Here is a 57,671-nt window from a genome sequence, read left to right on the forward strand (position 1 = left end):
GGCATGATCGGTTGCACGGCGACAAGGTCTTCTCCTTCGCCGGTGGCGAATACCGGGCCGAGCGGCAGGGGATGCACAGCAATCAGATCATTGTCTTCCGGCACGTCTGTACCGCATTTCGGCGACGGCATGATCGGTTGCACGGCGACAAGGTCTTCTCCTTCGCCGGTGGCGAATACCGGGCCGAGCGGCAGGGGATGCACTGCGGTCAGGTCTTTGTCTTCCGGCTCGTCTGTACCGCATTTCGGAGATGGCATGATCGGTTGAACTACTTCGATATCATCGGTCATTCTGATTGCCTCGTTTGAAGTATTGATCGAGTTTGTCTCTACGGTCTGGGAACCGGTTTCAATGGCATTTTTCATTTGAATTCTCCTCGCTAGTCTCATTCGTTTTCATGTCTGGATCGGCTGTTTCTTTCACCGCCAGGCATAATCGAAATGTAGTTTCCCGAGTTCTCGATCTCAACGGGAAAAGAACCTCTAACTTGTTATAAAGTATGACGAAATTAACTTCTGGTAATGATTGAATATGCACATAAAAAGCCGGCGTCACTTATGACGCCGGCTAACTACCTGGGCAGTTCGAGTAGTAGCTCCTAGAAGGTAACGCCTCGGCGTGTTTCCTGCTTACATTTCACGGAAGGTTGTGCGGACCTGCTTGCTCAGCGGGTCGAGAAGATATTCGAACATCGTACGTTCACCGGTCTCAATATAGACCTCAGCCGGCATGCCGGGCAGCAAGTGAAGCTCACGCTCAGCCAGTAAATCTGTGGCGTCCTCGTCTAGCTCGACACGTGCCTCGTAGTAGCTTACTCCCGTCATGGGATCGGTCTTGAGGTCCGCCGACACGTATTCGATCTGTCCGCTCAAGCGCGGGACTGTCTTCAAGTCGAAGGCGGCGATCACGAGGCCGGTCTGCTGGCCGACGGTGACATTGTTGATGTCTTGCGGCGCGATGGTAGCGTTGATTACCAATCCATCGGCCTCGGGTACGATCCGCATAACGGTTTCGCCAGGTGATACCACGCCGCCGACGGTGTGAACGGCAAGTTCGTGCACGATACCGTCAGTGGGTGCGCGGACATCGACACGGGCAAGTTGGAGGCGCGCGGAGGCTCGGCGTTCCTTGAGCTGGTCGATTTCGATCGAAAGATCGGCAATCTCGTTCATCACCTGCTCTTGGAAACTCTTTTCCAGTTGCAGCAGATTGATCCGCGTCTCGCTGATGCGACCCCTCGCGACCGCAATCTGCGAAGTATGTGCACCGCTGCTTCCAGTGAGACCACTTCTTTCCCGCTTAAGCGCCGTGATCCGCGTTTCGGGTGTGAGGCCTTTTTCGAGCAGGATCTGAAGACCCTCCAGTTCGTGGTCTATGAGCGCGATCTCCTCGTCTTTCGCGGCGCGTTGTGCCTCAAGGCCCGAGATTTCCTCCTCGGTCTGAGCGATTTGTTCTTCCAGCGCGGCAATCCCGCCGTCTCGGGAAATTCTTCTTGCCTCCATGACCGCGCGCTGAGAGGCCAGGGCGCGTTTCACTTTGACTTCTGCTATCCGCGCGTCAAGTTCGATCGACGGAATGAGGTCTTTGAGACCGTCCCGTTCTGCCTCGAGTCGCGCGGCCTGGGCTTCAAGGGCGATCAACCTGTCGTCAACAAGGGCCAGGTTCGCCTTCAGCAGTTTGTCATCCAGGGAAAGGACGATGTCGCCGGCGTTGACCCGGTCGCCATTGCGCACGCGGATGTCTTCAACAATGCCTCCGTCCGGATGCTGGACGGCCTTGAGGTCCGAGGCGACAACAACATTCCCGGATGAAACGACAGCACCCGACAGCTTGGCGGTTGCCGCCCATCCACCAAATCCGAGAGTAAGGATCGCCGTGGCGAGGACGCCGAGGCAGATTGCCCGACCGGACCGGTCGACGAAAGCGCCTGTGCAGGATTTAGTGTTCTCTGAGGTAGTCATATCTGTCTCCTTGAATTTCCCGATGTCTGACTTGTGATCACCCGTTGGCTGCCGGTGCTGCAGTTCCAACGGAAGATCGTATATTGCCGCTGATGCTTGGGCCGAAACCGTTCGCCGCCGGCCGGGTTGGCCTTACCGCCTCCTGATTGCGGTTGCGCATGCGATTCATCACCTCGGCACGCGGGCCGAAGTCGACCGATCGCCCTTCCTCTATGACGAGGATCTTGTCGACCGCGCCCAGAACGCTGGCACGGTGGGCAATGACCACCACGATCGCGCCCCGTGCCTTGGCGGCGAGAATGGCGTGGTTCAGGGCAGCCTCACCTTCGGTGTCCAGGTTCGAGTTCGGTTCATCCAGAACCACCAGAAACGGATTGCCGTAGAGCGCACGGGCCAGGGCGATGCGTTGACGCTGACCGCCAGAGAGGGCGGCGCCCCGTTCCCCGACCTCGGCGCCATAGCCCTCCTTGAGACCCGATACCAGTTCATGGACACCTGCAGCCTTGGCAGCGGCGATCACTGCTTCGTCTTTAGCCTCAGGATCGAAGCGGGCGATGTTTTGGGCGATTGTGCCGTCGAATAGCTCCACGTCTTGCGGCAGGAAGCCGATCTGGGGCCCGAGTTCCTCTGGCCGGTATTGGTCGATCGGAACACCGTCGAGGCAGACGCTGCCCTTGACCGCGGACCAAGACGCGACAAGGGTCCTTGCCAGCGAGGATTTGCCGCCGCCCGTAGGGCCGACAACCGCAAGCGCTTCGCCGGCCTCGAGATTGAAGGCAACGTTTTTCAAAACCGGAGTGTTGGTTCCCGGCGGCACGGCAACGACGCCATCGACAGTCAAACTCCTTGCCATCTTTGGCAACGAGATCCGGTCGGAAGAAGATTCGTTCGACAAACCCGACCTCAACTGGCGCCAAGCTCGCTGTGCGCCAACCAGTCCACGCCAACCACCGACCAGGGTCTCGATTGGCTGGAGACCACGCGACATAATGATGGATGCAGCAATCATGGACCCGGCGGAAATCAGATTGTTGATTGCGAGATAGGCGGCGACCGCGAGAATTGCCGACTGCAATGCCAGGCGGAATGTCTTGGTAATGCTGCTAGACAGGTTTACGGTATTGGCGGAGCGCGCGCTCGCAGCAAGATAGCGATCGTTAAGGCCTTGCCAGGCACCGGTCAGATGACCCTGCATACCCATCGCCCGAACCAGTTCGGCGTTGCGACGCCCCGCTTCGGCAAGCCGTGTGCGTTTGCTGGAGTGTTCTGCTTGAACGCGGGTGGAGGCACGAACAATCAAGTCTGTCGACACGGCTATGGCTAAGAGCACGACTGCACCGACAATACCCACCATTCCCAACCAGAAATGCAAGGCGAAGACGAGGCCGAGATAGACCGGTATCCAAGGAAGGTCGAACAATGCAGTCGCACCCGGACTGGACAGGAAAGAGCGGATCTGTTCCACATCTCGGATCGCAGAAGAGGCATAGCCCGGTGTCTGGCCGGGTTTCGGTGCCGAAAGTGTGGCGTTGAACGCGGTCGCGGTGAGCCGCTGTTCGAAACGGTGCCCCGTGGCGACCAGCACGCGGGAGCGGGCCGCATCAATTAGCCCCATAAAGAGGTAAAGGCCGGCCATCAGAGCGCTAAGCGCAACCAGAGTGTTGATGTTCTGGCTGGTCAGCACACGGTCGTAGATCTGCAACATGAAGATCGGACCGGTCAGCATCAACAGATTGACGATGCCGCTGAAGAATCCGATGGCAACAAGATTGCCCCTGAGTGCCCGCCTGGCACTGCCAAGCTGGGAGTTGATGGTAGACTGCGTGTTCATGACTGCCTCCAGATAACGGGTGTTGTTGGTCCTATCTGGATGTCCGTATCGGTCAAACCAAGGCTTTGTCACACTTTGATTCAATTGGCAGGTTGAAGGAAAAGCTGGTCGCAGATTGAAACTGCAGATCAGGTGATAGACTGTTTGGACTTAATTTCAGTACAACGACATGCCTTAGCGTTACCCGATTGGTTTATGCTAATGGTCAAGAGGGTGCAGAGCCCTGGCTGCCTTGCCGCTCGAGTCTGTGCACCTGCCGAAGCCGGGTCAAGTCCTGGTCCTCATGGGTACACAACTCAAGGGAAACCTCTACAGCGATGCGTTGGGCCAATCTGACACTCCGTGGGCAAGTGACGTTTGTAGTCATCGCCAGCTGGCTGGTGCTCGAGGTTATCTCAGTACTTCTCGATGTGGTTCAAATCCGGCAAGCGAGATTGGAGGAATTGAAAAACCGCGGTGATGGTTTCCTGAGAGAGGTTGTGACAACACTGGGCAAAGTGCCTCCTGAAGACCGCGTCAAACTTGCCCTTAGCCTGAATAATGCGGAACGCAGTGTTGTCATCAACGCGGAAGATACTGCCGCATCGGTCGCTGGCGGTCGCAGGTATCCAGCAGTCGCCGAGTGGTTCAAGTCCCGCCTTGAGGCACAGGGGATCTCTGTGGCGGCGCTCTCAGTCGCTGACCGGGTCGTCAACACCAATGCAAAACAAAAAGACGACTTTGCCAAGTCCTCAGGACTTGGAGGGCTCCAGGAAGGCGCGGCCAGCGAGGCCCCAGTCAGGCCAATCGTCGGTGTCTACTCGGTGCGCTTGGCTGACGAGACAATTTGGATCAATTGCTACCTGCTCCTTGCGCCGGAGAATTTCTGGCCCGTTCTCTTCGCTCGATCCGTCGATAGCCTGATAGGCTTGGTACTTGTCGGACTGCTCGCGCTTCTCATTGGACGTGTCATGGCTCCGCTCAGCGGGCTTGCGGAGAATGCCGAACGTCTCGGTCGGGGTGAAGAAGTTGGAGCGCTGAAAGCGACGGGAAGTGCGGACATCCGTGACACAGTTACCGCCTTCAATCAGATGGAGGCCAGGATCGTGCAGGCATTGGAGTACAAGACCGCCTTGCTCCGAAGTCTCGGTCACGATCTCAAGAGTCCTCTCGCCCGACTGAAGGCGGAAATGGATCATAAAACTTCCACATCCACAAAATTGCAGCTCCACAAGCAACTGGAGAATGTGGAGGAGATCGTCAACGCGGTCACGACCTTCACACGCGAAACCCGGCGGGACGGAGATGTCACCCGCATCGACCTGCCGTCGCTTTTGGAGGTTCTGGTTGAAGAACAACAAGACGATGGTCATGACGCCACGCTGGTCATTCAGTCAGCCGCAATTGTCTGCGGAAGACACAACGCCCTGACACGCGCCGTTCGAAATCTGATCGAGAATGCCATCAAATACGGGACTTGCGCACGTGTCACTTTATCGACGGCGGATGGATCGGCGGTGATTTGCGTCGAGGACGAGGGGCCGGGTATCCCGCCAGAGCAAATGGACGCCGCATTTGAACCCTTTCAGCGGCTCGGCGCGAGTGGCCCCGGCAGCGGTCTGGGGCTATCCATCGTGCGGGCGATCATAGTTGATCAGGGTGGCTCGATAACCCTCGCAAATCGCTCGGTGGGAGGGTTGAGCGCCAGTGTGTTCCTACCTATTGAAGGCTGACATCAGCCAACACGAAACACATAGCCTTGGCCCCAAACGGTCTGAATATGCACCGGGTTACCCGGATCCATCTCGACTTTACTTCGCAGACGCTTGATGAGTGCATCTACACTACGGTCGCCGGCACCACCGTGCTGGCGAACACGGCCAACCGCCAGAAGGTCTTCCCGAGTACAAAGCACATCTGGGTTCTCCGTGAAAAAGCGCAAGATCTGGGCCTCGCTCGATGTCAGCGTTATGAGGCGCCCATCGTCGTGTTTCAGATGTCGCTCGTTCTCGACAAGTTCCCATGCACCGAACTGAGTAAGCCGGGTTCTGCTCGCCTGGTTGCTCTGTCTGCGGCGCGAGAGCGCCCTTATTCGCGCCAGAAGCTCCAGTTGATTGAATGGCTTAATGATGTAGTCGTCTGCTCCCAGTTCAAGCAATGCGATGCGTTCTGCGTCATCTTCGATAGAGCTGACCATTATGATGCCTGCATTCATTCGAGTGGCAATTTCGCGGCAAAGAACCTTTCCGCTGGTCCCAGGCATCATCAGATCGAGCAGAAACAAATCGTAAGGGTTGTCGGCAATCATTTGCCGGGCAGCGGGCACATTGGGTGCGTGTGTAACCTGGTAGCCCTTGTCTATCAGAAAAGCGCAAGTTTCCTGTGACAGGTCGAGGTCATCGTCTACCATCAAAACACGAGCGCTTTGCCTGTCTGCTTCTTCAGTGACTTCGTTCATGCCAACCACTCCGCAGCAGGAATAGAATAATCAAATAACAGCCTCTTGGAGCATTCTGTCAATCTTGCGGCGTCCGCAATAGATCGAAATCGTCGCTTGTCTTGAGTAAGACCGCGAATTGTGAACAATCATGAAACAACGGCACACGCAAAGCAACGAACCCGTTGATTCAGTGAAATTCGGACGTGATGCCCGACCTTTGGAATGAACCTCTCAGTCAAGTTTGCCATTCGTCAAAATCCGACAAAGCCATAATCGCTTGTAAAGTCTTGCTAGCTGTTGAATTGTACTATTGGTGCAAAACACTCAATCCTGCACACGGTTGTCCATCGGAACCCGGAGTACACCAGTTGAACTACGAGTTTGAGGAGTGGTACGAGGTCGCTCGACCGTTCTATCAGGTTCTGCCTCAGGAGCCAGAGGTTGACGCTGGAGTTCAGCTGAAGGCGAAGGCTACCGAAGAACTCCTTCTTACCCAATTGAAAGCACCCGCTCAGGTGCTCGTTCACGACCCCGCAATCCAGAAAGGCATTTGCCACGAATACTTGCTCTTTGAGCGATTTCTGATAGGCGGTGGCTGGGGTGAGGTTGGAGATGTTGTTTTCAACGTCATACCGGAACGTCTACACCTCATTGACATGTCGCAACGCTATGTTTCGCGAAAGCAGCGCAGCGAAAGTCGAGGCGTCCTTATTCCGCATGCTGCGGTGGGCTTTATCCCAGGGAAGGACCCCGTATTTTCGTCCGTCGATGTCTCGTCCCCGGCTGGTCGTATCCTTGCCGTTGCGCACGAAGTGCTGCTGTCGGCGTCAGATGAGGCACAGGGTAATAGCAGGCTGGCGATAACCAGGGCTTTTCTCGACTTGATCTGCTGCCTAATGCTCGGCCGGCATGCCGGCGACGCCCCATCCGTAGCCGCTGAACAGACGCTCGAACTTCGGACCCGTGAATACATTATGTCCCATCTGGATAGTCATGAGCTTGGCGTCCAAACGTTGTCACGAGCCTTCGGCGTCTCGCGCGCGACCGTCTATCGGCAATTCGCGGATGAAGGTGGAATAGGGCGTTACATTCGCAATCGAAGGCTTGATCGCTGCTTCTTCGAACTTGCTGGCAGGAAACCAACCCGTGGCTGTATAAAGGCAGTTTCCGGACGGTGGAATTTCCACGACCCTAGTCATTTCAACCGCCTGTTCCGGGCTCGTTTCGGCATGTCACCTTCTGATTGCATGGCAACATCCGCCGCCTCGCGCGCATTGCCCACGGTTAACGTGACGCGCCTCAGTCGCACCTGGCTGGACCAGATAAAACGCGGCTAGCCGCTCAGCCAACGGCGAAGCCAAATTGAGACGCCAACCCAACAGTATTGAGATTGGTGTCTCATATACAGAAAACGGACGAACCTTTACACTCAAGGCATCACCATTGATCTCTGCGGTGCGCGAGATCAATTAGACTTTCCTGTTGTCTGTTCCAGGCAGGAGGCGTCGGCAATGAAAATGATTCAAACTATTTTTTGGAGATTTGTAACAATGCGCGCTGGTTGTGGATTGGCTCTCGCACTTGTTCTTGTGACACCGTTCGAAGATGCCCATGCACAAAATGCCTCTGCCGGCGAAGAGAGTCTCAATTCAAAAGTCTACCTTCCCTATCCGCCTGGCATTCTACCTCCGGATCTGACCGCCGAAATCGAGCGCGTGCGCAGCGAGGTGAGCGAAGCATTCAGGCGAGCTATGGCCGATTGGAGGGCCATGGATCCTCCGAAACCGGACGGAAATCCGATGGTGCTTGGCGCAAACGGCTATCAGGCAGTTGGCTTACTCGGCGAACTGCTAAATTATGACGAGAGCGTTTCAGTTGACGGCAATCTGGCCTGCGCCTTCTGTCACATGCCATATTCAGGTTTTTCGGGATCAAGCCAATCGATCAACCTGACAATGTCCGCCTACCCAGGTTCATCTCACTTTCGCAGCGTGGATCGGATACCGATGCGTTACACCTATGCATCCATGTTTCCGGTTCTGCAATACAATGCAACACAGCAGGACTTCTACGGCGGCAACTTCTGGGACGGCCGAGCAACCGGATTGATGCTGCAAAATCCGAATGCCGAGCAGGCCACCGACCCACCAGTAAGCGCCGGTGAAATGGGAATGCCCGATATTGCCTGCATCGTTTACCGGATCGACCAGTCAGACTACCGGCAACTGTTTGAGACTGTCTGGGGCAAAGGCTCTCTCGACATCGCCTGGCCGGCCGATGTTGAAGAAATCTGCACCACACCTGCCGGTGCTGTGCGCTTCGGCAACGACATGATGCCTGTCAAACTCAGCTCCGATGACAGGCTGAGGGCTAGCAATGCCTTCGACCATTGGGGACAGTCATTGTCCTTCTATCAGTCCGGGCCCGCCGTCAGTCCGTTTACTTCGAAATTCGACGCGTTTCTGGCCGGCAGCTACACCATGACACCGGACGAACAAGCCGGCTACAAGCTGTTCGGCGGCAAGGGTAATTGCAATTCCTGTCATCTCGACGGACGGTCATCAGTCCTGGAAAACGGAACAGTTGATTCCGGAAGCATCACCGATGCAGCTCCGCTGTTTACTGACAAGACTTATGTCAATCTTGGTCTGCCGCTCAACCCGCGCCTGCCATTGTTTTATGAGAACTCTGCAGACAGCTACGGCTTCGTTCCAAACCCAGCTGGCTTCGGCCACCGCGATCTGGGCATGGGAAGCTTTTTGCGAAGCGTCAATGGTGTCAATCCCAACGCAAGTTGGCTCGATCTGGCTCCGAATTTCGACGGAAAATTTCAGACGGTGACTGCCCGCAATGCGGCATTGACACCTGCAAGCTGCCCGACCACGGACGCAGGTCGCATCGATGCCAATGGCAATCCGGTTCCCTACTTTCAGAAGAGTTTCTTCCATAATGGGTACATCAAGAGCCTTAAACAGCTTGTCCATTTCTATAATACTCGCGACAAATATGCCTATCCGGTAACATCCGGGCACTGTCCGGTAGGTACGACGGAACGGGTGGACTGCTGGCCGAAGCCGGAAGTACCGAACAACGTCGACGATACAACCGGCGATCTGGGCTTGACTGATCGGGAAGAGGATCTGCTGGTCGCATTCCTGGAGACATTGAGTGATGGATACACCACGCCTTATCCGAACCAGGATCTCTTTACAGGCGAGTGCCGTAAGGGAGGATCGGCTGCAACACAGGGGAACGAGACTCTGATTGCAACACCGGATCTGCCTGCCTGTTCGTCGCGGATTTGCGATGTCGATCCGGTGCCAGAGCCTCCCATCAAATAGGTCATAAGGTTGCTCTGGCGTAAACCAGACTCGCAAGTTAGTCGATGCCCGACGTTGTAGAATTCGTCAGCGAATTATTTCTTCTGTGGTCGCGCTTTCCGCTTTGTTTCGCCTTGTCTTCGTCTCCTTGGCCAGCCGAACACGCTTCAGATGGAATGTCCGCTTCGGGCTGACAGTGGTCCTTGGCATCATCGCAGAGCAGGGTGGCTTCGTCCGCATCCCGGTCATATGCGCCCGCGGTTTTGAAGGTCTGCTTTTAGCGTTAGAGCTTGAAGGAGCGAACGACCGGAATGGGGGCGCAAAGCGGGCATCAGTTTCGATCGCACAGAATGTCAGCCTTGAGTCCATAATTGACCGATGCTGCGCTGCGCACGAATGTCTGCTCAGCGGTCATACTTGTGTACGTGCCAGGGGCCGGTGTGCGGTTTCCACCGCTCAACTGCTCGTTCGGCTTCGAGGATGATGCAAATCAATTTCACCCTGCCGTTCCACGACGCGTACATCATCATGCGGCGCGCAGGTTAGAGCTGGATCTCTCCGTATTGGATAGCTCTTACGACAGCCTGCTCACGCGTCTGTGCTCCAAGTTTCTGGCGGGCTTTTTGGATGTAAAGTGTGACAGCAGATTCAGAGATACCAAGTTTGTAGGCTATCATCGTAACGCGAAAGCCTGCACTCAACCACAACAGGCATTCTCGTTCGCGTGGGCTGAGCGGGACGTTTGATGTGTTTTTGCGATAAGTCAGTGCCCTGATACGTTCATTCGAAAAAAGACCCGCCATCTGTAGTTCCACGCCGGACTCAGAGAATTGACGCTTAAATTTCGTGCCGTCATCTGTTCCTCCTATTATCCAGCCCCCGAATTCTGGTTGCGTGTTTGTGCTGACAGGAATGCATATTGCGCTCTTGACACCCAGGGATCGGGTCAGTTCCAAAAACTCACCTTGTTGATGATTGATCCCAGGGAAGCGATTGGGATCGGTGGCAATCGCGGCGGCAGCCATGTTGGTGCAGATCAGGGACAAAAACGGATCGTCCGAGATCAAACCGTTGTCGCAATAGTTGTCCTGAAACTCGCTCGGAAGACTTGTTATGAACCTGGAAGAGCGAATTCCGGAGCTGCGACGCGCCATACTCAAGGTGCAGAAGGGAAATCCGCATTTCTCAGCAAAGGCAGACATGGCACTCCAGACCGAGGTGGCATCATCAAGCTGTGCGATATCCGCCGCAAATGCCTGCAACCTCTGATCCATATCGCGTCTCCAATCCAACATGCTGGTTTCTGCAATATACAGAAATTGCCATATTGCTCATAACCTATTCATGATCTTGGCTGGAGGTCGTGTTTGGTTGAAGAATTTGGCTTCTTATGAAGATTTTAGAACATGGGTCCAAGCGGTTGGTTGTTGAAGAAAATCCAATTGTACTTCGGATGCTGTGCTTTGTTCTAGCGGCTTCACTTTTGATTCTGGGAATTGCGTTCAGACCAATCTTCAGCCTGATTTCAACAGATCTGGCAGTGCGTGCAACTGAATCAAGTGGGTGGCTGCTTGCACAGACGCTCATTTCCGCTTCAGCGGTCATCCCGTTGGGCGTCGTTTTGTCCGTGCTTAAAATCCGGCGATACATTTTCGATTCCTCCACGAACCTTGTGACGTTCGAAAGCGTCGGAGTTTTGCGAAGCAGCGTCAGTGAATATCCGTTTTCGAGCCTGATCGGAGTTGGTTTGGGGCAGAGTTTCAGCGCCTCAGGCGGGCGCACCACCCGAGCCGTTCTGGAGTTCAACGATGCGCACGGTATTGTGCCCATGAAGCCCTACTTCCAATCCGGAAAGGGACCGGCGCAGATTGCTGAAAAAATCAACTCATGGCTTTTGCGCGGTGGAAGATCACTGGATCACCTGGAGACTGACCTATGAAACATGTTCCTTTGCTGGTTTTGATCGCCGTACTTTCGGTTGGTTCCGCGCATGCGCAGGCTGCGTATATGCACGAGCGCGAGAACTGGTCGGTCTTCAATCTTGCCGACACCTGTGTGGCCACCAGTCGACCAATCGCGGAATCCAATTTCGCCCCCTACATGGCTCTCAATCTGATTTACGAGTTTGACAGTAAGGAAATTCGCGTAGCGGCGTATCTCTGGCCAAATGCTTTCACGAAAGGGGAGCAGATAACGATGGGGTTGAGAGGGTTTTCAAGTCGTGAACTGGTAGCGCTTCCGGCAACAGCGCTGACGGATTATTCCGTCAAAAGCGACAGGGCTCTGACGAGAGAAGAACAGCAGGCCCTTCGCGACCAGCACGCCCTGATTGTCATGGCAGACGGTCCCCCAAACCAGATGGCTGCCCAAGTCAGCCCCGGATTCTGGTCTGTTGTAAGCGACCTCAAGAATTGCGCTCGTTTTGTTGAGGAAAATCGGTAATGTCTGAGGCTGACAAAGAACGTGAACAACGACAGCTCGAACAGATTCGACGCTTCGTACCGTGGATGGCTGTTGGCCTGTCTCTCTTCGCCTTTGTTGCGATCAAGATGGCCGGTCACTCGGTTGAAAAATCACTGCTGGTGGCCGCAATCATGTTTGCCTTTGTCCTTGGCACATTCAAGTTACGCGAAGGATTTGGCGTAAAAGGTTTCATTATCATCTTGTGCGTGCTGTCTGCGTTCGGCGTACTTGGCCAACGATGGGGATGGTTCTGATGTACCTTGTGCGTACTGACCTGCATTAGAATGCCGGTTAAATGAACCCGGACATCGTGGCCGCTACAGATGCAACCAAGTTTGGAAGGATGCCCTAAAGCTGCCTTTAGCTTTTCCGCAGTGAATTCACCCTTTGTCCGCTGAGCAGTCATTCGTTCAGCCCGCAACAAACGTCCGCTTGCCGCCCATCCTGTGATTTTGCTGCGCCTCAACGAATGTCGGCTTCCAGCGTAAACTTGCAAAACGACGGATGACCGATTTGGCGGCGCGAAGCAGTCATTAATTGCGCCAATTCTCAATGCCTTAGAAATCGGATGAACGCACCAAGCTCATCAACGGGCCACCCCGTCGCTCAGGACATCCAGATAGGCGCGATAGGCAAAGACGCGGTCGCGCTTTCGGCCGGTGATTTCCTCAACCAGGCCGAGTTTCTGCAATTGAGCCAGGGCAGCATTGACGGTTGGCATTGTCAGGCCACTGTGCTCTACCGCAGCGGCGGCTGTCAGGAATGGGCGTGTGCGCATCAGGTCATGAACCTGAAGAACCGAGCCGGTTCGATCTGCATCAGAAACAATACGCCCACGGTCCTCCGCCAAAAGGGAGGCGATCCGGTTCGCGGTTTCGAAAGCCTGGTTGGCGGTTTCCGCAATACCATCCAGAAAGAACTCGAGCCAGGCTTCCCAGGCCCCGCGTTCGCGCACTTCCTGCAAGAGGCGGTAGTAATCCGCGCGGTGGGTCTTCAGGTAAAGCGAGAGATAGAGTAGTGGCTGGCGCAGAACGCCCTCGGCACACAGAAACAGCGTGATCAGCAGACGGCCAAGTCTGCCGTTTCCGTCCAGGAAAGGGTGGATTGTCTCGAACTGCACGTGAAGCAAACCCGCCTTGATGAGCGGCGGAATATCTCGAGTTTCGGAATGCAGAAACTGCTCCCAATCACTAAGGCAATTCATGACCTCGTTTGGTGGTGGGGGCACGAACATCGCGTTGCCTGGCCGTGTTCCACCAATCCAGTTTTGCGAGCTTCGAAACTCACCCGGGTTTTGCGTTGCGCCCCGGCCGCTGTCGAGCAGCCGGTCATGCATCTCGCGAATTAGGCGAAGGGAAATCGGCAACGTGGCCATCCGATCGAGGCCGTACATCATGGCATCGACGTAGTTGGAAACTTCCCTGATGTCATCGAGCGGTGCGCCGGCGACGGCTTCCGTTTCGAACCGCAAGAGATCGGACAGCGTCGATTGCGTGCCTTCAATCTGGGACGACAGAACGGCTTCCTTGCGGACATACATATAGAGAAAGAGCTCTTTGTTTGGCAGGAGGACAGAAACCCCATCGAGACGTCCCAGGGCTCGCTCGGCAGCGCTCAGTCGTGTCACCAGGGCCGAGAGATCAACAGGTGGCACCGGCGGCAGCGGTGGAGGCACAAAGGCGCGCACGCGCTCACCCGCTACCGACGTTTCGACAAACGTTCCTTTTCGTCCATCAGGTTCGTGGAAAACGGGCACGGCAATGGCTCCAGAGCTTTAAGTACGTCAGTTTAAATAACGGAGTTCACTAATAAAGAAAAATGCAATTTTTTTAATTAATGACTACGGCTATTTAAGGGAGGATTCGCACACCACGGGAAACGATCTGCCATTAGGTGGCCAATCACGCTGTTCCGGGCAATGCGTTCCGCCGCAGGATAAGGTCCCGATGCTGCTACCCACTCAAAATCTTGTCACGCTCGTTTCTCAAGGAATCGAAGTGTTCAACCGTGTGAAAAACTCTTTTGCAGAGCTCCTGATAGCCGGGCCAGTAACCATGGTCATTTGCCTGTTTTTCAAAGCTGGACGGTTGCCACCAATCAGAAAACCAAGACGACGAACGAGCTTGTTTGACCGCAAGAAGAGGGTTCAAGTCGCCGTGTACGAGCTGAACAAAATTTTCAGGATCCAGGAGATACCCGGACGTCTCGATCGGCGCCTGGTTCAGGCTCAGCTTCCTGCAAGTGTTTGAAAAGCTGGCTTGATCAAATTCACCCGAGCCGCCGACCACTTCACTAAGGTTCAACGTCGTATTGAAGATTTTGCTGACAAAGCCATCATGCGACGTGACGATTGCCACATTGCCTTCCCTGGCCATGCTTCTGATGAAGGCGATTTTTTGGGGATCTTGCTTCACAAGCATATCCGCCAGTTCGGTGCCGTATGAGCTTATCTGGTGCACTTCGAAAGGATGGCCTTCGCCGTGCTTGAGCCACTCCGGCCGCACATTAAGGTAGCTGGCAACACGGTTGGAAAGATCGAACGAAGGGTAGGCAATCCCTCCAAACACCCGCTCCAGCTGCTCTGCCGTTTCTTCTGAAACGGCCTCTGCCACTTTCGAAACAGGTATTTTCGCCTTGGCGACGTCATTTATCTGAGCAAGCGCCCATTTGTATCTGGCGGATACACTGGACAAGAAGGTCTCTTCCAACCGCGCGACGATCTCGGCGTTCATGGAACGGTTGCTGCGTTTTGCTGCCTCGGCAATTTGATCGCGCATGCCGTCCGGCAGGCGAACGACAAATTGATCCTTGTCTTTGGCTTTGGTCTGGCTCGTCATGGCCTGTTGATACTCGCAAAGTGCTATATAGAAAATGCTAGCATAATGCGATTGTTTCGGCATAGGATGGCGAATAGATAGCATAGTGCTACTATTCAGGAGATTAGCAGATGACCAAACAAAACTGGCCCAGGGTCCTTGTCCGCCTCCCGGTTGAGACAAAGCGATTTTTGGAATCGGAAACGCAGAAAAACGCATCGTCCTTGAACAGCGAAATCGTGCGCTGCATCCGGCATCGGATGGATGAGCTCAATGCTCCGACACACTCTTCGTCCCTGTCGCCTCGGCTCCCTCGCTAAGGGAGCCGTTCTATTGAGCTCACCAGTTGTCCTCCCCAAAGCCCTCACAGAAGCGAAAACAGCCGTGGAGTGGGTGTCCATATTCGCAGAAAAAGGAATCCGGATTTCTGCCCGCCAGCTTACGGCGAGGGCTCGCAGACTGGGTGCATTTTATTCCTGCACGCGGCCAATGCTTCTGCATCCCGACCACATTGAACAGATTTTGAACCAGACAGATCAATGCCACTCGAACTCATCAGACGAAAAGACTCCGACGTATGGCACATCAGAGGTCGCATCGAAGAAATTCCAAACTGTCAGTACATCCGTAAGAGCACGGGAAAAACTAGAAAGGCTGATGCAGAAACGTACCTAGCCTGGTTTAAACATCAAGAAATCAGGGCCTTTTACGCTTCGGATCTACCTCAGGCCGAAAGGCCATTCCTGTTTTCCGATGCAGTCGAGCTTTACAGTCCGACACCCGAATTTGCGGGATATCTCCTGAAGGTCATGCCGTATCTGGAGAACATTCCAGTCAGTGAGATCACCGGCACAATGGTACGCGATCTCGGGCCGATCATTTCCCCGCACAATTCAACGGACACCTGGCGAAAACAAATCATCAACCCAGTGCGGGCCGTTATCAATCACGCGCACGATCTCGGTAAATGCGAAGCGCTAAAGATCAGAGGCTATTCGAACCAGGAACGAGAAAAACAAGATCAACGGCGCGGCAAACAAAGCCGGCCTGAAAAGGTTCCGGGGGACTGGAGCTGGATCCTCGAGTTTCGAAAACACACAGACCTGAGATTTGGGCTCCTCGCGCAGTTCATGTTCGAAACGGCTGCGAGGATTAGCCAAGCACTCGCGATCACTCCGGATGATCTCGACCTGAAGAACTGCGTCGTCTCAATGCCGCCGGCAAAAGGCTTTCCCAGAACGCCGGTCAAACTCTCAAAAGAGCTCGCGGCCGAATTGATGGAACTCAAACCTCGGCGCCCGCGCAGAACTGGAGACCCGAACCAGGAACGTCCCATGCTGCTTTTCGGCTACGCATCGCGTGGCAGCGTCTACAAGCGATGGAAGCGCGTTTGCAACGCCGCGAAGATCGATGTCCGCATGCCTCATGCTGCTGGACGCCATGGCTTTGCAACCGAGATGTTGAACAGACAGGGGATCGACCCCCACTCCGTCGCCAAGCAGGGCCGTTGGGCGGACACGAGACTGCTTTTCGAAACCTACGGTCATGCAGAAGACGCAGAGAGCAAGGTCCAACTTGGCCTCAGTACAGGACGCGCACAGGCGCTTCAGCATACGCCAAATAACCAATTGAAAAATAACAAGGAATAAGCGAATGACAACCACCCTCCGAAGGCAGAGGTCACAGGTTCGAATCCTGTCGGGTGCACCAATTTCTTCTTTTTTGTGAAAATCAAAAGGCTCGGACGGCAGCTTCGTGTGCTGTCTCAGTCGATGACGCCTTCGCAGCGGGCTTTGGCTGCGGCGGCGTCGCCGCCGTCGTCCTGGGCTTCGATCAGGAGGATCTTGCCTTCGGCAGTTGAAAGGATCGCGAGATTGCAGCCGTCGGAAGACCCCGTCGCGACCTTGGAATAGGTTTTCCTGTTGATTGACGACCAGTAGTAGACCAGTTCCTTCGGATCGGCATTGGTGAGAACGCGCCCCGTGGAGTCCCGCTTCAACTCCTGTTTCATAGCGATTACCTGGTCCGGAGGACCGTACGCTTCAAAAAACTCTGCCGTGGTCCGGCCGACATATTCACTTTGCAATCGCGGGTTCTGGTCGCCCGACTGGCAGGCGGCTACAAGCAGGATGGCCGATACCGCGAAGAGTGTTCGCGAAGGCCGAAGCGCCCGTCTTGAGCATAGGTACCGCATCAGCTCCTTCCAGATCGAACATCCGGCAGCCTGGCCGGACAACGGTCGGCGGCGATCAGGAGATCGTCAGTTCCAGAGCCGGGTGCAACCGCTGCAGATTGCGCAGGGACTTGGATTGCCAGGGAATGGATTTCGACCCCAGCACGCGCACGCCAACTTCCGGCTGTTTCCTGATTTCGATCGTGAACTTGGCAAGCAGGTTGATACCGGAACTGTTGAGAAACTCCAGTCCGGTGAGGTCCAGCGTAATGAGTTCCGGTTTGGACGACAGTATGGAATTCATGATTTCAAGAATGGGCGCATAAGCGTCCGTTCCAGAAAGCCGCATCGTTCCTTCGTAGTGGATTGTCGAACCTTCAGTCCAAACGCGATAATCGTTCGTGCTGATTTCCATTTTGGTTTCTTCCTTTGGAATTAGTCGGCGATCAGGACAGTCGCAATGATGCAAAGGTCGTCAGTTCAACGCCTTCACTTACACGCTCCGACGCGAAAGACCAGCCTAATTTCGCTCCGTAGTCGCTCATAAGTGTCAGAAGTCCGAGACCCGAACCGGATGAATCGGGATTGAGCGCATTCTCCTCGATGCGCTCCAGCAGCAGTTCCCCAGGTTCGCGGTCCATCAGCAGCGTCAGGTGTCCCTGGAATTTTTCGGCCGTCTCGTCATCGATCTGGTTCATGATCCGGATCTCAAACCTGTCGTCCTCCAGGCTGCTGACAAGTTCGACATCGCCGCCATGGCGGAACTTCACCGCGTTTTCCAATATCTCGTTGATCATGTAACTGATGCTGTGCCGTGCATCGACAGGATCAATGCCCTGACGGCAGGCCCGGCTGAAATATTCACCAATGAAATCGGAGGTGACACCACAATGATGCCAACTCAGTTCAAGCGGCTCTGCCCGTAGCTTGAGCGAGAAGCTGGTCGCATCACTGCCGTTCGAAGCTGTCGTGTTACCAAAATCCTGGACCATACCCTACCTATGCTTCAAGACAACGAGCGTGATATCATCAAATACTTTATAGTCGCCGATATGTGACTTCACATCATTTATAACCGCCTCTGCAATACCTTTCGCGGATTTCGAGCGATTTTCATGCGCGCTTTCGCTGAGACGATCGAGGCCAAACATCACGCCGGTGTCGTTTTCAGCCTCTGTTATGCCGTCGGTGTGAAGTATCAGGACATCCTCAGGTCCGAAGTCCAGATCAAGCGTGGCGACGAAGGGCGAGATATCGGCCTCAAGTCCGACCGGAAAACCGAGATCCATCGTATCGATGCGTTCGGTTTCGCCATTTGCCCTGATGATGAGAACTTCCTCGTGCTGGCCGGAAAGTGTCACCTTGCCGTCTTCGTAATCCACAAAGGCCAGTGTCAGGTGCTTGTCGGATCTCGTGCGGGTGATGTTCTTGTAGACCGCACGGTTCAAAACATCGAGGAAGGCGACCGGGTCCCGGTCACCCTTTTCCTGCAATGCGCGGGCGACCGACTGCACCATCAGCATCAGCACGCCGCTTTCCAGCCCGTGGCCGGTCACGTCGCCGATACCGACCTTGATGTGGTCGCCGTCGAACAGCACGTCATAATAGTCGCCGCCGACTTCGTCTGCCGGCTCCATGAATGCCGCGATTTCGATCTGCGGGATGTTCTCAAGCTCGCTGCGGCGCGGCAGAACCATTTCCTGGATCCGCTTCGCGACGTCGAGCTCCGCACCAAGGCGCACATTCTCCGACTTGAGACGCTTGTTCAGATCGACGATCTCACGGTTTGCCGTTTCCAGCCTCTTGGTGCGTTCTTCAACGAGATTTTCAAGGTTCTCCGTGTGGTAGCTGATTTCCTCAGCCATCCGGTTGAACGCACGCCCCACCGCCGCCACTTCGTCCCGCGTCGTCATGGCCACCCGGACCGTATAGTCCTTGTTCTGCAGCGCCCGTGCGGCGCTCGCAAGCTGGGACAGGCCCTTGGTGATGCGGCCGGAAATCGCATAAACCGCGAGCGTCACGATCATGAGGCTGACCAGAAGCACGACGATCTGCCAGTTGACGATACGTTGGGTTGCTTCCGTCAGTTCCTGCTGAACGGCGGTCAAGGACGCATAGATCTCGTCATTGGAGACCATGAAGCCGAGCGTCAGGTTTTCCGAAACGATCTTTTCACCGTCCCACAGGTTGATCGGTGCCAGTTCCTTCAGGATGACGGTGTAGTCCTCATCGCCGCCGTCCGCCCTGGTCGCCAGATTGAGGGTGTCGATCACGGTTCCTTCGTTATGCGGCAGTTCGAGTTTCGCCACCGCAGGAAACTGGCTCTGGGCAAGAAATCTGTTGATCCCCGTCACGCCCTGGCCTTCGCCGCCGACGGATACAAGTCCGAGAACCTGAGCGCCTGCGTCGCTCACTGCCAGCACGTTGCCGGAGGAAGACGCCAGAAAGCCGAAACCGGTATCTGCAATCTTGACGTTTTCAACCAGGCTGGACAATTGGTCGAGTGTAATATCGACCGCCGTCATACCGGCGACATCGGTGCGGTCCTGCGTCCAGAGTGGGAAGAAGAAGCTGACGATCTTGGCGCCCGTAATCGCATCGATATAGGGCGCGGTTCCGACTATATCCCGCGGCACCGGCCGGTTTGCCGGATTGCCGATCCAGCCCTGCCAGCTCTCGTAAACACCTGGAAAGAAGAAATCCCAGAAATTCTCTTCGTTGTGGCCTGGATAGAGCCTGTCGAACGTTTGCGCCTGGTCCGTGTATGGCGACGTCCGCATGATCGGCATGTTCTTGGGGCCGACGTAATACATTTGCAGCTTGGGCGAACCGGTCTTCATCATGCCGGGAGCGACGAGGTTGAAGGCTGAACTGTCCGCGATCTGTTTTTCGACAGCCGGCAACGGGTCACCCTGGTCGTCGAGCAGATATCCCCAGACACTGACGACGGACTCACCCGGTTCGTTCTGGGACCAGTCCGCGGCAGGGTTGAACACCAGCGTGTCACCCAACACCGGGTCCGTTTCGACGGTCTGACCGATTTGGGCACCCGTGCGCGGATTGTCGATCAGCGTCTGCATGGACGCGCCGAGAGCTTCCACTTCCGAGAACACCTGGTCGAGCAGCAACTCGGTCCGCAGGGCCGTCGTATCGATATAGGTGCGCAGGTATTCCTCGGTCGCGGTCGTCAAACCCTGGGCGACCTTTTCGGTCGCGTCCTTGGACAGCCGCTGCACATTCCAGATGGCTACGCCCCCGGCAAGGATCAGATCGAACAGTACCGCCGCACTCACCACAAGAATAAATTTGGCACGGAAACTGTGACGGGAAAGCCGCCCGATGCGCTCCGGCTCATGTTTTTCCGGTGTATCAGCGTTCACGTTTGCCAAACTCATTTTGGTTTTCGTCCCGAGGCAACCCAGATCGGCCAGCCGGCATACCCTTTCGGATGCAGGGCCGCGAAAATGTGGTCCTGAAAGCCTTTCCGGAATTCACGCATCTTTTCTTCGCTGTCACCGCGCTCGACAGCCATTTGGCCAGCGTAAACGTCTTCCCAGGACTGGATGATATCGGCAAAATCCTGCGGATTTCCGTCCAGGTTGGTGACCATGAAGGACTCCATGCGGATGTCCTCCAGACCCGTATCGATCAGATGACGGCGGCTTTTCGGACCGAACTCGATATCCATGTTGAAATGCGCCCAGAGCCGCGCGACTTCGGTGTAGGTTTTTTGGATCGACTCAGACCGAGGCTCGCCCAGGCAATGCGAGTTCTTCTCGTTGGTGATGTACACACGGCCGCCGGGTTTGCAGATCCTGAACAGCTCCTGGAGAATGAGCTCGGGGCGGTCAAATACCTGGAGTGAATGGCGGCAGGTCACGAAATCGAACTGGTCGCTTTCCAACAGCATGTCGGACGCGTCGCCGAAGACATAGTCAATGCCCCTTACACCGAAATCGGATGCCACTTTGCGCGCGTATTCCAGGCTGGACCGGCTGTGGTCCAACGCTACAAGACGGGAGGGCTGGTATTCCTTCTGTAACAGCACGGCGAAATCACCGATGCCGCAGCACACGTCCGCCACCTGCATGTCGGGCTCCAGGCCATGCCTTGCGAGAATGGATTTTTCATGCCGCCAGGTCAGTTTGGTCTGGGTGCGCAGGATCGGAATGAACCCGCCTTCTTCCAGGAATGTCTGCCCCGGATAGAACTCGCTGTCGTACTCGCTGACCGTGATGCGTTCGGACATGGATTCGAGAACCGCAAACTTGCGGGTCGCCCAGCCCACCACACTGGACGTCGTCACGTGCACATTCAGATCGCTGCGTCCGCGCACGAGATCCAGGATCTTGCAGGCAAATGTCTGAAAGGCGACATTGTTCATCCTGACCAGCCTGCGGACATTCACATAGAATTTTCCGCTTACGTTCCTGACCGAGTGCTCGAGCTCGGAAATACAGTTGCTCAGCTCATCCGGGCGCTGCGGACGCAAACTTCCGTGCAACGAGAATTCCTGGTCGTTCTCGTTGTAGGTCCATGCAAACGCGTGAGACGTGGTAACGGAATTCATTTTTTGTCTTCCTCAAGCGTCATTTCCGCTGTCAACTGCATTCGGCCGTCCTCAAAGCGATCCACGGTCAAACGGGCACCATAGTCGACACCTAGTTCCAGAAGACCAAGGCTGGCATCAGGCTCCGCTTCGGCAAACAATGCCTCCAGGTAGAGCTTTTCCGCATTATCGTCAGCAACTTTGCCTATAGCATCTTGGTAGGCGAGATAAGTATCGTCTTCGACGGGAAAGACCAGTTCTATCCGGTCAATGTTATCTTTTCTGTGGACCGAGAACTGCAGCGTGCCTTCCTTGCCGCGCATCCGGAAGACTGTTTCCATGAGTTCGTTGACGGCGGAGGAGTAAAGATTCGAAAAAAGGAGCGAATCGAGCCGATTGTGGCTGACCATTCTTGCAAGGTACGCCGACATCAGATCGCAATGCGACCAATCCGAGCAGAAATCCTCAATGTTCAAGTCCATCTGAAGCATTTGCGGCAAATCGCTTTGCGAAAAGACACCCTCAGAAGGTGACGGCATGCTTATTCCCCCGTTGGCGTAGTTCATTACACACTATGTTAGTGCGTCTCAGTTTTACAATGCACATGGAAATTACCGCCAGCATGACACGTGTCATCGATAATTCATGTTTTGAACAATACGATGCCGCTAGTTGCCAATGATATAACAACTTCGGTTAATGTTTGTTTTTATTCGCGAATGTTGACGTTAGACTATAAGTGTTCCGGCAACTTTCCCGCGCCGATCCGAGTACCACGGTTGGACAATGAACAGCGACAGCAAAACAGTCTCAATGCGTCAAGCTCCCGATGACGAGGCGAGTGAATTACGTAGGGAGTTAGAGGACCTTAAGGCTGAACATGCCGATCTGAAGTTGCTCTACGAAGCGACGATAGAACATGGCGAGGCCGTAGAAGACCAGCTTGCCGAATACAACATCCTGCTCACCAAAACGCAGGAAAGGCTTGAAGCCGAGCTGCGTGACGCAGGCAATTATGTCCACTCAATTTTGCCGGAAAAGCGGGCGTCCATTCCACAGGCGGACTGGCTTCTCATACCGTCTACCGAACTGGGAGGTGATTCGTTTGGGTATCATGACCTGGACGAGGACCATTTCGCGATCTACCTCATCGACGTTTGCGGGCACGGTGTCGGCGCCGCCCTGCTGTCAGTCGCAATCATTAATGTGCTCAGGGCCAACGCACTTGCCGATGCAGATTTCCACAGGCCGTCCGATGTGCTTGAAAAACTCAACAACGCCTTTCCAATGGAGCGGCAGAACAACATGTTTTTCACCATCTGGTATGGAGTTTACCGGCGTTCAACCGGTCATCTATCCTACGCTTCCGGCGGCCATCCGGCGGCCGTCCTTTTGAGGCCCTCAACCAAAGGAACGGAAATCGTCAGTCTGGGCACGCCGGATGGAATGGTTATCGGAGCCCTGCCCGACATGCCGTACGAAGGTGACACATTTCAGATGCTTGCCGGTGACAGGCTTTTGGTCATCAGCGACGGGACATACGAAATCGAAGACGACAAAGGCGCGACACTGACTTGGGACCAGTTGGCTGAGAAGGCGAAGTCGGCAACAGGTCCAGTTCCACAGGCCATTTACGACTGGCTTGCCGCCTTTAACGGCACCGCGCCGCTGCCGGACGATTTTTCTATGATGGAATTTACTTTCTGATACGCCGACGCGCTTCAGTCGACCTTGCGGGGCAGACGCACGATCGTGTGGTTGCGATCACCGGTCCGCTTTGTCGTCACCTGCTGGGCAAGCTGATGCACGAGAAACAAACCGAGTCCGCCGACCGGCATGGATTCCGTATCGTCGCTCTGGTGCGGACCTTCAGGAGAAACGCTGCTGTCGAACGGCTTGCCACCGTCGGTCAATGTGAGTTCGACGTATCTGGGACGTAATGCCACCGACACAGCGATCTCGTCGGCTTCGCCGTTGGGATAACCATATGAAACCGTGTTGCTGAACAGCTCCTCGACCACCAGCAACAATGACCGCCTTGCTTCGTCAGAAAGACCCGCTGTCCTGGAGAATGACTCCAGTGCTGAATATACGATCTGCAATTCCGACAGATCGTTGCGCACCGTTACCTTTTCTACCTTTGCCGCCATGAGAATATCCTGCTGGTCAGAGCGCGCAGTTCCAGCGTTCTCGCCTTTCACCCCTACTTGCCCGCCGCGGCTTTAGCGTCCGCTTCGCTGCCAACGACTTTCAGAATTTTCAGGAAGCCGGAAATCTTCAAGACTTCCACAACGGAAGGGTTGACCTCAAACAGCACCAGCTGCTCCCCCGAGGGCGCCATCAGCTTGGCGACGATGAGCAGGGAACGCAGTCCGAAACTCGTCACATAGTCGACCTTCGACATGTCGATGAGAAGTGCACCGCATCGGTCGGCAACAAGCTCTTTCAAATATGTCTCGAAGGTCTTTGCGCTCAACGTGTCCAGCTTTCCGGACGGACGCACAATGGCAAATCCTTCAGCGGTTTCATGCTCAATGGTGATTTCTGGCGCCTCTGCGGTCATTCCCGTGTCCTTATTCATTCGGCGTTCAATGTCGTTCTGGTCGGATGCGTGCCACCAGGGTCTTACCAGAGTGATCGTGTCATCAAGATCCCCGCAACAATTTCTTCTGAAAAATTATAAATTTTATAAACAGGTCACTGGCTGATCGCTACGAATCCCAGAATCAGTTTAGAAACAGGTGACGTTTCTTACTTCCAAATTGCTCCGGAGTATCTTGATGGCTGACGAAGAAGCCTTGGCGACACTCGAAGATCCAAGAGCAGAGGTTGGCCGTGCCAACCTGGAGGCGCCGGACGGACAGGAAGAATTCCGCGACTCAATGGAGTTCGAGGAGCTTGAAGCCGAGTTCCGCAAGATGGAAACCGACGGCCCCACTGCCGTCAGATGGTCCCAGTTGAACGAGGACACGCTCAAGGTTCTCAAGACAAATTCGAAAGATCTGGTTCTGGCGACCCGGCTGGCATTCGGTCTCTTTGTCGAGGAAGGCTATCCAGGTCTTGCGGTCGGCCTCGTTATTCTGCGCGACATGACATCCACGCAATGGGAAACAATGATCCCGCCGGTTCGCCGAGAGAGGGGTCGCGCCGGAGCCTATGACTGGCTGGCAGAAAAGCTTGCGCCGATGGTGGAGGCAAAGCCGCCGGAGGGAGCACATAATGCCGAAATATACATTGCACATGAGGCGCTGCTTGAACTCGACACCACGCTTGAACAAAAGCTCACAAAGTCGCAAGCGGCCCTTGGACCGCTGATTCGAGCGCTTCGACCACTCGCCAAGGACGCCAAGGCCGCGCTCGAAGAACAGAAAAAGGCGCAAGAAGCTGCCGAAGCCGGGCCCGAAACACCGGCAGAAGACAAGGCGTCAGAATCTTCCGAAGACGCAGCGCCCGCCGAGAGCGCAGCAGTTGCGCAGGCCCCGCCCCAAGAGGCAGCTCCTCAGGTTCAGGAAGCGTCTCCGTCGCCGACACCAACTCCGCCGGCCGCGGCAGCTCCCGCTGCGCCAGTCGCTGAAATCAGTGTCGATACCTCAAATGCCACCGCTGCCCTGCAGGCGGTTTTCAATGCCGCAACAAAGGCGGCGACAACGGTTCGTCAGCAGACACCGACCGATGCCAGAGGTTATTACGCGGCACGGTTTGCGCTGTGGGGCCGGCTTGAGAATCTGCCACCCGATACTGACGGAAAGACTGCTCTGCCCCCTCCTCAAAAGCCGAAAGTTGCCGAAATCGCCGCCTTGAAGGGTGCCGGCAACAACGAGGCACTGGTCAAGGCTGCAGAGTCTGCATTCGTCGCGTCTCCCTTCTGGCTGGACGCGCAATTTCACCTCGCATCCGCAATGGCAAGCCTCGGAGGTCCTTATGAGGCTGCCCACAAGCTTGTGGTCGGCGAGCTGGCAGGCTTTCTGATGCGCTTCCCCGGCCTGTTGAGCCTGTCGTTCAGTGACGGAACCGACTTTGCCAGCATGGAAACGCGCGACTGGATCGCTCAGGAGGTTCAGGCCGGGGGCGGTGAGGCCAGCGTTGCCGGTTCGGATCTCGACATGGCAAATTCCGAAGCGGTTCAACTTGCAACGGCAGGCAAGACGCTTGACGGCCTCAATGTCCTCAAAAGCCACTTGTCGTCTTGCAGCGCCGGCCGCGACTGGTTCGAAACGCAATTGAAAATTGGGGAATACTGCCTTCGTTTCGAACTTATACAACAGCTTTTTGCACTGCTAAATTCGCTTCGCACTATCGCGGTAGAACGTGATCTGGCACACTGGGAACCAGAACTTGCAATCGCTCTTGCACGCCTTTCTTGGCAAAGTCTAGCGCACAAAAACGCGAGGCAATTCCTTCCAGACGCTGATGCCGTTCAGTTGCGCACCAGTACAATGGAAACTCTTGCACTGCTTGATGTCGGCGCTGCCGTGGAGGTGACCGGGAGGAAGTGAATTAAGAATGGCTTAAAGCCGAAAGACTAAATCTCTCAGCCATCTAAATGGAAGTGACACATACACGCAGTAATGATGTGTCATTCGATGGCTAGCGGTGTTCGGCGACTTTTGCCTGCATGAATTGGCCTGTCTGACTACGGGGGACGTAATGTCTAAAGAAGCTTCAGTCGCACCTAAAGAACGTGTGAATATCAAATACAAGCCGGCAACGGGTGATGCCAAGGAAGAAGTCGAGCTGCCGCTGAAAATGGTCATGCTGGGAGACTATACGCAGCGCGCTGACGACACACCGATCGAAGACCGCACTCTCATCAACATCAACAAGGACAATTTCAACGAGGTCATGAAGAGCCACGAACTTGCTCTTGATCTTGCCACAGAAAACAAGCTGGTAGACACGCCGGAAGGCGAGGAAGCAGCCAATCTGGCAGTCTCGTTGAAATTCGACAATCTGAGCGATTTCACGCCAGAGTCGATCGTGCGCCAGACGCCGGAACTCAACAGCCTGCTCGAACTTCGCGAGGCACTGGTGGCCCTGAAAGGTCCGCTTGGCAACGTACCTGCGTTTCGCAAGGCCATTCAGGGTGTGCTCGGCGACGAGGCGGCGCGCGAAAAGCTTCTGTCTGAACTGACTTCCGCAACCGGTTCTCCTGACGAATCGTCCGAATAACCGAGCACTGTCCAACGGGGCCGGGTACGATACCGGCCCGATCCGACGTTCCAAACGACGAGATTTACGCATGACCGATATTGACGCACAGGGTGCAGCGGCCCAGACAGAAGAACTTGATGCTTCTTTGCTGGACCAGATCCTCCAGGAAACAAAGCTCACGCCCGCCGACGAAGGCTATGATGTGGCGCGCAAGGGCGTCGCTGCCTTCATTTCGGAACTTCTGAAACCGACCGCGGGCGACAGCCAGGTCAACGGTGCGGCTGTCGACATGATGATCGCGGAAATCGATCAGAAACTGTCGAAGCAGGTTGACCAGATTCTCCACCATGAGGAGTTCAAGACGCTCGAGTCGGCCTGGCGCAGCTTGAAATTCGTGATTGACCGGACCGATTTCCGCCAGAACATCAAAGTCGAGATGATGAGTGTCTCCAAGGACGAGCTTCTGGAAGACTTTGAAGACAGCCCGGAAGTCGTCAAGTCAGGGCTGTACAAGCACATCTACACTGCGGAATACGGTCAGTTCGGCGGCCAGCCCGTTGGTGCGATCGTTGCAAACTACGATTTCGGTCCAAATGCTCCGGACATCAAACTGGCACAATACTGCGCAAGCGTCGGGTCCATGTCGCATGCCCCGTTCATCGCGGCTGCCGGTCCGTCCATGTTCGGTGTCGACAGCTTCGAGGAAATTCCGAACCTCAAGGATATGGAATCCATTTTCGAGGGGCCGAAATACGCCAAGTGGAATTCGTTCCGCGAGTCGGAAGACGCTAGATATTTCGCCCTTGCCATGCCGCGCTTCATGCTGCGCACGCCCTACGGGCCAGAAACGGCACCCGTCAAGGCCTTCAATTATGAGGAAGAAGCCGAGGGCAAGAGTGACAATTACCTGTGGGGCAATGCTTCCTTTGCGCTGGCAACAAAACTAACCGACAGTTTTGCAAAATACCGCTGGTGCCCGAACATCATCGGCCCGCAATCCGGTGGGGCCGTCGAGGACCTTCCTGTCCACACGTTCGAGGCCATGGGACAGTTGCAAAGCAAGATCCCGACGGAAGTCCTGGTTTCGGACCGGAAGGAATACGAGCTCGCGGAACAGGGCTTCATTTCCCTGACGATGCGCAAAGGCAGCGACAACGCGGCCTTCTTCTCCGCCAACTCCGTCCAGAAGCCGAAATTCTTCGGCAACACGCCGGAAGGCAAGGATGCCGAGCTTAACTACAAGCTCGGAACCCAACTGCCCTACATGATGATCATCAACCGCCTGGCGCATTACATCAAAGTGCTCCAGCGTGAGAACATCGGCAGCTGGAAAGACCGTGGCGAACTTCAGTCCGAGCTCAACAACTGGATCCGCCAGTATGTTTCGGACCAGGACAATCCTTCTGCAGACGTCCGGTCCCGCCGGCCACTGCGGAAAGCCGAAATCACCGTATCGGATGTTGAGGGTGAACCCGGCTGGTACAGCGTGTCGATGGCCGTGCAGCCGCACTTCAAATATATGGGTGCCGATTTCACTCTGTCGCTCAAGGGCAAGCTCGACAAGTCCTGATACCCGATCAGTAGATCGGATTTGCAGTAACGACAGGTGCCGGCCACAGGCCGGCGCCTTTGCTGCTTGGAGGGGGAACTTTTCCGGATGGTTGTAAGTCTGTTCCAACGGCTGGAAAACGACATTTCAGGGTCCAACTATCGCAATGCGGACGAGTTTGAAGCGGCTGTTCTGGAAAGCGTCCTTGAGGACCTGCGCGTTTTGCTGAACAGTTCGGCAGGATGCTGCGAAATCAGTCCGCATTTCGGTCTGGCCGACTTCAATTCGATCACCAAGTCGCACCAGGACACCGCGACGGAGATCTGCCGGGACATCGAACGGCAAATCCGGGAGTTTGAACCACGGCTGCAAAATCCCATTGTCCGTGCCGTGAATGATCCAGATAAACCGCTCGATTTCATTTTCAGCGTGGAAGCGGAGTTGAATCTGGGCGACAGTTCCAAACGAATCCGGTTCAATTCGATACTCGACAATAGCGGACAAATCAGGGTCAGTGCCTAGAGCGCCTGGCGACAAAAGGGCAATTTTCGGGAATGGCGATCAATTCATACTATCGCGACGAGCTGAACTACCTGAAGGAAATGGGCCGGGTCTTCGCCAGGGCCAATCCGCGTCTTTCCAAATATCTTGCTGACGACCCACTTGATCCGGACGTGGAACGCCTGCTGGAAGGGTTTTCATTTCTCGTCGGGCGCCTGCGACAGCGCCTCGATGCCGAAATGCCCGAAGTCGCGCTCAATCTGCTCAAATTGGTCTGGCCGCACTATCTCAGGCCGGTTCCGCCAATTACCCATATCGCATTCTCACCGGCAGAAGATTCATCCGATCCTTCGACGAAGGTACCAAGAGGCACCTTCGTCCAGACCAAGCCTCTGGACGGCAACGCGGTCAGGTTCCAGACGCGCTGTGACTTGCAGGTTCTTCCCATCAAGCTGATGTTTGCCGAACTTGAAAACCAGCGCGACAGTTCCCGGCTCACACTCAGTTTCCGCAAAACCGGCGGGAACAACCTGCAGGCCCTCGCCGAAGCACCTCTGCAATTGTTCCTGGGCGCGAGCAACGATGCGGCCTTGTCGCGCGAACTGTTTTTGCAGATGTGTAAACGCCTTACCGCCGTTGAATTCAGCGCGGATGGCGGACCTTCAAAACCGACGGATGTGAAAGTCGTTCCGCTTGGAATGGAACAGAACGAGGCAACGCTTCCCTACCCGGAAGGGTCTTTCGACGGTTTCCGGATCATGCAGGAATATTTCTCTTGTCCCGAAAAGTTCATGTATGTCCGGCTCCATGGACTCAATGCATTCGCAAACGAACCTGTCGATGAATTTCAGCTCGTGCTGCACTTTTCTCAAAGGTTCAACAATCAGGACCGCATCGGCAAGGACGCGATTGCGCTCAACACGGTGCCGGCCATAAATCTTTTCGAGACCGAGGGGCAGGCCCTGCACGTTGCGCACGACCGAACGGAATATCCGGTGCGCGCATCCGGCGATCGTTCCGCCTTCAGCGTTCACCATGTGGTCAGCGTTACCGGCTGGATCCAGGGAAGCAACAAGCGGGTAAACTACCAGCCGTTCGAATCCTTCTCCCACGACCGGGCGAGCAATGCCGAGGATTCTCTCTTCTACCGGACCGGTATTCGCCCATCCGTGCTCGGAAACGGTGTTGACCAATATGTTTCGTTTGTGACACGCCTCGATGAAAACGGCGTCCCGCCGACGGAGACGATTTCGCTTAGGCTTTTGTGTTCGAACGGCGAGCACGCATCCCGATTTGGATTGGGTACGGTCAATCAGCCAACGTCGACCACGCCCGCGAAGCTCCACTTCCAGAACATCACGCCGATACAGTCAGAAGTGCCACCGCCGCTTGACAACCAGGTTCTTTGGACGCTGATCGCCAACCTTTCGCGCAACTACGCGTCCCTGATTGACGTAGAAGCTCTCAAAACCGTCGTCGGTGCTTACGATTTCAGGGCCTACATTGACAAACAGGCGGCGTTGCAACGGGAGCTACTGCTCCAGAACTTCCAGAAATTCGAACGCAAGACGGTCGACATCTTCCGGCAGGGGCGCCCGACGCGCGCTTACGAAATCGTCTTGTCGATGTCGGAGACCGCAATGGGGGGTGAAGCGGAGCTTTACCTTTTCGGGACTGTCCTCAACCGGTTCTTGAAGTCTTATGCAAGCATCAACAGCCTGCACCAGCTCTGTGTCATCGGCACCGATGCGAACGTCATTCATCGATGGAGCCCGTCTTTCGGGGACGCGGACCTCCTATGAGCCTTGACCCCTCCTCTGACACCGAGGCCACACCTCTGGATGCGGCGCTGGCCGAACGGCTCAAAGGCACCCAATTCTTTCAGGCGCTCTACCTGATCGGGCTGCTTCATCCTGAGCTGCGCGAGATCGGTCCCGGCCATGATCCGGAAAAAGAGGTCGTGAGATTTCGCGCGAGCCGATCGCTCAGTTTCGGTGCCAGCGACATTTCCAGCATCGACTACGAAGAGGCATCGGACCGCTTCGACCTCAGAGTGAATTTTTTCGGCCTCTACGGCCCAGCTTCCCCGCTGCCGCCCTATGTCACCGAGCGGATTATAGAACGCGACGAGTACCCTTCGGCAGTGGAGGATCTGCTCGATCTGTTCAACCACAGGCTGATCTCGCTGCTTTACGATATCTGGCGGAAATCCCGGCATTTCGTGCGCTACGAGGGACACGGTCTCGATCCAACGTCCCAATGCATGCTTGCCTTGTGCGGATTCCCGGTGGACGAGCGCGACACGCTCGGCAATGTGGATCGCAGTGCAATCCTGCCGCATGTCGGATTGATGTCTCACTATGCAAACTCCCCGGAAACGATTTCCTCCCTGCTGACGAGCTTCTTCGAGCTGCCCTTCGAAATCGTTGAGTTCGTGACCAGAACCGTGGACATCCCGCCCGAAGCCAGAATGGAACTCGGTGTCGAAAATTCGTTGCTGGGTGCCGACATGGTTCTAGGCGAAGAGGTTGAGGACGACCTTGGCAAGTTTCGGCTCAGACTGGGTCCGGCGCCATTCGACAAACTGGAAGAATTTCTGCCGCACGGAGATCAACATGCCGTGCTTGTCGACCTGTTATCGATGATTGTACGGGACCCCATCGATTGGGATCTCGAGTTTGAATACGAGTCCGACAGCATGGAACCGGGACAGCTCGGGACGTCACGACTGGGAAACAATATCTGGTTGTCGGATTCTGCTGACGGTCCGTTGGAAAATAATGTTCAAATGTCCCCAGCGACATCCGACACTACCGTTTCCAGCGGGATTCAGCCCGTGCTAGAACAGGCGGGTGGGAATGCATAACAGGGCGAATCACTCCAGTGAAGAGAATCGGCCTCGGGCAGGATGCAAGTTTAGGTATGAGTCACTCTCTTACTCTTGTTTGCGACAAAATCGGATCCCGGCACCAGTTCGGGCCGAATGGCGGGGTCTTCGGCAGATCCCGGAAATGCGACTGGGTTCTTCCTGATCAAGACAGGCATCTTTCATCCGTTCACGCGCGGATACTCTTTCAAAACGAGACGTTTGTTCTTGTTGACGAAAGCACCAACGGGACTTTCCTTGAAGGGCACTCAGCTGCGATCGGACGCGGCAAGGCTGTCAGTCTTTCGCCCGGCATGACGCTGCAGGCAGGCCCCTACCAGTTACGTGTGGAGAGCATCCGGACCGACCCGTCGGGACAGCAAAATACGTTTGGCACGAACGCCGATTCAGGAAGACGTCAATCGCAACCGGACGCAACGCCGCTGCACCTCGATACACTGGGTGCCAGCCGTCCGCAGACACCGTCTCTGGACCCGCTCGATCATCTGGGAGGCGCTCCTTCAGAGCCGCTTGCGCCTGTTGCTTCGGTCCAGACGGACGCCGCCACGATACCGGAACCCGTCGCCTATTCGGTTCCAACCCGGCCAACGCAAGCGGCTTCTCCTGGAGACGTAACTCGAATTCATCCCGTTCAACCGGCACAGCAAGGTGCACAAAACCCGGGCGCCGACCAAACCCGCTTTTCATCGGCGCAAATGCAGCCAGATCTCAGTTCGCTATTGCCGGAGGCACCAGTTTCAGCACCCATTCCGGCTCAAGCACAATCCGCCCCCGCGACACCACAAGCCGTACAGGTCGCAGAGCCTCCCTCAATACAACCTGTAGAATTGCCTGCGGAAAACACCGCAAGCCAGAGTGCTTCATCGGCATCGTCCACGGGCAACATTATTCCCGAAGATTTTCTGTCCGGGATCGCGGGCGGCTCGACAGCACCCCCGGCGCCCGCACCATCGGCCCCGCCTGCAGCGGTTTCCAATCCTCAGATACCTGCAAACGCGTTGCCGGTCGATGTGTCTCCCGATGAAGGACAATCGTCGGCGAAACCGTCAGAGAGCGTAATCCCGGACGGGGCCGACTTTGGTTTTGACCCGCCAGAGACCACAACGCCGGTTCCGGATGTACCCTTACCTCCCACTCCTGCTGCAGTCGTTCCAGAGCCTTCCAGAGCAAGCGCGCCCGTCTCGTCGGCAACGCTCAATCCACTGGAAGCATTGAAAAAGCGACGTGCACTGCGCGAGGCGGAACTGGCTCAGAAAGCCAAGGCGCGAACAGCGCCCCATACGCATGTGCCTGAGGTCGGTGTCACGCCCGGTCCGTCCGAAACGCCTGCCGGACTGCCATCGGCGGCATCGAAAGACGGTGGCAGCAAGTCCATGGCGCCACCTGCGCAATCCGGTGCAACAACGGGACAACCAGCCACACGCACAGAAGAGACTGCCGTTTTTCAGGCTCTGCTGTCCGGACTCGGCTTCAAGGATGTCTCCGTTACAGAAGAAGATCAAAGCGTCGTAGCGCGAGAAACCGGCGAGATGGTGCGCGAACTCGCAAACGGACTGATTGCGCTTTTGAGTGCCCGGAAATCCCTGAAGAGCGAATTCCGGATGTACGAAACCCGAATTCAGCCCGAAGAGAACAATCCGTTCAAGCACTTCAATGTCGGGGAGCTCGCAATCGACGAAATGCTGTTTTCGCGCAAGGGTGGATTTCTGCCTCCGGCAGAGGCCGCTAAAGAAGCCTTCAAGGATCTGCAGAGCCAAAACATGATTACCATCGCCGCCACGCAAAGGGCGATGAGATTGCTTTTTGAAAGCCTGTCACCCGAGACGCTTGCAGGCGAAGAAGACGAAAGCGGACTTCGGCTGAAAGGACTGGGGTCTCGAAGAGGCAAATGGGAGGCAGCGAAGGAGCGTCACGAAAGACTGCGCGCCGATTTCGACGCGATCGTGCGCCAGACGATAGCAGAAGCATTTGTCCAGATTGAAGAAGAACAGGCCAGACAACAGTCGCAGGACTTTTGGGGGACCAGAAAATAATGATAATTTCCCGGCGGGATTTCCTTGGATTATCGGGCGCGGCCTTGTTGCTGTCGCAAGCCGCCTGCTCCAGAACGCCTCCGCCCACTCCCATCAAAATTGACCTGCAAGCTGACGAGTTCATCAACCCAAATGAAAACGGCGATCCTGCACCGGTGGTTGTTCGCGTTTATCAGCTCAAAGAAGTCACTGCATTCGAAGGAGCCGAATATTTCGATCTGGCTGATGACGACAAGAAAGTGCTCGGCGGTGACCTCATCGGTGTCCAGGAGTTCGAGTTAACACCCGGGGAAACAAAAGATTTCAACCGTGACGTCTCTTCCGAAGCGACGCATATTGGGGTAATTGCAAGTTTCCGGGATATAGATTCGGCACAGTGGCGCGATACAATTGAACTGCAGCAAGAAAAGAAAAACGATTTTGTCATTTACCTGACAAGTCTTGCCGTACGTATACAAAAGCTACGGAACCGCCGGCTTGGTGTCTTCTAGCGTCTCGAAATTGCGCCAGTGGCGGCCAAGTCATCTGGCGCTTTCTACTCGGCTGCGGACAGCATTCAGAGGCGGTTGCTGGACTATGTACCAAGAAAAACCTGCGGAGATGGGCAGTGAATGAAAGCCTGAAACCACTCTGGCTCGAGGGAATGTTTCTTCGGCCCCAGCATCTGCAACAGCACGACCGCTGGTTTGAAACGACGCTCGAGCAACGGGTTCACGACCTGCAGCCTTATGCCTGGGGGTTGCGCCAGATCAGTATCGATTCCGAAGCCCTCGACCTTGGCCAGTTCCAGATCAGCCTTGCGGAGGCCGTTTTTCCGGACGGGACGTCCTTTTCAACAGAAAAAAACGGGGTGATTTCGACCGCCCGGCAAATCACGGTTGAGGACCAGGGCAAACGCGTTTTCCTGGCGCTGCCACTCAAGTCCGCAGGGCAGCTTGAGCTCGGCGACAGCGAAAAAACGCACCGCCGCTACTCCCGCCAGACAAGTGAAGTCCGGAACACGAACGAAGCAGACAAGCCCCAAGCCGCCATTGCCGTCGGCGCATTGACCGCACGTATCGTGCTTGAGGGCGAGAGCCTGGATGAAACAACACATCTTCCGGTCGCGGAAATTGAAACCGTTTCGACGCAGGGCCAAATCAAACTCTCAGAAACCTATATCCCACCCATCCTGAATGCCTCGGCGAACCCGTTCCTGATTTCGCAAGTCGACCAGGTTCGCAGCCTGTTGCGCAAACGCGGTGAAATGCTGGCATCCAATACCTCGGGTCAGGGTGAAACAACCAGGTCGGGACTGCTGGATCTGCTGGCGCTCAGCATCACCAACAATTACGAAGTCCTGTTTGACCATATCTCGACGTCCGGCCGGCATTCGCCGGAGCTTATTTTTCGCGAATTCATCAGCCTGATCGGGACATTTTCAGCCTATGGCGCCGATGACCGGCGGCCACCGGAATTGCCGGCCTACGATCATCTTGATCTGCGTCTCACGTTTCAGAAACTGGTCGCGATCCTGGACAACCTGCTGAGCTTCGTCATCGAGAAGAATGCGGTCAACATTCCGCTGTCGAAACGCGACTACGGTGTGTGGCTGGGCGAGACCACAAACAAGATGATCTACTCCGAGGCCCGCACATTCGTGTTGATCGCCCATGCGAATGTCAGTCTGGAAGTGCTGCGCACGCAAATGCCGATTCAAATCAAGATCGGGCCCGTTGAAAAGATACGCGAACTTGTGAACCTTCAACTTCCGGGCGTTGCCATTACCCCGATGTCAGTGGCTCCCAGACAGATCCCTTATGTACAAAATGCCGTTTACTTCGCCGTTGATGTTGATAACGAGCTTTGGCCTCAAATGCAGTCGTCCGCAGCCTTTGCGTTGCATCTCAGCGGTGACTATCCTGGTCTAGGTCTGGAACTCTGGGCCGTACAGAAGGGGCAGTAACCCGCAGCATGACAGACGACGACCTGGATCAACCAACCGTCGCTCAAAAATTGAGCCCCAGAGCCCGGACCTCGATGGCCGAGTCACAGGGTGCTTATGCTGGTGAGGAAGACGAGCCGACCATTGCATTCGTCTCGCCGACAGACAACTCCGCGCCTGCACCCGGCGTACCTGCTGGCGGGCCGGGTGGTGACCTGCAATCCACAGCCGGGATCGTCCGGCAACTCGACCCTGATCCGGAACGGATCATCGTACGCGCGGCCGCACCGCTGCTTTTGATCATTTCGCAGATCCGCAATTCGATCGAGCAGGCCGATGTCCGCTCCCTGCGGCAGGAAGTCGTCGACGAAATTGACCGTTTCGAACAACTCGCGCAGCGCAACGGCGTTGCCGCAGGAGATATCATCGCCGCCCGCTATATTCTGTGCGCGACACTGGACGAAACCGTTCTGATGACACCCTGGGGCAGCCGAAGCGAATGGAGTTCAAACAGCCTGCTCAACCAGTTCCACAACGAGACCTGGGGTGGTGAAAAGGTATTCAGTATCCTGGACCGGATCCGGGGAGATGCAAAAACAAAACTTCCGCTTCTCATTCTCGTGCACACCTGCCTGATGCTCGGCTTTGAAGGCCGGTACAGAGTGCTTGAGGGCGGGCGCAATCAGCTTGAGGACCTTCGCAACGAGTTGTCACGGCTGATCCGCCGCAACAGCAGCCACAAAGTCGACGAGCCGCTTTCAAAAAATGCCAAAGGCACGCAGCAGGGCAACAATGTCAGGACTTTACCGCCCTTCTGGATCCTGCTTGCAATTGGATTTCTGCTTCTGGTCGTCGTGCGCGGCTACAGCGATTTCATACTGGATGGCGAACTCGTGGAAGCTCTCAGCGCCATCAATTCTCTCAACAGGCTTTAGGAGGTAAGAGATGTTTCGAACTTACCTCGCATCTCTGTTGCGCCCCGCAAGCCTGATCATTCTGCTCTTTTTGATCATCATCTCGGCTATCGTCCTGATCTGGGGCGGCTTGCTCACGATTGCCGGGATCACACCGTTTGAAAATCCGGCACCGCGGCTCATCTTCGCGGTAATCCTGATCCTTGGATTTTTCCTGATCACATTCATACGCCATCTTTTGACACGGCGCGCGAATGCGAAGCTCATCAACTCGATGCTTGCGAATGACGAACTCGTGTCGATGGGCAATGATCTGTCAGCCGACGAGGTCGAACTGATCAGGGAACGTTTCGAAACCGCACTCACGACTCTTCGGGACAATCCCGTTGCCGGCTCGAATTCCAAGAATTACCTGTTCGAATTGCCCTGGTACATCATCATTGGTCCGCCAGGGACAGGCAAGACGACCATCTTGCGGAACTCGGGACTGGATTTTCCGCTCGCTGACGGCGGTCATGAAGCCATTCAGGGTGTCGGCGGCACGCGCAACTGCGACTGGTGGATTTCCAACGAGGCCGTCCTGATCGATACAGCAGGGCGCTATACCACCCAGGACGTCAATAAAGGCGTCGACAGTGCCGCCTGGAGCGGATTCCTCGATCTGCTGCTCAAACACCGCGAACGCCGGCCGATCAACGGCGTCTTGCTGGCTGTCAGCGTGGAAGATGTTGCGCTTGCTGGCGAAGCGGAGCGAAAACAGCAGGCCGAGATTCTCCGCCAGCGACTTCGCGAACTGCATCGTGCGTTCGGCATGCGCCTGCCCGTCTACCTCATGTTCACTAAGTGTGACCTGATTGCGGGTTTCGACGAGTATTTTGACACGCTTCGCGACGCTGACCGCCAACAGGTCTGGGGTGTCACATTCCCCTATGACGATCAACAGGTCTCGGTGGGACCGGGATTTGAAACAGGGTTTGTAGACCTTGTCGGCCGCATCGAACGGCAGCTACCGGAAAAACTCGCCGATGAACGCAACAACAGCCGCCGCTGCCGGATCTACGGCTTCCCGCATGAATTCGGCAGCCTCGGCAACGTGCTTCGCGATTTCCTGAGTGATGTCTTCAGACCCACGCGCTACGAGGCGCAGCCGCTTCTGCGCGGGGTTTATTTCACGTCCGGCACACAGGAAGGCACGCCGTTCGACCGGCTTTTGGGGGCGATGGGCCGAAGCTTTTCGCTCGCGGCCAGCCAGCAACCGGCAATGAGCGGGCAATCGAAAGCCTTTTTCATCAAGAAACTGCTGACCGATATCGTGTTCCCGGAACAGAACCTCGTCGGCAAGAACCGGAAGCTCGAACGCCGCATAACAACAATCTACAGCGGCGCTGCCTTCTCGCTCGCAGCGCTCGTGGTCGGTCTGGTCCTTTACTGGATTGCCGGATTGAACGAAGCCATGACGGTTTCCGAAGAAACCGCGAAGTCTGCGGAGCAGGTCCGCGTTCTGAAGACAGAAGCCGACAGGAATCGCTCACTCATAAACCTGTTGCCGACGTTGAACGCGGCACGGGATATGCGCGAACAGATCGAGGACAGCGAAAACTGGCTGTCCGAGACACCTTTCAGCGTCGAAGCACAATCGGTCCTCTATCCGGCTGCCAACCGGAGTTACAATGATCTGCTGGAAGAGTATCTGCTGCCTTCGATCAACTCGCGTCTCGAGGCTCAGATCCAGCTCCTGTCGACAGCCTCGGACGGCAACAGCGCCCTGTTGCGCGATCAGCTTGAGACGTATCTCATGCTGACAACCGGCCAGAACTACGATGCGTCCAAGGTTCAGGCGGCCCTGCGCGCGCAGAACGAGGCAACATTTCTGCTGAACCCCCAGGACCGTGCGGAAATGCAGGTCCATATGGACAATCTGGAGAACATACTGCCGATCTCAGGGGCCGCGGCCGCACCCACGGCAGCCGAACTCCCGGTTCTGGATGCCGCCAGAAGCCGGATCCAACAGGCGCCTCAGGCACAGGATATCTACAACCGGATGGTCTCGGACGCTGCGCAGCGCTACAGGCTTCCGCCGATCAATATCGTGCGCACACTCGGTTCCGGTTCGCTCTATGTCGATACGGCGAATGCCGGCGGACGGACGATCATTCCGGGCATCTACACGAAAAACGGTTTTTACAATTTCTTCCTGGAAAGACTGCCGGAATACATACGCGGTTCGATGGGAAGCGACTGGGTCCTTGGCAACAGCGTCAATGCGACGACCTACAACCAGGTCGCCATGAAAATCGTCAAGCTCTATACCGACGACTACATAAAGGCCTGGCGCGAAGGAACTGCCTATATCAGGGTTGTTGAAGTCGGATCGCTCGGACGCGCACAGACCGTTCTGGAGCAGTTGTCCAATCCGGATTCGCCGCTTCTGACGATCCTGAACCTGCTGCGAGACAATACACAACTGCCACTTCCGGGGGACAACACAGAGCAGGCCGCGGCTGGACAGGCAGCGGACGCCTCGGGCAATGCTGGTGCCGGAGGATTGGTCGCCTCCGCATCGCAAGCCTCTCAAAGAGCGGCTGTCGAAACGGCTTTTGGAGACGCGCCCTGGCCGGGCCTTGCCATCGAGGATGCATTCCGGCCCCTCAACAACCTTGTCGATCCGGACAGCGGCGCATCGCTTGATCGCGTCCTTCAGCTCTTCGGCGACCTTTACGGCAACGTATCGGGTGTGGTGACCGCGCCGGCCCCCAACAAAGCTGCTTTCGATGTTGTGAAGAGCCGGGCGCAGAACCCGCAAAACGACTCTTTCACGTCGCTCAGATCCGAAGCCGCGACCAAACCGGAGCCGATCCGTTCCCTGGTGCTGTCCATCGTCAACCGCACCTGGGCCCTGCTCAATCAATCAGCCTTTATTTACATAAACCGGTCCTGGCAGAACGAGGTTCTTCCGGTTTGCTCCAGTATCATGGCTGGCAGATATCCGTTCTTCCAGGAGTCGGAAGACGACATCTCACTTCAGGATTTCAAAGACCTGCTGGGACCAGCCGGTGTCGTCGACACCTTCTTCACCGATTATGTGTCGCCCTTTGTCAACATACGCGGACGCCAGCTGGTTGAAATCGAAACCCAGGGGGCGAATCTCGGTCTTTCCAATGGTTCGCTCGCGCAACTTGCAACGGCACAAACGATCCGGGATGCGTTTTTCCCGAGCGGGGCTCCGGACGCGACGGCAAAGTTCACGATCAGACCGACCTTTCTCGATCCAGGAGCGCTCAAATCCACGCTCAAGATCGACGATGAGTCGATCGTCTACCGACACGGACCTGTCCGTGCGACAGATTTCACCTGGCCAAGCCAGGCCGATGCCAGCAGTGCGGAGATTTCCGTTACGCTTCTCGACAATTCAACGACCTCACTCAGAAAATCGGGCACGTGGGCGATCTTCCGGCTCCTGACCGCATCCGGCCTGTCTTCAGCGCGCGGACGGGATCAGTTCGTGTTTTCGATCAGCAAGAATGACGTCAAAGCAAGTTTCGCACTGAATGCGGGAAGTGTAACCAATCCGTTCAATCTTGGACTTTACGCCTTCCGGTGCCCGCCGTCGCTGTAAGTCTTAAGGTCGCGCCGTCGCCCGACGGCCCGTCGCCACCGCACCTCACCGCAGGGTCAGGAACAACGGAGCCGGAAATGCAACATTGCGGGTTTTTCGGCAAACGTCCCCTGGAACGCGACTTTGTCTTCGAAGGACTGGCAGCCGGTATGACGGATGCATGGGCAGCCATGATGTCCGACTGGTTGATCAGTGCGCAAAGCGCATTTCCGCAAGACTGGATAGAACACTATTTCGATGCACCGGCGTGGCGATTTGCAATATCTCCCGGTCTTCTGGGGCCCTCTGCCTGGTGCGGCCTCCTGTGCGCTTCAGCCGATACATTGGGGAGAGCCTTTCCGCTTGCGGTGCTGATCCCTGCGCAAGGCCGGATCTCCCGGCTCTTGTTCGATTCCACCGCCGAAAGTGTTCTGGATTCTCTCGAAGTGAAATCCATGGCCTACATCGAAGGACAGATTTCGCGGAAGGAGTTTCATGCTGCAATCGTCGAAAGCGAGAATGCGCTTCGGTCCGTTCATGTTGAGGAAGCCGGAACGGACGATCTCGAACTGAGCGCGCAAAACGAGGCCATGTGCCTCAGTTTCGCTCGCACCAGTGAGGAAGCAATTATCGCGGAAAACGCGCTCTGCCTCCGGTCTTTGAACGCAAAGCAGAACAGCCTTCCCCGGTCGTACTGGTGGCAGGACGGGAGCGAAAACCGTCCTCCGGAACTATGTACCTGGAGGGGTCTGCCAAAAGGGTCGGGGACAGGTGGATTCTTCGCCGGAATGTGGGAGACTTTTGGCTGGCAGCAAGAAACAATAGATCCGGACAGGATCCTGCGGCCATAGGGGAGCGCCTTTTTGGAAATGTCAAATACATCGCCTGTCCCTTTGAACTTGCGTGTTGAAGCCGCAACACGCCAGGGACCCCACCACCCGATGAATCAGGACACGCATTTTGCCGACGTAAATAACGGCTTGTTTTCAATTGCGGACGGGATGGGCGGCCACAGGGATGGCGATCTTGCAAGCCAGGCAGCCGTGCAGGCAGTCGCCGGATTGACAGCGATGCCCGCAATGTCGCACGAAAAGCAATTGATTGCTGTCGAGGCAGCGCTTTCAAAAGTGAACCAGACCCTGTTTTCGAGCTACCTGGCAGCGCCCGAGCTTGATATTTCCGGGACAACAAGCCTCAGCCTCGTTATCAGCGGCTCTTATGCCAGTTGCATCTGGACCGGAGATTCCCGGCTTTATCTCTTGCGCGATCAGCATCTTTTCCTGATCTCGGAAGATCACGCGGACGAATTGGGACGTCTGACATCCGGGGTCGGTATTTCCGAAACGATATCTATTCTCGGACGGCGCACGGTGGAATTGATGCCGGGAGACGTTTTTGTGCTTTGCACCGACGGCCTGTTGAAGGGAATGGACGAAACCCTGCTTGCAAACATGACCGCGGAAGGCACTCACGGACTGACCGACCGTCTGATAGCCCGATCCGTCGCTGGAGGCTCGAATGACGATATTACAGTGATCGTTGTCTGGGCGGACGACTATGGCTAAGCAGCTCAGAGATCCAAAGCCTCGCGAACCAGACGAGATGGACGGTCACCAGAAAGCCGACGGTCCGTCCGATCCCGCGAAGATGGTGCCGGACGCGAGCGAAGCCGGCCAGGGCCCGGTCGAAAGGGGGACAGATGCCGGCGTTTCCGATGAGCAGGCATCCCAGGAGAATGCGGCGGAAAAACCCGCAACAGATGCTGCGCCAACAAGCGAAAATCCCAAGCCGGTCAGGATCGAAGTTCAGCCGGGTACCGTTCTGAAAGAACGTTTTCTGCTGTTGAAGGAAATCGGGAAAGGGGGGCTTTCGATTGTATACAAGGCGCGCGACATGGTTGCGGCGAAGGCAGGGCTCGCCGATCCGAACGTCGCCGTCAAGATCATCCGCGCAGCCCCGGACGTCGACCCGGATATCATCGCGCTGATGCACCGGGAGGCGCGTCGCCTCAGGGACCTCGTTCATCCGAATATCGTGCGCGTCTACGACATGGACCGCGAAGGCGACATTCACTTCATGGTCATGGAGTTGCTGGAAGGACAGGCGCTGTCGAAAATTCTGAGAAACGCACCTGACCACAAATTGCAGCCTGCGCAGCTTCATCGGCTTATCGAGAACCTGTCGGGAGCCCTTACCTACGCGCATAAGAACGGGATCATTCACGCCGATCTGAAACCGGGAAATGTCTTCGTTCAAAAAAACGGTGTGGCGAAACTGATCGATTTCAACATCGCCTATCCGATTGCCCGCCCTCTCAAGACCCGCGAAGAAGACACGATTGTCATTCTCGCCAGGTTTGGTGCCGTTACGCCTGCCTATGCTTCGCCGCAACGCCTGAAAGGCGCCGAACCCTGCGAACCGGACGACGTGTTCTCGCTCGCTGTCATTACCTACCTCGCGCTCACCGGATCGCGGCCATTTGGCAAGAAAAATGCCTTGGAAGCGCGTGAAGAAGGTCTTGTTGCGGCGCGTCCGGAGGACCTGTCACTTCTGCGCTGGCGTGCGTTGCGTCACGGGCTTTCGCTCAGCGATTCGGGCCGGACGCAGACCGCCGCAATGTTTGCCCAGAGCTATTGCCACCCGAATCCTTTTTCGGTTTTACGAGCCTTCATTCACCAGCTGATCACCGGTCAACCCTATCAGCCTTCTGCGGGTAAATAGAACGAATGGGATTGGCTGGCCGCCCATCCGGACTGAACCGACGCGGCGACACTGATCAGGTCCTGATCCTCTGCCTGGACGCGTTGCACCTGGAAGACGACCTGCCCTGAGAGCGAAGCGCTCAGTTGCTCAAGGTTTGCCGAAACGGCTTCAACACGTGCGTCAGCAGATTGTCCGGGAGACAGTGCACCGCCCAATGCTTCCTGAAACAGAGAAAACAGCCTGGAAACCAGGAGAGCCTGATCTAGCGAGCCTCGCCCTTCCTTTCCGGGTTTCAGTGTGACGCCTCTGCGAAAAACAAGACTGGTGCGATTGGCAACGCCTTCCAGCACGTTGATGCCGAATTGCGCCAGTGAAGGCGCTGCACCCGGACCGGCAAGATAGCGGGTTGCGGTGGCAACGGATTTGCCCATTGAGAGGCTTTCTTCCACTTCGAGCGCATCAAAGTCTGCTGGAACACCAACCGGCATGGACGGAAAGACCTCACGATCCAGCTGCGCGAGAATACGCGCAAGCGCAATCCATGCGCCGGACGCGAACACGGCCGGCCATGATGTGTCCGCCGTATACAGACGTGCTTCGTTCCAGAACAGTGCCACATGCGAAGCGGCGTCCGATTCGCGCAAGCCCTGGAAACCTTCGTATCCAGGCTCGCTCAGCAGCTGATGGGGCGCTTCCATACCGGCAAGCTGTTCTCCCGGTACTCCAGCAAAATCGGCTTCAAGGGCGACAAGCCCGACGGTGTCGGATTCTGCGCATGCGCGTGTGATGGTCTTGAGGTTGTCGGCCCCTTGCCCGGATGCGCCCGTTTTGTTTGCAAACAATACAACATCGTAGAGTTCGGCCTGCAGGACCCCATCATATCCGCAGATCACTGCATCGAGCGCTTCAGGGGCCAGATCACTATCCAGCTGCTGCAGATGGAGTTCAAAGGGCAACGTCGCCTGCAATTCGGACAACAGAAGCTTCAGGCTTTGCCAGTTTTCAACCACAGTGCCCAGTTTCGGAACGTCAAAAAACGCCTGGCATTGCGCACTCAAAAGCGCGTCGACAGGCGTTCCCTTGTCGGCTTTAGCAACAGGTTTGACGAAATCCTGACTTTCCTCACGCAGCGTTTTGCGCACGAACGCATCCACCGCGGCTTTCGCCACATCAGAGCTGTCCGACGATTTCCCGGACGCTGCAGGGGAATCGATCATGGAAAACAGGGCATCCAGACCATCCGCCTTGTCGTCGCTCGATGGTGAGGGCGCTTCATCAGCCTGTGAATGTTCGCTCACTTGCGGGGCGTCTTGGCTCGATCGCCCAAACGACGCTGAACTGTCCTGCAATGCCCTGATGACCTTGTCATAGAGCTGACCAAATTCGGACAACCGGTCCGCGTCGTTTCTTGCCGGGTCCACTTCCTGGAAAAAACCGAACTTCCCAGCGATCGTGGCGGGGCGCAGGTCGCGCACCGCATCAAAAGAAATCCGCTCTTCAATCTCGGATGGATGTGACCCGAGGCCATTGGGAGCGCGGACATGGAAGTCCGGCCGGTTGTCCTCAAGGATTTCTGCAACATCGAGCCCGTTGACATCAATGACGCCCGTGTCCGGAGCGAAACCGAAGTCTCCCGCAATCAGGATGCGGAATGGCGGCGGCGGTGTGACGGCAACCGCACGTGGCGCTCCGCTGCCCAGTCCGACTGAAAAACTGCTTATCCCGCCTTTCGGCTCGTCCTGCCCTGACATAGTTCTAACCCTGGTTGATCACGGTAAGATTTGCTTCGATCGACAAAAAGGCCAAGGTCTGGCGGTCGATCACGACCTGTCCGTCGACCTCATAACCCGTCCGTTTGTCGGCAGCATGGCCGGTTACGCCGAAAACAAGGGCCGAACGGGAATTCACCGATGTCATCCCCACGGGCGTAACGGTCAGATCGACGTTTAGAGGCTCACCGGTGCACATCATCTCCTGGGACCGTCCGAGAGGCGTCGGCGCATTGCCGCCGTCCTGGTAAACCTGGGGCGACCGGGTTCTCAGATAGTCATATATGCAAGAGTGAAGCGCGTCTGGTTCTCGCTGCGCCGGTTTCCAGGTCGCCATTCTATACCTCACGTGGTTTCCGGTCGTATGCCGGGCTTGCAGCTATTATCTCACTTTCAGCGCCGGACACCAATGGTGACCGGCGCAGATGCGAAGATCTAAACGGCGCCATCACTGATCTGGAAGACGATTCCGGACGACGTTTTGGTGCGATGAGCGACATTCTGGTTGGTCGAGGTGACCGGATTGGTCTGTTCCCCGTTGGAGACGGCACCCAGAATAACCGGACGGTCCGGATCGCCCTGGAGAAAACCGAGAAGAACTTCTGTGTCCTTCGTCAGAGTCGAGTGGGATCCAAAACCATCTCCGCCGCCATAGGGTTCCATTTTTCTCACGAAGTAGCTGGCCAGACCATTCAGCAGACCGCTTTCCTCGTCGATGATCCGGATCTTGTAACGCCCGGAATCATCCAGTTCAGCGCGCTTGCTGTCGGTTTCGCCATCGACAAAGCCGACCATGTAACCACTGACAACCGGTTTCGGTGTGCTAACCGGAGGGCGGTATCCCTTGTCAAAGGGAACGCACACGAAACGGTTCTGATAGGGCGCGGGTTCCTTGTTGGAAGAACTGAAACCGATCGGCGTTGAAATCGTGCACGAATGATCCACCGATATCACGATGTAGAGCCCGTCCAGCTCGCTGATGGGATGATCTTTCAATCTGAAGAACAAGCCCGGACGCAGATTGGGAATATTACTTTCGCCGACGAACTGAAGACGCTCGCCCTCAATCTGGTCCACGCGCCGCTTTGCGATGAATTCGCCGTCAGCAACAACGGGATAATTTTCACCGTAGAGCGTTGTCACACCCTGCCCTTCGAATGAGGCATTCGCAGAAACGGACAGCGACACTTTCGGCGTATCTTCATTGAATTCGCGAAGCGCAATCGTCCCACTTTGCGTTTCGTAACTCGCATTGAAAGACCATACGCCGAAACTGTCGGAACCCAGAACCTGATGTTTGCTCCGATAAGCGAGTTCTTCGTTGATGTTCTCTCCGCTCAACTTGGTGAAATGCTCTTTCTTGTCGCCGAAGATTACTTTTTCCCGGTCACCGGTCTGATCGAAAGCAAAGTAGATCCCAAACCGTTCACACATACGCATCAGGAAGTTCAGATCGTTTTCCTGGTACTGAAATACGAAGTCGAGCTTTGGATAGTCCGACGCCGCGACAAGCAGGTCCGACTGAATCTGACGCGCAACGCGCTCTGATGACGTGCTGGAGGATGACTTGTTGGCGTCCGCAAGTTCGCCCTGGATAATGTCGACGACCGTGACGTCCTTGTCGGTGCCGTAGACCTGGTTCTGCCCGGAGTGTCGTAGCATTGCGAGTTCCGGCTCAAGCACAATTTCGTAACAGAATTCTCTGTTCGGTGTCGGATCGCACGTCCGCGCTGCTCCGACGACACCTATGAAGGCGACTGTCTCATGCGCTCTTTTGAACTCGAGTTTGGTGGATTGACCAAGAAGATCTTCAAGATTGATCGGTTTCTTGGAGATGAGCGAAACCTCATACCGGTAGGTCTTCCCCAGTGCTTCGGACGCACGCAAGCTCTCCACATAAACTTCTTCGCCGGCGTCGCCTGGCAACTTGATACTCATCTGACCGCTTAGTTGTTCAGCACTCATCGAGAATTCCTCCTTCGGCTGGTCTGGCCGGCTCTTTATCTGATGTGGCCGAGTTTTGCAGGAATTTCGTTACGCTTCCACAAAACCGGGCAACCGACCGTCTTCATAAACCCAACGTGTGTGCGGCAATGCTCCGGGTCAATTCACCGAATTCTGCACATTTGCCTTTTTCTCTCTTAACAAATTCATGAATTCGGGTGCTTGCTCGGTCGTTTTGACAGGTTTGGCGGCCTCTCCTTCCAGTTGTTGGATATAATTGTGATCCAAATCACACGTCAAAAGTGGGATCTTTCGCGCACTCTACACGCAAGTGTGAAGAAAACTGCGCAGTGTCATAAATTAACAGAATCTAAATTTACTATTTAGCTGTTTGTATTCGTTTGATTTTCTTTTTTTTCGTCGAATTGGCACAGGGCTTGCGATGTTGTTGGCAGTCGGGAGCAGGACGCTCCGGCAGGTTGGAAACGCAGATTTTCTTGGAGAGGTCATCATGTCAAACATCGCATATCTGAAAGCTACCGGGGCAACCCAAGGCGACATGACAGCAGACGCAACCACAGGCGACAGCATCGGCAACCTGTGGCAGGAAGGCCATGAAGGCCAATCCCTGGTCTATGCTCTGGAACAGAACGCAGTCGTGCCCCGTGACCCGCAGTCCGGTTCCATCATCGCAACACGCCGCCACCTGCCGACGACCTTTACCAAGCCGGTCGACAAGGCAACCCCGCTCTTCTGGCAGGCGCTGGCAACCGGTGAAGCGCTCGAAATCGAAGTCGAGTTCTGGCGTACGTCCACGGCGGGCGTTCAGGAGCATTACTACACAATCAAATTCACTGACGCGGTTCTGGTGGAAGGCAAGACGATCCTTCCGGACGTCAACGACGAAGCCAACGCCTCGCGCGGCGACATCGACCAGTTCTCTTTCACCTACCGCAAGTGCGAGTGGACCCACGAAGTTGCCGGCACAAGCGCATCCGACGATTACCGCGCTCCGGTCACCTGATAAATCAAAAAACGTCGAACAAAACTGGACCGTTCCGCCTGCCGGAACGGTTCTTTTTTTAGTTTTACAGAATTTTTTAACGAGACACGGAGAACTATGCCTTCATAGTGCAAATGACATGAATTTGTACTAAAAAGCACTATCATCATACAACCAGTGGATGGGGCCAGCTCTTGCTTGATCTAGATCTCCGCCGACTAATCGGGCGTCTAAACACATATTGCAGACGTTCGCTTGAAGCCGCAGCCGGTCTTGCCGTTACGCGAGGCCACTACGAGGTCACGATCGAGCATCTGCTTCATGTCTTTACAGACAGCGCCCAGCATGACCTTCAGAGCGCCTGCCGGTATTTTGAGATCGATCCGGCCCCATTCAAGAAAGCGCTGGAATCGACGCTTGAAAGCATGAAGCGCGGCAATCAGGGCCGGCCCGCGTTTTCTCCACTTCTGATTGAGTGGATTTCGGACGCCTGGCTTGTGAGCTCCGTTGAGCTGGATCTCGATCAGGTCCGCTCCGGCAGCCTCCTGGCAACGATATTCGCCAAACCCAATCGCTTCGGGGACGACCGGTGGCTCGACCCGCTGGATGCAATGTCGTTTGCGGAACTGAAGAAAAACTTCCGCGACATCATCGATCAGTCCGAAGAAACGACCGCGGGTCTAACTGCCAGGACCTCGGGCGGCGAATCCGATGGCAATCGCTCCGTTGCGCCCGGCATGGACCCGGACAGCGCCTTGGCGCGGTTCTGCACCAACTTCACGCAGCTCGCGCGAGACGGCAAGATCGATCAGGTCTTCTGCCGGGACCGTGAGATCCAGCAGATGATCGATGTTCTCGGCCGCAGGCGGAAAAACAATCCGATCTGCGTCGGTGAACCCGGCGTCGGCAAGACGGCGGTTGTCGAGGGTCTGGCCCGCAAAATTGCTGAAAACGATGTTCCCGACATGCTCAAGAACGTTGAGCTGATCGGCCTGGATCTCGGAATGCTGCAGGCCGGTGCCGGCGTCAAAGGCGAGTTCGAGAACCGTCTCAAGGGGATCATCGACGAGGTAAAATCGTCGGCAAAGCCGATCATCCTTTTCATCGATGAAGCGCATATGCTGATCGGTGCCGGCGGATCGGCAGGCGGTGCTGACGCAGCCAACCTCCTCAAACCGGCACTTGCGCGCGGGGAGCTGCGCACGATCGCTGCCACGACATGGAGCGAGTACAAGAAATACATCGAAAAGGACCCGGCACTCGAGCGCCGGTTCCAACTCATCAAACTGGATGAACCGAGCCCGGAGCAGGCAATCACGATCATGCGCGGCCTGCGCGGCGCCTATGAAAAGAATCACGGTGTCTATATTCGCGACGATGCCGTTGTTGCAGCTGCCAAGCTGGCGGCACGCTATATTTCAGGACGCCAGCTTCCAGACAAGGCGGTGGACGTACTGGACACGGCCTGTGCCCGGGTCAAGCTGTCCCTGTCCTCCAAGCCGTTTGTCATCGAGCTCAAGGAAAAACGTCTCGGCGAATTGCAACGCGAGCTCGATTCCCTGCAGCGCGACCATCAGGCCGACTTTGCGTCTCATGATCTTGAAGTGAGCGAAATCGAGCAGGAAGTCGCGGATGCGGAAGCCTCGATCAACGAGCTAACCGACCGGTGGATGCGGGAGAAAGAGCTGGTCGAACAATTGCTCAAGATCCGGCACCAGCTGGGATTGAGCCTGGAAGATGATGTTGCCCCCGATGCAGCGGCAGGAGACGGTGAAACCGGCGAAGGCGAAGAAACTGAAAGCGAAGACACGACCGCTGGCGATGAGGTCGCCGGTGACGGTCCGGACATCACACCGGAAGACTACGCAAAAATCGCTGCCGATCTGAAATCGGTTCAGGCGGGTGACCCCCTGATTTCATTTGAAGTCACAGAAGAGGCCGTCGGACAGGTCATCTCCGACTGGACCGGCGTTCCGCTCGGACGCATGGTGCAGGATGACGCGGAATCCATCCTTTCGCTCGGCAACAAACTCAAAGGCCGTGTGATCGGCCAGGACCACGCGATCGAGGCCGTCGACCAGGCACTTCGTACTGCCAAGGCCGGTGTTCAGAACCCTGACGCCCCGATGGGCGTGTTCCTGTTCGTCGGGCCGTCAGGTGTCGGTAAAACCGAACTTGCAACTGCGATCGCCGATCAGTTGTTCGGCGGCGAGCGCTTTCTCATCTCGATCAACATGTCCGAGTTTCAGGAAAAGCACACCGTATCCAAACTCGTCGGATCACCTCCGGGGTATGTCGGATACGGCGAAGGTGGCGTTCTGACCGAGGCAGTACGCCAACGCCCCTACTCTGTGGTCCTGCTGGACGAGGTCGAAAAAGCTGATCTTGAGGTCATGAACCTGTTTTACCAGGTGTTCGACAAGGGTGTGCTGTCTGACGGTGAAGGCAGGCTGATCGACTTCAAGAACACGATCGTCGTCTTGACCAGTAATCTGGCAACGGACGTACTGACAGAGATGGGGAGCCTCCCCACCAAGCCGACGGCAGATGAACTCGTCGCCGGTTGCCGGCCTATCCTGAGCGCGCATTTCAAACCCGCGCTTCTTGCCCGCATGCAGATCGTTCCGTTCTATCCGCTGATCGGTGCACCACTCGAAAAGATCGTCCGGCTGAAACTGAACAAGATCGGCAAGCGCCTGCGCGAAAACCAGAAACTCGAACTGGTCTATTCGGACGAGGTTGTCGAATCGATCGCTGCCCGGTGCACGGAGGTGGAAACCGGCGCCCGCAACATCGATCACATCATCAACCGTACCATTCTGCCGGAGCTCTCGACCGAGCTTTTGACGCAAATGGGTGCGGAAGACGCAGATTTCACACGTGTTGAAATCGCCTTGGGAGACGGCGGAGCCTTCAGCTACGCCCTCGCCTGAGCAATTCGCCGAGACTATCCCCGGATGGCTGCATCGTTGAGCGGCCATCTTTTGAACCCTGTCCAAGAAAGACGGTGCCTGAGATCATGATTCTGGGAGACTTGATCGAACTCTCGTCCGCGATGACATCGGGCGTCAAGGTCGAAGCGGTTATGGACAAAGTTGTTGAGTCCGCTCTCAATCTGACCAGCGCCGAGGAAGCCTCCATCTTCATTCTGGACACTTTTGGCCAGACCCTGCACCGGGCCTGCTCGCGGCACCGTGGCTATATCAAGGCGATGCCGACCGGCAAGCAGGTCATCCTTTACGGCGAGGACAAGCTGCCCAACATGAAGGAACCGGCAGCGTTCGTCGTTTCAACCGGAACCACACTCAATCTCGGCGACATCAACAAGGTGGTCGGGTATGAGTTCGATCGCATCCGGGAAGACGACAAATACGGCGGTCTGAAAACACAGGCACTGGTTATCCTACCTCTCACGATCCAGTCCAACCGAACCATCGGGATCCTGCAGATCATCAACCCGGGCGCTTCCCATCAGGCGATCAACGCCGTCTCGGACGACACTTTGACGGAGCTCCAGAGCCTTTGCGGACTAGCAGCACTTTACATGTGGACCGCAAGGCTGCTTGAAGACAATACGCGCCTAAAACGGCAATTCGACAGGCATCTTGCTGAATTGCCCAAACAGGTTCGCAAGGCGAAACCGAAGCCTGTCATTGATTCCTCGCGGCCAAAGGGTCTGATCGGCGAGAGCCCTCCGATCGAACATGCCATCAAGCTTGTCGGCAAGGCTGCACGCTCAACCGTGCCGATCCTGGTGCGTGGTGAAACCGGCACCGGCAAGGAAATGATGGCGGCGTTCATTCATATGTCCAGCGACCGGGCCGACAAACCATTTGTCGTGCAAAACTGTGCGGCGCTGCCGGAGGCCCTTCTGGAAAGCGAGTTGTTCGGCCATGTCAAAGGCGCATTTACAGGCGCAAACACGACCAAGCTTGGGCTGGCACACGAAGCGAACCATGGCACCCTCTTTCTGGACGAAATCGGCGATATGCCGCTTGCGCTTCAAGCAAAGGTTCTCCGCCTCCTCCAGGAGGGCGAAGTGCGGCGCGTGGGATCCACCAAGACCGAAAAGGTGGACGTGCGCATCGTCGGCGCAACGAACATCAATCTGGAAGAGAAAATCGAAGCAGGCGAATTCCGGCAAGATCTCTTCTACCGGCTTAACGTTTTTCCCATCAACTTGCCTCCGCTGCGTGAACGGCCCTCGGACATTCCGATGCTGATAGACCATTTCCTTCGATCCGCAGCCGCCAAATCAGGAACCCAAGTCCCCGTTCTTTCGTCGGATGCTCTCGAAGCGCTTTTGTGCTGGGGCTATCCGGGCAATGTGCGTGAGCTGAAGAACATCCTGGACAGGGCGCGCCTGATGGCTGAAGACGGATATCCGATTGAACTGGACCATCTGCCGCCTGAACTTGCGGGCGTTCAGCACAGTCACGACAATCGCGTTCCAACGCTTATTCCGGAGGGCGACCTGAAATCCATCGTGGGTCAGTACGAGGCCATGGTGATCGAGGCGAAAATGCGCGAAGCGAACTGGAACAAAACAAATGCAGCGCGCATACTAAATGTTAGCCGCCGGACAATTATAGATAAACTCAACCGGTACAACATCACACGTCCGGATGGATTCGAACGCGCCTGAGCCGACTGAACCATCGGGACATCGATCACAGAGGGTCTCGGGTTTTTGTCGACAGGCAGTTCAATCAACTTGCACAGTCTGATGAGCGATTTCGTGTCGGGCCGACTTTCCTATGAGAAGCTGTCCAAGCAATTGCGCGCGCTGGCAACCCGATCAACAGAAGATTTGCAGAACGCGCATCAGGCGATAGCGTCGCTTGTCGAAGAAGGTCGTCTTCCGCGCGACCTTGGCGCGATTCTTCTCAGCCAACTGCCTGCAGCGCCGGCCGGAAGCCCTGCTGCTCCCGCAACGATCCCTGAAGAGCAGGATCTTCTGGAGGACCGTAATTCCACTTTGCCTCCTCCAGATGCTGAGGACATGTTTGACGAACCCACCCTGCCGCACGGTGTAACACCCGAATGGCGTGAAGGTAGCGCCACCGGTACCGGTGGCGGGGGCATGCAACCATTTGCAGCGCCCCAGGCAACGCCGCCTCAGGAAAAGCTTCCGCCCCTTCCCTTCCTCACGCAGGCGCCGGCAGCGTCGGGCGAGGACATGCGCGACAAGGTCGACGATGCGATCCTGTCGTCGCTCGTCTCCGACTATACCGACTTCCGGAACACGCGCGGTTCATCGGAGCAAGCCCAGAGCGGACAAGCGGACGCAGGCAAGCTCGACAAGTTTCTGACCGATTTCAAGAGTGCAAGATTTCGCTCCGATGCCCGGCGTGCCTCAAGCGGAGTCCGGACAGAAAGCCTCGACCTGAACAAGTTGTCGTCCCCGCAAATCAAGCGTGCGGGCGTCGGGTCAATCCTGCGAGACCGATTCATTCTCGATACGGAGATCGGGCGAGGCGGCATGGGCTACGTTTATTCGGCTGTCGACAGGCGCCGCCTCGAGGCCGGCCACAATCAGCCCTATGTCGCCGTCAAGTTGTTGAACGAGAGTTTTCAGAACGATTCCGAGGCACTGCGGTTGCTTGAGGCGGAGGCCCGCAAATCCCAGGCTCTTGCACATCCGAATATCACTACGGTCTATGATTTCGACCGCGACAAAGCGGATGTCTTCATCGTTATGGAGCTTCTGGACGGTGTTGCCCTTGACCGCAGGCTCGGACAGGCGATGGGTTTGCCGCTGTCGCCCGCGGAATGCGCCCGCATCCTAAGGGGAACATGTGCTGGTCTGAGCTACGCTCACAGCCGAGGCGTCGTTCATTCCGACCTGAAACCAGGGAACATCTTCCTGTTGCAGGACGGGACGATCAAATTGCTGGATTTCGGCCTCGCAGCGGCTGCCAGCGCAAGTGCGGATCACCCCATTCAGGACAGTCTTACCGTCACCTATGCCAGTCCGGAGCAGTTCGAACGCGCGCCCCGCGACCCTCGCGACGATGTATTCGCCCTTGGTTGCGTTGCGTTTCAGATCCTTGCCGGTCGGCATCCTTTCGATTCAAGACCAATCGATGAAGTCGCGCGCGCGGGTATCAACCCCGAACCTATCGAAGGCCTCGATACGCAGGCATGGGAAACACTGAAGAGCGCACTGGAATTCGACCGGCAGCGGCGCCTTGCGGATGTCGACAGTTTCCTCGCCGGCCTATTCGAAGACGGCGCGACGGAATGAGCCTGTCCGGCTGGATGCCGGCTTCCGGGTCAAGCTGCTCTATTCAATCGCATCGACAATTGATTCAATGGCACGGGTGAAGGCGTGTTCCTGCTGCAGCGTGCGGATCAGTCCGGTGCTGCCGATCTGTATCAGGTCGGTTGAAAGCGGCAACACGGCCGCCACCGGCGTGCGGTAGTTTGAGAAAATCCGCTGAGACAGGTCGTTGAAATCGAATGTTTCAAGCGCCTTGTTGACGACCAGGAAAAGCTGCGGCACTTCGAGTTTCCGCGCCAACTCCAGGGTTACCGCGGTTCCCTGATAGTCCTGAATGTCCGGGCGCAAGATCAGGAGCAACGTGTCGGAAATCGCAATCGAGAGCAGCGTTTCCTCGTTCACGCCCGGATGGGTGTCGATCAGCAGATAATCAAGCTCCAGACCCTGGCAAAGTTCTATGAAGCCCCGGTTCAGGTCCTCAACATCGTATTTTTCTTTCAAGATACGGGCTATCTCACCGGTCTTGATGGATGAAGGCACCAAATACACGTGCCCACCGTCCGGCACCTGCGGCTGTCCCTGTGCGTCAACGACATTTGCCGTGACGTCCAGTGCCGCATCGGTAATGGCGCAGTGACCCCAAAGAAAATTGTTGAGCGTTTGTTTGACAGAATTCAGGTCGACCTTGAACAGCGCATGGATGCCGGGTGACTGAATATCCGTATCCACGATCCCCACGCGGTGCCCCCTCAGAGCGAGTGAAGCTGCAAGATTTGCGGTGACGTTGGATTTACCCGTTCCGCCGCGATAGGAGTGAGTGGAGATAATCTTGGTCAAATCACTTTTCCAGGTAGGCGGCTCCTGCCGCAATCAGGCTCGGTTGGTCAGCAGTCAGGATTTGTAACGGGATCTGAGGTCCTTTGCGCGGGACTGCAATGAGCGAAAATAATCTGAATCACTGACCTCTTGAATTTCCTTTTCCGCCTCTTCTTCGTCGTAGCTGACTTCGAATTTGTCGAGGCGGGTTTTAAGTTCGGCGTTTTCCTTGCGGAGCTTTGCTTCAGCCATCTCGAGTTGACGTTTGGTCTCCGTCAGCTCCGCAATCAACTGACTGGAATGAAACTCCCGGGCCTCCACCTGTACCACCATACCGGAAAAGGTTTCAGCCAGGGCACGGATGTCTGAATCGACCGCATCATCCGTTATAACGTCATAGAGCTCTTCGACGTCGTCGAACCGGCCGTTGGCAATCGCTTCGCAGGTCCTGGCCAAACTGGCAACTGCCGGGTTCATGGATTGCGATGACGACATGCAGGATCTCCGTTCCTTCCGGGTGTTGAGTTCAGTTCGATACGGTGGTAACGGTCGGTTTCGTTGGACTCAAATAGCGCCCCGAGATCCAGCCTCGGCGGCCCGTATCCGTATCGCGCACAAACACCCAATCACCGTTGATTTCGTTCTGCCGGACCTCCCGGCCCTTGTTGAACCGCTCGATCACGTTGGCCTGTAGATCCGGTTCCGTCCTGAAGGCAACACGATCACCGCTCACGAACAGAAGCTGTCCCTGCGGATCCTGAGTGGGCGGTAATATGACCCTGGAGACAGGCGGAGGCGGACTGGCGTCACGCGCGGCGTCAAAGAGATAAGACCGGTCGCGGAACTGTATCAGCATCAAAGCCACCAAAAACAACCCGACGACGATGGCATATGGGACGAGTCTCGGCATTTCGCGTCTTTTCAGGTTTTGGCGAACCGTCGGCCCGATTACCTCGAGCCTTGAGCATTTCGTGCAACTGATCTTATTCCTTGTTCCGGTTACTTTCCAACGCAACCTTTACAAATGAATGAATAAGCAGAACCAATCGGTGGCTGAATTTTCATTCCTGCGCAGGTTGAGCAGGGTCCCCGACCCAAAACGACATGCAACCTGGTATTCCACCAGGTCATCACGATGTGGAAGCTGTGACCGCAACCCGTAACTGAGTCCGTATTGTTAACGGTCAAATTGGGTCTCGAACGCGAAATTCAGCACAAAATCGCGTTTCGTCATAAATCTTTATCATCCCCGATGTGAATTCGACTTAGCAACGACGGTGCCTTGCCGTCGCGATGTTCTCCATCCGGATGTGCCTTTCCTGCAAAGGATCCATTCGCTGTTATTCGTGTTGTCGCCTTGCGTTGGAGTGAGCTGAGTGCCTTCGATCATCAAATCAAGTCGCGCATCGCTCTCCATGAATATCGAAGCAATCGAAAACGGGGCGCTCTCCACCGTCACAATGTTCCTGCTCTGTGACCTTGAAAGCCCGCACCGGCTCTTAACCGAGCAAGCGCTCTGGCCAATGGTCACAGAGCAACTGCCAAAAGGGGCGATTTTCGACAAAGGGCAGCTCAAGCCCCATGGCGAAGTGATGGTTGCCGGGAGTGCGCTTTCTCCAACGGACGATCCTGTAGAAGCCGTGCGTGTGAGCATTCATTGCGCCGGGATTGCAAAGTCTTTAGCGGTTTTTGGAGACCGTTACTGGATGCTGACCGACCGTGGCATCGAAATGTCGCGCCCTGCCCCTTTCCTTAAGATGCCAATCGGCGATCAAACGTCCTTCGGTGGTCCGAAGCACCAGCTCAATCCGAAGGGCAAGGGAGATATGGCGCGACAACTTCTTGATTCGGGCTTCGACGCGCCGCTGCCGAATGTCGAACTTGCCAATGCCCCCATCCGATCGATCGACGAGGCACCTGCACCAGCCAATTTTGGCCCGCTTCCACCTGACAGCAAAGCGAGGATGAAACTTGCAGGCACCTACGATCAGCACTGGATGAAATGCCGCGCTCCTCTGAAACCGGAAGACTTCAATCCGAAATTTCATTGCGACGCGCCAGATGACCAGCAGATCGAAACGTATTTTTCAGGAGGCGAACCGTTCTCGATCACGGGAATGACGCGCGGTGAAACCACGCTCCAGGGTCAGCTACCGGACCTGCGCGGCCGATGTTTTTATAAGATGGCCAAGACCGGTGAGCTGCGCGAAGCGAAGATGGTCTGCGACACGGTTACCTTTTTTCCGAATGTGCGAAAGGCAACGCTCGCCTTTCGCGGTTTGATCCGGAGCGAGGACAGCACAGGCGACGACATCACCCACATAATGCTCGCCGTTGAGAGCAAGAACGATGTGGAAAGGCCCCGCGAATATTACGCCGAAGTCTTTCGAAAGCGAACCGATCCGGAGATCGCGCATCTGCACCTGCTTTCCGATTTCCAACTGTTACCGGACAGGAACCCGGATGAACTGTCTGAAAAACGAAAGGCCATGCTGGAGCGTGCCCAGGCCGACAGGATCAAATTCCTTCAGAACGCGGACTGGGGAACACGCAAGGCCGTTGAAAACGCGGGCTTGTCACCTGATGTCGTGCCACCGCCCGATCTGACCTCGATGGACGATATCCCGCTGGTCGGAACGCCGACGAAGGAAGACATTACCAATGGCGATTTCGATGTCGCCGAGCTCATAGAACAGGCCGAAGAAGCACGCCGTGCGGTCGAAGAGCGCATGAACCGCGAGCTCGCGACCGCCGAGCTGCAAAGGCGCAAACTCGTAGAGGCTTTGCCAAGTTCCCTTGCCCCGGAAACGGTCCAGAGGCCCATGGCTTCCGATGAAGTCGTCAACGCATATCCGGACATAGAACTGCCCAAAGATCTCCTGGAAGGTCTTGAGGGGATCGTGCCCGCCATGTCCGGCACGCGAAATGCGCTCGCAGAGGATATCGCAAGATACGGTCACTCGCCTGATGCCGAGCAGCAGGGCCGGATTGACCGAGCGCTAGAAATCCTCGATGGAGAAATCGGATTCGCGGCTCCGGACACTGAAGACAGTTTCGCCAAAGCCAAAGCGCGGGCCCTGAAATTGCCTGAGGGCTCGCTGATCGCCGACGCCCGGTCCGGACTGGA

General features: G+C 56.0%; 48 protein-coding genes (1 of these 48 running past the window's edge). 27 read left to right on the plus strand and 21 right to left on the minus strand.

Annotation, left to right across the window (positions count from 1 at the left end):
• From Q0915_RS25050 to Q0915_RS25060, 3 genes are all read right to left on the minus strand, one after another.
• On the minus strand, window positions 1-365 hold a 365-nt coding region (locus Q0915_RS25050), incomplete at its 3' end, for a hypothetical protein (protein WP_299544462.1).
• A 264-nt stretch (window positions 366-629) separates the two neighbouring features.
• Window positions 630-1,961 (minus strand): HlyD family type I secretion periplasmic adaptor subunit, encoded by a 1,332-nt coding sequence (locus tag Q0915_RS25055; protein WP_299483424.1) that lies wholly within the window; start codon window positions 1,959-1,961, stop codon window positions 630-632.
• 37 nt (window positions 1,962-1,998) lie between these two features.
• Window positions 1,999-3,792: a type I secretion system permease/ATPase gene (locus Q0915_RS25060; RefSeq protein ID WP_282047434.1), complete on the minus strand. Its 1,794-nt coding sequence runs from the start codon at window positions 3,790-3,792 to the stop codon at window positions 1,999-2,001.
• Between the two features lie 317 nt (window positions 3,793-4,109).
• Here Q0915_RS25060 and Q0915_RS25065 point away from each other — a divergent pair, with 317 nt between their 5' ends.
• On the plus strand, window positions 4,110-5,504 hold the full coding sequence (locus Q0915_RS25065; RefSeq protein WP_299483425.1) for an ATP-binding protein: 1,395 nt from the start codon (window positions 4,110-4,112) through the stop codon (window positions 5,502-5,504).
• 2 nt (window positions 5,505-5,506) lie between these two features.
• On the opposite strand, the gene Q0915_RS25070 is transcribed toward Q0915_RS25065, so the two are convergent.
• Entirely contained in the window at window positions 5,507-6,229 is a 723-nt protein-coding gene (locus Q0915_RS25070; protein ID WP_282047432.1) for a response regulator transcription factor, read from the minus strand.
• A gap of 350 nt (window positions 6,230-6,579) precedes the next feature.
• Here Q0915_RS25070 and Q0915_RS25075 point away from each other — a divergent pair, with 350 nt between their 5' ends.
• Window positions 6,580-7,548 (plus strand): AraC family transcriptional regulator, encoded by a 969-nt coding sequence (locus Q0915_RS25075; RefSeq protein WP_299483426.1) that lies wholly within the window; start codon window positions 6,580-6,582, stop codon window positions 7,546-7,548.
• A 213-nt stretch (window positions 7,549-7,761) separates the two neighbouring features.
• Window positions 7,762-9,552, plus strand: coding sequence for a cytochrome c peroxidase (locus Q0915_RS25080; RefSeq protein ID WP_299483427.1), 1,791 nt, complete (start codon window positions 7,762-7,764; stop codon window positions 9,550-9,552).
• Between the two features lie 521 nt (window positions 9,553-10,073).
• Here the strand turns inward: Q0915_RS25080 and Q0915_RS25085 are convergent.
• Entirely contained in the window at window positions 10,074-10,805 is a 732-nt protein-coding gene (locus Q0915_RS25085; RefSeq protein WP_299483428.1) for an autoinducer binding domain-containing protein, read from the minus strand.
• Between the two features lie 266 nt (window positions 10,806-11,071).
• Between Q0915_RS25085 and Q0915_RS25090 the strand changes: the two genes are divergently transcribed.
• The 3 genes from Q0915_RS25090 to Q0915_RS25100 are packed head-to-tail and all read left to right on the plus strand — an operon-like array spanning window position 11,072 to window position 12,248.
• Entirely contained in the window at window positions 11,072-11,470 is a 399-nt protein-coding gene (locus Q0915_RS25090; protein ID WP_299483430.1) for a hypothetical protein, read from the plus strand.
• Window positions 11,467-11,973: a hypothetical protein gene (locus Q0915_RS25095; protein WP_299483432.1), complete on the plus strand. Its 507-nt coding sequence runs from the start codon at window positions 11,467-11,469 to the stop codon at window positions 11,971-11,973. Before Q0915_RS25090 ends, Q0915_RS25095 begins: the two co-directional genes overlap by 4 nt.
• A complete protein-coding gene (locus Q0915_RS25100; RefSeq protein ID WP_299483434.1) occupies window positions 11,973-12,248 on the plus strand; it encodes a hypothetical protein in 276 nt (91 codons plus the stop codon). The genes Q0915_RS25095 and Q0915_RS25100 overlap by 1 nt, the downstream gene beginning before the upstream one ends.
• Before the next feature lie 332 nt (window positions 12,249-12,580).
• On the opposite strand, the gene Q0915_RS25105 is transcribed toward Q0915_RS25100, so the two are convergent.
• Window positions 12,581-13,750, minus strand: coding sequence for a Fic family protein (locus Q0915_RS25105; RefSeq protein WP_299483436.1), 1,170 nt, complete (start codon window positions 13,748-13,750; stop codon window positions 12,581-12,583).
• 196 nt (window positions 13,751-13,946) lie between these two features.
• Window positions 13,947-14,915 carry an Arc family DNA-binding protein gene (locus tag Q0915_RS25110; protein WP_299544466.1) on the minus strand — a complete coding sequence of 323 codons (969 nt, stop codon included), beginning with the start codon at window positions 14,913-14,915 and terminating at the stop codon, window positions 13,947-13,949.
• Between the two features lie 704 nt (window positions 14,916-15,619).
• On the opposite strand from Q0915_RS25110, the gene Q0915_RS25115 reads away from it, so the two are divergent.
• Window positions 15,620-16,459, plus strand: coding sequence for a site-specific integrase (locus Q0915_RS25115; protein WP_299483440.1), 840 nt, complete (start codon window positions 15,620-15,622; stop codon window positions 16,457-16,459).
• A 116-nt stretch (window positions 16,460-16,575) separates the two neighbouring features.
• Here the strand turns inward: Q0915_RS25115 and Q0915_RS25120 are convergent, their stop codons facing one another.
• From Q0915_RS25120 to Q0915_RS25145, 6 genes are read right to left on the minus strand one after another with little or no spacing between them, the layout of a single operon-like run.
• Window positions 16,576-17,004: a hypothetical protein gene (locus tag Q0915_RS25120; protein ID WP_299483442.1), complete on the minus strand. Its 429-nt coding sequence runs from the start codon at window positions 17,002-17,004 to the stop codon at window positions 16,576-16,578.
• A 55-nt stretch (window positions 17,005-17,059) separates the two neighbouring features.
• Window positions 17,060-17,398, minus strand: coding sequence for a hypothetical protein (locus Q0915_RS25125; protein WP_299483444.1), 339 nt, complete (start codon window positions 17,396-17,398; stop codon window positions 17,060-17,062).
• Between the two features lie 31 nt (window positions 17,399-17,429).
• Window positions 17,430-17,975, minus strand: a complete 546-nt coding sequence (locus Q0915_RS25130) for an ATP-binding protein (RefSeq protein WP_299483445.1) — start codon at window positions 17,973-17,975, stop codon at window positions 17,430-17,432.
• A 3-nt stretch (window positions 17,976-17,978) separates the two neighbouring features.
• On the minus strand, window positions 17,979-20,378 hold the full coding sequence (locus tag Q0915_RS25135; protein ID WP_299483447.1) for a SpoIIE family protein phosphatase: 2,400 nt from the start codon (window positions 20,376-20,378) through the stop codon (window positions 17,979-17,981).
• Window positions 20,375-21,553 (minus strand): class I SAM-dependent methyltransferase, encoded by a 1,179-nt coding sequence (locus Q0915_RS25140; protein WP_299483449.1) that lies wholly within the window; start codon window positions 21,551-21,553, stop codon window positions 20,375-20,377. Before Q0915_RS25140 ends, Q0915_RS25135 begins: the two co-directional genes overlap by 4 nt.
• Entirely contained in the window at window positions 21,550-22,071 is a 522-nt protein-coding gene (locus Q0915_RS25145) for a ubiquinone biosynthesis methyltransferase UbiE (protein ID WP_299483451.1), read from the minus strand. Before Q0915_RS25145 ends, Q0915_RS25140 begins: the two co-directional genes overlap by 4 nt.
• Window positions 22,072-22,345: 274 nt before the next feature.
• Here Q0915_RS25145 and Q0915_RS25150 point away from each other — a divergent pair, with 274 nt between their 5' ends.
• Window positions 22,346-23,239: a SpoIIE family protein phosphatase gene (locus Q0915_RS25150; RefSeq protein WP_299483453.1), complete on the plus strand. Its 894-nt coding sequence runs from the start codon at window positions 22,346-22,348 to the stop codon at window positions 23,237-23,239.
• A 14-nt stretch (window positions 23,240-23,253) separates the two neighbouring features.
• Here the strand turns inward: Q0915_RS25150 and Q0915_RS25155 are convergent, their stop codons facing one another.
• Together Q0915_RS25155 and Q0915_RS25160 are read right to left on the minus strand one after the other, a co-directional pair.
• On the minus strand, window positions 23,254-23,682 hold the full coding sequence (locus Q0915_RS25155) for an ATP-binding protein (RefSeq protein WP_299483455.1): 429 nt from the start codon (window positions 23,680-23,682) through the stop codon (window positions 23,254-23,256).
• Between the two features lie 53 nt (window positions 23,683-23,735).
• Window positions 23,736-24,095, minus strand: a complete 360-nt coding sequence (locus tag Q0915_RS25160) for an STAS domain-containing protein (protein WP_299483457.1) — start codon at window positions 24,093-24,095, stop codon at window positions 23,736-23,738.
• 217 nt (window positions 24,096-24,312) lie between these two features.
• On the opposite strand from Q0915_RS25160, the gene tssA reads away from it, so the two are divergent.
• The 14 genes from tssA (at window position 24,313) to Q0915_RS25230 (ending at window position 42,807) form a co-directional block, all read left to right on the plus strand.
• On the plus strand, window positions 24,313-26,028 hold the full coding sequence (gene tssA, locus Q0915_RS25165) for a type VI secretion system protein TssA (protein ID WP_299483459.1): 1,716 nt from the start codon (window positions 24,313-24,315) through the stop codon (window positions 26,026-26,028).
• 151 nt (window positions 26,029-26,179) lie between these two features.
• The gene (gene tssB, locus Q0915_RS25170; RefSeq protein WP_299483461.1) at window positions 26,180-26,701 is read left to right on the plus strand and encodes a type VI secretion system contractile sheath small subunit; all 522 of its coding nucleotides are present in this window, start codon (window positions 26,180-26,182) and stop codon (window positions 26,699-26,701) included.
• A gap of 70 nt (window positions 26,702-26,771) precedes the next feature.
• Entirely contained in the window at window positions 26,772-28,253 is a 1,482-nt protein-coding gene (gene tssC / locus Q0915_RS25175; RefSeq protein ID WP_299483463.1) for a type VI secretion system contractile sheath large subunit, read from the plus strand.
• Window positions 28,254-28,340: 87 nt separating this feature from the next.
• Complete coding sequence (gene tssE, locus Q0915_RS25180) at window positions 28,341-28,754, plus strand: type VI secretion system baseplate subunit TssE (protein ID WP_299483465.1); 414 nt, start codon at window positions 28,341-28,343, stop codon at window positions 28,752-28,754.
• Between the two features lie 32 nt (window positions 28,755-28,786).
• The gene (gene tssF, locus Q0915_RS25185; protein WP_299483468.1) at window positions 28,787-30,535 is read left to right on the plus strand and encodes a type VI secretion system baseplate subunit TssF; all 1,749 of its coding nucleotides are present in this window, start codon (window positions 28,787-28,789) and stop codon (window positions 30,533-30,535) included.
• Window positions 30,532-31,599 (plus strand): type VI secretion system baseplate subunit TssG, encoded by a 1,068-nt coding sequence (gene tssG, locus Q0915_RS25190; RefSeq protein WP_299483469.1) that lies wholly within the window; start codon window positions 30,532-30,534, stop codon window positions 31,597-31,599. Before tssF ends, tssG begins: the two co-directional genes overlap by 4 nt.
• Before the next feature lie 56 nt (window positions 31,600-31,655).
• Complete coding sequence (gene tagH / locus Q0915_RS25195; protein WP_299483471.1) at window positions 31,656-33,653, plus strand: type VI secretion system-associated FHA domain protein TagH; 1,998 nt, start codon at window positions 31,656-31,658, stop codon at window positions 33,651-33,653.
• Window positions 33,635-34,144 (plus strand): type VI secretion system lipoprotein TssJ, encoded by a 510-nt coding sequence (gene tssJ, locus Q0915_RS25200; RefSeq protein ID WP_299483473.1) that lies wholly within the window; start codon window positions 33,635-33,637, stop codon window positions 34,142-34,144. Before tagH ends, tssJ begins: the two co-directional genes overlap by 19 nt.
• Before the next feature lie 116 nt (window positions 34,145-34,260).
• Window positions 34,261-35,598 (plus strand): type VI secretion system baseplate subunit TssK, encoded by a 1,338-nt coding sequence (gene tssK, locus Q0915_RS25205; protein WP_299483475.1) that lies wholly within the window; start codon window positions 34,261-34,263, stop codon window positions 35,596-35,598.
• 74 nt (window positions 35,599-35,672) lie between these two features.
• Window positions 35,673-36,512: a type IVB secretion system protein IcmH/DotU gene (gene icmH / locus Q0915_RS25210; protein ID WP_299483477.1), complete on the plus strand. Its 840-nt coding sequence runs from the start codon at window positions 35,673-35,675 to the stop codon at window positions 36,510-36,512.
• Between the two features lie 10 nt (window positions 36,513-36,522).
• Window positions 36,523-40,107 carry a type VI secretion system membrane subunit TssM gene (gene tssM / locus Q0915_RS25215; protein WP_299483479.1) on the plus strand — a complete coding sequence of 1,195 codons (3,585 nt, stop codon included), beginning with the start codon at window positions 36,523-36,525 and terminating at the stop codon, window positions 40,105-40,107.
• 77 nt (window positions 40,108-40,184) lie between these two features.
• A complete protein-coding gene (gene tagF, locus Q0915_RS25220; protein WP_299483481.1) occupies window positions 40,185-40,937 on the plus strand; it encodes a type VI secretion system-associated protein TagF in 753 nt (250 codons plus the stop codon).
• Window positions 40,938-41,027: 90 nt separating this feature from the next.
• Window positions 41,028-41,651 carry a PP2C family protein-serine/threonine phosphatase gene (locus tag Q0915_RS25225; protein WP_299483483.1) on the plus strand — a complete coding sequence of 208 codons (624 nt, stop codon included), beginning with the start codon at window positions 41,028-41,030 and terminating at the stop codon, window positions 41,649-41,651.
• On the plus strand, window positions 41,644-42,807 hold the full coding sequence (locus tag Q0915_RS25230; RefSeq protein ID WP_299483485.1) for a serine/threonine-protein kinase: 1,164 nt from the start codon (window positions 41,644-41,646) through the stop codon (window positions 42,805-42,807). Before Q0915_RS25225 ends, Q0915_RS25230 begins: the two co-directional genes overlap by 8 nt.
• Here Q0915_RS25230 and Q0915_RS25235 read toward each other — a convergent pair.
• The 3 genes from Q0915_RS25235 to Q0915_RS25245 form a co-directional block, all read right to left on the minus strand.
• Window positions 42,786-44,540, minus strand: coding sequence for a hypothetical protein (locus Q0915_RS25235; RefSeq protein ID WP_299483487.1), 1,755 nt, complete (start codon window positions 44,538-44,540; stop codon window positions 42,786-42,788). The two genes, Q0915_RS25230 and Q0915_RS25235, sit on opposite strands and share 22 nt — an antisense overlap.
• Before the next feature lie 4 nt (window positions 44,541-44,544).
• Window positions 44,545-44,895, minus strand: a complete 351-nt coding sequence (locus tag Q0915_RS25240) for a hypothetical protein (protein ID WP_299483489.1) — start codon at window positions 44,893-44,895, stop codon at window positions 44,545-44,547.
• Window positions 44,896-44,993: 98 nt separating this feature from the next.
• Complete coding sequence (locus Q0915_RS25245; protein WP_299483491.1) at window positions 44,994-46,523, minus strand: type VI secretion system Vgr family protein; 1,530 nt, start codon at window positions 46,521-46,523, stop codon at window positions 44,994-44,996.
• A gap of 490 nt (window positions 46,524-47,013) precedes the next feature.
• On the opposite strand from Q0915_RS25245, the gene Q0915_RS25250 reads away from it, so the two are divergent.
• The 4 genes from Q0915_RS25250 to Q0915_RS25265 all read left to right on the plus strand — a co-directional run bounded on the left by Q0915_RS25250 (window position 47,014) and on the right by Q0915_RS25265 (window position 53,752).
• Window positions 47,014-47,526: an Hcp family type VI secretion system effector gene (locus Q0915_RS25250; protein WP_299483493.1), complete on the plus strand. Its 513-nt coding sequence runs from the start codon at window positions 47,014-47,016 to the stop codon at window positions 47,524-47,526.
• A 173-nt stretch (window positions 47,527-47,699) separates the two neighbouring features.
• Window positions 47,700-50,438, plus strand: coding sequence for a type VI secretion system ATPase TssH (gene tssH, locus Q0915_RS25255; RefSeq protein WP_299483495.1), 2,739 nt, complete (start codon window positions 47,700-47,702; stop codon window positions 50,436-50,438).
• Window positions 50,439-50,512: 74 nt separating this feature from the next.
• A complete protein-coding gene (locus Q0915_RS25260; protein ID WP_299483497.1) occupies window positions 50,513-52,150 on the plus strand; it encodes a sigma 54-interacting transcriptional regulator in 1,638 nt (545 codons plus the stop codon).
• Between the two features lie 81 nt (window positions 52,151-52,231).
• A complete protein-coding gene (locus Q0915_RS25265) occupies window positions 52,232-53,752 on the plus strand; it encodes a serine/threonine-protein kinase (RefSeq protein WP_299483499.1) in 1,521 nt (506 codons plus the stop codon).
• Window positions 53,753-53,791: 39 nt separating this feature from the next.
• On the opposite strand, the gene Q0915_RS25270 is transcribed toward Q0915_RS25265, so the two are convergent.
• The 3 genes from Q0915_RS25270 to Q0915_RS25280 are packed head-to-tail and all read right to left on the minus strand — an operon-like array spanning window position 53,792 to window position 55,454.
• A complete protein-coding gene (locus Q0915_RS25270) occupies window positions 53,792-54,565 on the minus strand; it encodes a MinD/ParA family protein (RefSeq protein WP_299483501.1) in 774 nt (257 codons plus the stop codon).
• 54 nt (window positions 54,566-54,619) lie between these two features.
• The gene (locus tag Q0915_RS25275) at window positions 54,620-55,039 is read right to left on the minus strand and encodes a hypothetical protein (RefSeq protein WP_299483503.1); all 420 of its coding nucleotides are present in this window, start codon (window positions 55,037-55,039) and stop codon (window positions 54,620-54,622) included.
• Between the two features lie 31 nt (window positions 55,040-55,070).
• Window positions 55,071-55,454, minus strand: a complete 384-nt coding sequence (locus Q0915_RS25280) for an SH3 domain-containing protein (RefSeq protein ID WP_299483505.1) — start codon at window positions 55,452-55,454, stop codon at window positions 55,071-55,073.
• A 466-nt stretch (window positions 55,455-55,920) separates the two neighbouring features.
• On the opposite strand from Q0915_RS25280, the gene Q0915_RS25285 reads away from it, so the two are divergent.
• Window positions 55,921-57,671, plus strand: the 5' portion of a protein-coding gene (locus Q0915_RS25285; protein ID WP_299483507.1) for a DUF2169 domain-containing protein. 1,480 nt of this gene lie beyond the right edge of the window; 1,751 of the gene's 3,231 nt are visible here — the first part of the coding sequence; its start codon is at window positions 55,921-55,923; the stop codon falls past the right edge of the window.

The sequence above is a fragment of the uncultured Roseibium sp. genome (assembly GCF_947494555.1).
Lineage (GTDB): Bacteria > Pseudomonadota > Alphaproteobacteria > Rhizobiales > Stappiaceae > Roseibium.

Coding starts and splice junctions, on each gene's coding strand:
- tssF (WP_299483468.1), top strand. CDS start 28,787: ATGGCGATCAATTCATACTATCGCGACGAGCTGAACTACCTGAAGGAA.
- tssE (WP_299483465.1), top strand. CDS start 28,341: ATGGTTGTAAGTCTGTTCCAACGGCTGGAAAACGACATTTCAGGGTCC.
- Q0915_RS25065 (WP_299483425.1), top strand. CDS start 4,110: ATGCGTTGGGCCAATCTGACACTCCGTGGGCAAGTGACGTTTGTAGTC.
- Q0915_RS25100 (WP_299483434.1), top strand. CDS start 11,973: ATGTCTGAGGCTGACAAAGAACGTGAACAACGACAGCTCGAACAGATT.
- Q0915_RS25245 (WP_299483491.1), bottom strand. CDS start 46,523: ATGAGTGCTGAACAACTAAGCGGTCAGATGAGTATCAAGTTGCCAGGC.
- Q0915_RS25115 (WP_299483440.1), top strand. CDS start 15,620: ATGCCGTATCTGGAGAACATTCCAGTCAGTGAGATCACCGGCACAATG.
- tssA (WP_299483459.1), top strand. CDS start 24,313: ATGGCTGACGAAGAAGCCTTGGCGACACTCGAAGATCCAAGAGCAGAG.
- Q0915_RS25225 (WP_299483483.1), top strand. CDS start 41,028: ATGAATCAGGACACGCATTTTGCCGACGTAAATAACGGCTTGTTTTCA.
- icmH (WP_299483477.1), top strand. CDS start 35,673: ATGGCCGAGTCACAGGGTGCTTATGCTGGTGAGGAAGACGAGCCGACC.
- Q0915_RS25250 (WP_299483493.1), top strand. CDS start 47,014: ATGTCAAACATCGCATATCTGAAAGCTACCGGGGCAACCCAAGGCGAC.
- Q0915_RS25125 (WP_299483444.1), bottom strand. CDS start 17,398: ATGGAAATCAGCACGAACGATTATCGCGTTTGGACTGAAGGTTCGACA.
- Q0915_RS25095 (WP_299483432.1), top strand. CDS start 11,467: ATGAAACATGTTCCTTTGCTGGTTTTGATCGCCGTACTTTCGGTTGGT.
- tssM (WP_299483479.1), top strand. CDS start 36,523: ATGTTTCGAACTTACCTCGCATCTCTGTTGCGCCCCGCAAGCCTGATC.
- Q0915_RS25135 (WP_299483447.1), bottom strand. CDS start 20,378: ATGAGTTTGGCAAACGTGAACGCTGATACACCGGAAAAACATGAGCCG.
- tssG (WP_299483469.1), top strand. CDS start 30,532: ATGAGCCTTGACCCCTCCTCTGACACCGAGGCCACACCTCTGGATGCG.
- Q0915_RS25230 (WP_299483485.1), top strand. CDS start 41,644: ATGGCTAAGCAGCTCAGAGATCCAAAGCCTCGCGAACCAGACGAGATG.
- Q0915_RS25150 (WP_299483453.1), top strand. CDS start 22,346: ATGCGTCAAGCTCCCGATGACGAGGCGAGTGAATTACGTAGGGAGTTA.
- Q0915_RS25145 (WP_299483451.1), bottom strand. CDS start 22,071: ATGCCGTCACCTTCTGAGGGTGTCTTTTCGCAAAGCGATTTGCCGCAA.
- tagH (WP_299483471.1), top strand. CDS start 31,656: ATGAGTCACTCTCTTACTCTTGTTTGCGACAAAATCGGATCCCGGCAC.
- tssC (WP_299483463.1), top strand. CDS start 26,772: ATGACCGATATTGACGCACAGGGTGCAGCGGCCCAGACAGAAGAACTT.
- Q0915_RS25155 (WP_299483455.1), bottom strand. CDS start 23,682: ATGGCGGCAAAGGTAGAAAAGGTAACGGTGCGCAACGATCTGTCGGAA.
- Q0915_RS25055 (WP_299483424.1), bottom strand. CDS start 1,961: ATGACTACCTCAGAGAACACTAAATCCTGCACAGGCGCTTTCGTCGAC.
- tssB (WP_299483461.1), top strand. CDS start 26,180: ATGTCTAAAGAAGCTTCAGTCGCACCTAAAGAACGTGTGAATATCAAA.
- Q0915_RS25235 (WP_299483487.1), bottom strand. CDS start 44,540: ATGTCAGGGCAGGACGAGCCGAAAGGCGGGATAAGCAGTTTTTCAGTC.
- Q0915_RS25080 (WP_299483427.1), top strand. CDS start 7,762: ATGCGCGCTGGTTGTGGATTGGCTCTCGCACTTGTTCTTGTGACACCG.
- Q0915_RS25265 (WP_299483499.1), top strand. CDS start 52,232: ATGAGCGATTTCGTGTCGGGCCGACTTTCCTATGAGAAGCTGTCCAAG.
- tagF (WP_299483481.1), top strand. CDS start 40,185: ATGCAACATTGCGGGTTTTTCGGCAAACGTCCCCTGGAACGCGACTTT.
- Q0915_RS25110 (WP_299544466.1), bottom strand. CDS start 14,915: ATGCTATCTATTCGCCATCCTATGCCGAAACAATCGCATTATGCTAGC.
- Q0915_RS25120 (WP_299483442.1), bottom strand. CDS start 17,004: ATGCGGTACCTATGCTCAAGACGGGCGCTTCGGCCTTCGCGAACACTC.
- Q0915_RS25240 (WP_299483489.1), bottom strand. CDS start 44,895: ATGGCGACCTGGAAACCGGCGCAGCGAGAACCAGACGCGCTTCACTCT.
- Q0915_RS25280 (WP_299483505.1), bottom strand. CDS start 55,454: ATGCCGAGACTCGTCCCATATGCCATCGTCGTCGGGTTGTTTTTGGTG.
- Q0915_RS25060 (WP_282047434.1), bottom strand. CDS start 3,792: ATGAACACGCAGTCTACCATCAACTCCCAGCTTGGCAGTGCCAGGCGG.
- Q0915_RS25085 (WP_299483428.1), bottom strand. CDS start 10,805: ATGGATCAGAGGTTGCAGGCATTTGCGGCGGATATCGCACAGCTTGAT.
- Q0915_RS25160 (WP_299483457.1), bottom strand. CDS start 24,095: ATGACCGCAGAGGCGCCAGAAATCACCATTGAGCATGAAACCGCTGAA.
- Q0915_RS25130 (WP_299483445.1), bottom strand. CDS start 17,975: ATGGTCCAGGATTTTGGTAACACGACAGCTTCGAACGGCAGTGATGCG.
- Q0915_RS25070 (WP_282047432.1), bottom strand. CDS start 6,229: ATGAACGAAGTCACTGAAGAAGCAGACAGGCAAAGCGCTCGTGTTTTG.
- Q0915_RS25275 (WP_299483503.1), bottom strand. CDS start 55,039: ATGTCGTCATCGCAATCCATGAACCCGGCAGTTGCCAGTTTGGCCAGG.
- Q0915_RS25140 (WP_299483449.1), bottom strand. CDS start 21,553: ATGAATTCCGTTACCACGTCTCACGCGTTTGCATGGACCTACAACGAG.